Source organism: Clostridium sp. CM028 (assembly GCF_030585565.1).
In the GTDB taxonomy this organism is placed as follows: Bacteria; Bacillota; Clostridia; order Clostridiales; family Clostridiaceae; genus Clostridium_AD; species Clostridium_AD estertheticum_B.
Genome location: NZ_CP077767.1, coordinates 1 through 57,671 on the forward strand (window position 1 = coordinate 1; position 57,671 = coordinate 57,671).

Below are 57,671 nucleotides of genomic sequence, written 5' to 3' on the forward strand. Positions count from 1 at the left end.
CCAGCAGTCAAAGGCTGGTCCATATCATATTTTCTCCTTCATTCTTCATACGAAAACCTGATGTGGCACAAGCTCTTTCACTGCTCTAGGTCCCAAATGAAGCTTTGAACAATCTTACTGGGGTACGGAAACGATTCGTGTAAAAAACTATAGTAGGAGTAAAAAAATGTAAATTTCATAATCTAGCTACTAAATATTAAGGTTATCCAAAGCATCAGATAAATCTTCAAATGTTGGCTTAACATATATTTGCGTCGTATTCAGATTAAAATGGCCCAGCAACTTTGATACTATGGCGATATCAATTTTTTTATGTCTAAGTAGTCTTGTTGCAAAATAGTGTCTAAAGGCATGAGGATAGATCTTAGTCTCTAAGTTAACTTTTTTAGCATATCGTTTAATCATTTTATTAATCCCATCTTGGGTAAGAACCCCTCTTTGGCCAATCCATAACTTGTTTTGAGGATTAACTTCTTTTATGTAAGCATTCAAAGATTCACGTACATCCTGGTTTAGAGGGATATCACGGAATTTTTTTCTTTTTCCTTGCCTAACATGAACCACTCCTTTGCGCTTAGAAATTGAAATATCCTGTATATCAAGGTTTATCAATTCACTAGCACGTATGCCCGTATTTAAAAACATTTCAATTATTGCAATGTCACGAAGATTATTCTTTTTATAAATCTCCCTTTTAAATCTATTTATTTCATTTGTGGATGGTGCTGATGGAGCAGTGTCTTTGCTTTGAACTTGGATTAATTTAAAATTTGCAGTAACATCTATCTTTAAATATTTTTTATCATATAAAAATCTACAATACGAAAGCATTGACATTATTCGTTGCTGTACACCAGCCGGAGCATATTTCTTGATATTTATCAAATAACCTTGATACTCTCTAATGTCCAACGTAGTAATGGCATAAGAATCATTTTCATTATAGCGTTCTTTTAGCCATTGAAGAAACTTAGACACATTTGGTTCATAAGCTTTCAGAGTACATTTACTATATTCTTTAGTTGATGATTTAAGATAATTGATATATTCATTAAGCATTTTGGTCACCTCAATATTTATATAGACAGTTTTAAGTAGGATATACCTGTGAATCTTATTAATATAGTATCGTTTTCAACCTAATCTGTCTACATAAAGTACATTATATAGACAGATTATGATATTATTTATTTAAAAAAGATATAGGAAGGTGCGAAATTTGGCAGGAATAAATGAAACAGCTTATCCAAGATTCAAAAGCACTATAACTGAAAATGATTTAAAAAATGTGTATACTCCTACATTCGAAAAAATACTATATGCAAATGAAGTAACACGAAATCAAAAAACTAGGTTGCAGTTTTTAATTATGTTAAAAGCCTATCAGCGTTTAGGATATCCTACTAATATCGTTGAGGTACCTCAAGCAATTATTAACCATATTGTAAATACTGTAGGAATAAATCATGTAGAATTTGAATTTGAAAAATACGATAAATCATTAACCAGGTTAAATCACCTTGATTTTATTCGCAAGTTCTTAAATATCAAACATTATGGCAAAGAAGCTATACACATTGCTATAAAAGTAGCAGCTGATGCATCTAAAACTAAAGATAATGATGCAGATATTATAAATATTGTAATAGACGAACTTATACATCAAAGGTTTGAGTTGCCTGCATTTAGTACGCTAATTAGACTCTCTAGAAAAGTTAGACATACGGTTTACACCGCTTATTACAAGCATGTTTCTGAAAATATAAGTGATGAAACAAAAAAGCTCATTGATAAACTCTTTTGTAATAATCAAACAGACACAACCACTGGATGGAATATTTTAAAAGAAGATCCTGGTAAACTTAACCCTGACAATCTTTCTCAAATTCTTGAAATTTTTGAAAGTATCAAAGCTTTTAATATTAAAGAACACATACTTTCAACTATACCAGACGTAAAACTGAAGCACTTTGTAAATGCTTCAGAAGCATTAAATGCCTCAAAAATGAAAGAGCTTGAAGAACATAAAAGATACACTCTTGCGGTTGCTTTTATTACCCAAAAATACGCTAACATTCTTGATGACATTGGCGAAATGTTTGTTAAATTAGTTAAGTCACGACAAAATAAAGCACGTGATAAGCAAATTAAATACAAGCTATCTCATTCAAAGACAGCTTGCAATTTAATAACCACTTTAAAAGATATTATGATTGCATATAAAACAGAAGGGAATAAAGAAGAGCGCTTTGACGCAATAGCTGAAGCTTTAAAGACACAAAACACAGTAAATCCAGATGAAATTATAAATAAATGTGAAATCCATAATACATATGCTGGAGATAATTATTTCCCATTTGCATGGGACTGCATAAAAGGAAAGTGCAGAGTAACTCTTTTTAAAGTTTTGGATAATGTAGAGTTATATTCCACAACACAAGATAAAACAATGGAGGACGTAATAACTATTATCAGGAAAAATAGAAAATCAGCTCGTTTAGAAAAAATACCGAAGGAAGAATTTAAGGATGTAGATGTAGACTTATCCTGGATTTCAGAAAAATGGACAAAATTACTTACGGGTCATACTGGTAAAGTAAATAATAATGAAGATCTAAATCGAAGGCGTTTTGAAATATGTGCTTTTTATGAAATTATGCAGGATTTAAAGTCTGGTGATTTGTGTATTAAGGGAAGTGATAAATATTCAGATTTCAGGGAGCAGCTTATAAGCCTAGAAGAATATGATCAGGAAATTAAAACTTATGGTGAGCAGGTAGGCATTCCGGTTACAGGAGTAGACTTTGCTCAGCATGTTAAAACATTATTAAGTGATGCAGCTAATAACGCTGATAAATATTTTCCTTCTAATCAATATTTGAGGATACAAAAGGGTGAACCAATTCTAACTCCCTTAAAAAAAAAAGAGGAACCAAAAGATTTAAAGCTAATAAAATCTTTACTTACAGACAGAATGAAACAGGTTAGCATTCTTGATATTTTATATACCTCACAGCAATGGTATAACTGGACAAAATTCTTCGGACCATTATCGGGATTTGATTCCAAGTTAGACGATCCAGTTGAAAGATATTTAACAACAGCGTTTTGCTATGGGTGTAATTTAGGGCCTTCTCAAACAGCAAATTCTCTGGATACTATTACGCGAAAGCAAGTTTCATACATCAACCAATGGCATATAAGTAGTGATAAGATAGACGATGCAACAAATCATATCATTAATCTATATAAAAAATTCAACATTTTAAAATACTGGGGAACAGGAGAACGGGTGGCTGCAGACGGAACGATATGGGAGATATTTGAACGAAATATATTATCGGAAAGACATATAAGATATGGCGTGAATGGTGCTATTGGCTATTATCATATATCAGATTTGTATATAGCTCTTTTTAGTAAGTTTATACCTTGTGGAGTGTGGGAGGGGGTATATATTCTAGATTTGCTTATGAATGAGAAGGTGGATATAAATCCTCACATTATTCATGCGGATACTCAAGGTCAAAATGAAACTATCTTTGGCTTATCTTTTTTACTAGGAATAGAACTCATGCCCCGTATACGTAATTGGAAACATTTAAAGTTTTATAAATCTGATAAAGCAAATACTTATGAGCATATTGACGAACTTTTTACAGATAACATTGATTGGGAACTAATTAAAACATATCTTCCTGATATGCTAAGAGTTGCTCTTTCAATAAAAATGGGAAGAATAACTCCTTCTACTATACTGCGTAAGCTTGGAAGTTACAGTAGAAAAAACAAGTTATATCAAGCATTTAGTGAGCTTGGGAAAGCTGTAAGGACTGGATTCCTGTTAAAATATATATCAGATATTGATTCAAGAAGAATTATTCAAGAAACCTCAAATAAGAATGAATCCTTTAACGGATTTACGAAGTGGATAAATTTTGGTAGTGATGGAGTCATTACGTCAAATAACCGAGAAGAACAACGAAAAAGGATAAAGTATAATCATTTAGTTGCTAATACTATTATATTTTATAACGTTTACCATATGTCGGAGATTCTACATGGTCTTTCATCTGAAGGTTATGATATAAATAAAGATATCGTAGCTTCATTAGCTCCGTATATGACGAGTCACATTAATAGATTTGGAAAGTACAGTATTGATAAGAATATAAAAATCCCAGAATTAAAATTTGATATAGATGTTTAAGAAAACTTAGTTTATTAATATAAACTTCTCTTAATCGTATAGGCTAAAACATTTTATTTATGTTGAAAAACCATAGTATATGTAAAATTTTTACTCATACTATGGTTTTTTACACGAATCGGTGCCATACCCCATAATGTGATATTGGAGAAAATGGATATATCAGAAACAGCAATAAAAAATGTTTCGAGTGATGTAAAACAGGTTAAAGAAATTGTTGAGGTACTTGAAGAAGTTACTGGGAAACACGAAATTAAAATAAAAGTATTAGAACGTAGACCAGTATAATAATACATTCATTGCAGATTACCAAAATAACGATAACTCCGGGGGGAATAAACACTAGCTATATTAATGCTTTACACTGATGTTATATGTTTTTTCGAGTTAGAACTGTTTAGTATTAATTCTAAGGCAGAATGTTTTGATAAAATATATTTTTGGTAACAACTGTCTTAACGTATATTTCCAGCATTTTGCGGGCACTACCACTTAGTGGCTGTCCAAGCTGCAAAAGCATTGGATAATCCGGCTAAAAGAGGCGGTATCTGTGAAGATACCGCCTCCCTATTATTTTAGTTAGCTTCAACACTAAATATTTCTTTTTTCTTCCTAATAAAGATAGCCATAAGTACAGGCATTATCAAATTACTAAGCATCCAAGGGCTGAATCCAACACTAACAATTGAATATGCTATTTTGGCTACTATACCAATAAAATAGATATATATCCCTAATTCCTTCTTCATTAAAATTAAAATAACACCTGAAATTATTATTATAGTGATTAATAACCCAATAACTAAAGCAAGAATTGTCATTTCAGGAAATCCCACTTCTTTACGCAAAGCATTAGTCTCACCAATATTTAGCATGTTTTTTATTGACGTTATTAATCCAAAAATGCTAAATATCAATGTAATTATTGATATTGTTTTTATACCTGCTCCGACTTTTGATTTCTGAATGTTTTCCATAATGTTGCCCCCTATAAACCTAATTTTTATAATAATGGGGTAGGGCTCGCAATTTGTGCAAAAGTACCGTTAAGAAAACTTGGTTAACATTTAAGTGAATATATACCAAATATAATGAATTCCATAAAATTCTAATGTAATAAAATACAATAAATATTACATTAAGTAATCTACTCTTAACCCTTGATAGTACTTAATTATCAAAAGAGTTAAAACTAATTTAAATTAAGTTTATAGTTTTAATGTAATGTTTTAGTCCAAACTCTCACTAAAATATTACATTAATAATTTACTACATAAAAATATTAAAAACTTAATGTTTTTATGTAAAATATATCTTGGAACATATTAAAAAGCCTTATTCAGCATTGGGTTTTACAGTAACTTGAAAATGTGTTAATTGATTTTCCTTAACGTGACTTTTGCACGAAAAGAGAGCACTACCCCATAATGGATTTCACCATATTTCTTTAATAAATTTATTTGTAAATCGTTTTAATTGGATTAATGTTCGATGCATCAATAGCTGGAACAATTCCGAAAATCACTCCAATAAAGATGTTGCAGTAGCTCCTACAATACTATCTAGACTCATGACTTATGGAAAAGGCAATAAGTTTTACAGGGAATTAATCTACAAAATATACCCAATAAGCCACCCATACCGGTAACCATAATTGCGTCTAAAAGGAATTGGAGGGTTTGTTCCAATAGCACGTCTAGTACCAATTTCTCTTCTCCGATCATTTAATCCTTTTCTACTTTTAAAGATATAGTTGTCGTGTCCAATCTTATTTAGTTTTATCTTCTTTTCTTTATTTGTTTTTGATCCTGCAGCACAAAATAATCTTTAAAATTAAAATTTTCAGTTAAAACATCGCTTACACTAATTACATCACATTAAGACACATGTTATCAAAATGCTATACTTCTACTTTAACTAACTTGTTTTGAGCAAAAAAATAATGGATTTATCGTTTAGTGATTAAACCCTAGATATATCAATGGTTTACCCAGTGATTTTAAACTATTTATAAGATATTAAGGGGTAACTTACTACCACTTAATATCTTATTATCTATTTTGATTGGGAAGAAATAAGTTGAGTTTTTAAATTAACACGCTGATTTAATTAATTTTACGGCTGTACCATATACAGTAACTTCAGCGGTTCCATCAACTATATTTGAACTTGTAAATCTTGTTGAAATAACAGCATCAGCGCCTAATAGTTTTGCCTGCTCTTTTAATCTCTCTAAAGCAATTGTCCTAGCTTCAGTAATCATTTCAGTATAAGATTTCAATTCTCCACCTACCATATTTTTTAACGAACTCATAAAATCTTTTCCAGCACCCTTTGAATTAACTATAGATGCAAATACTAGTTCTAAAGGTTTGATTTGATATCCACTTATACAATCATTTGTTAAAATAAACATAATTACCACTCCTCATTATTTATTATTCATATTCGTTTACATTCTATATTTAATACACATTCCCAATCATAAGTTCTCTATATTGGCCCTATTTCAATACTAGATTTATATATTTTACATTCAGAGTTCGTAGAAGCGTAAATAATCTCTAAAGCTTCATTGTTAGACTCAAATGTAAAATTCAAATTTGCAATACGGTATTTCATTTTTAAAACACCATCTGTACTTGAATCTCTTAAGTATATTTGTTTTTTAATGTGATATTTAATAAAATAATTGACATTATTTCTATCGTTAAAGCATTATACATATTAATAGTATATACGTATCGATTAAAATAAAAAACAATAAATACACTGAAAATGGAAGGTAAACTACTAATTAGATCCTTAAATCCCAATTGAATATTAGTGCTTACTTCAAATTCGTTTGATCTTAATTCTACACTTTTATTACTAAACATAAATATAATGTTATTAAACGCTATAATAAATGTAGCTAAAACTAAACTACTAAAATAAAATTCATAGGATAAAGATGATCTAGTTATTATAATTTCTAACAAAAAAACTATAAAAACTAATATTACAACTAAAAATAAAGAAATTATATTTTTAGATATAATATATTTTAAAGTTGTTTTATTTTTTTTTAATTCAATAAAATCTTCTTTAATTATATACTCTGCAACAAAATTATATCTGCAAACCATAGTTACTAACATTAAAATCCCTAACATATAGCCAGTATTGAAATCTGGTAAATCTAATCTTAGCATTAAAAAAATTAATGTTAATCCTAAAACTAATGCTAGTATTTCTTTAAGAGTAGCATCAAAGAACTGCTTTATATTTCTCATTAAATACATAATAAAATATCTCCCTCCCAACATTTTCATCATTTGATTATATGTATGTTTCCTCATCTTTTGAAGAAATTTTGTTGATTCTTTCTCAAAACAGCTCTAAAATTAGCGCTGAATATCTGTTTTATGTATATAATATCTTTATTATTTCTTATTTATTTGTAGTTTTCTACTCTTTCCAGTAAAATAATTATAAATATTTATACACAATTATTTTATCGGAAGGTATTTCATAAGCTACAAAAAATATTTAACAGCCCAACCTATACAGTTAAAACATGTATATGGAATTAAACATATTATAACGCATATTAATGTAGATTTGTAATTAATTTTCTTTTTTATATATATTCCAATTATACATAGAGTAAAGAGATTAAATACAGTTAGCAATAACTTAGATATATTACTCCAATTATTCTTTAAAAATTCAAACCCGCTAACAAAATTAATTATACAAAATATTACAAGTAATAATAAACTATTAAAAAGCGAAGCTAAAGAATTAACCGATAAAAACTCATGTACTTTCATCCTTTCATTAAAATTGCTTCCTAAAAAAAACAATTGTATAATCTGATAATTTATTATACAAGCAATTATACTAAATATAGTTAATATAATTGTTAAAATTATCATAACTATTATAATCAAATAATCTATTTTATCATAATCCTTTATTATTAACAATATCATTTTTTTAACTATAAAGCTTGATATAAGTACTACTATTAATTTAGAAACAAACATTGCTACAAATGGAAAGTATTTATTCTTTTGTATATTCATTCACTTATTTTCCTCCAATTAAATACATATGCTCAAATATTTTTTGAGATACGGATATTTCAATTATTGCAGAAACAACTAATATTGGAATAGCTGCAATAATTATTTTAATATATTCTTTATATAAGTGCGGTGTATTATATTCAATATTAAATATCTTGTTAAACCATTTTTTTAATATTTTAATAGAAATATTAAGAATTAGTATCATTACTATAATTTCTCCTATTCCATGTAATAGCGTTGGAAATAGTATATTAAAAAAACCTTGATCTAATCTTACTTGAGATTCTCTTATAGCGTATCCAATACTTATAAGATTCATAGAAATAGCTATTATGCTTAAAATTCCTCCAAATATGGAAAATATAATATCAATCATACTAACAGTAAAATTGTGAATAAATATATCTTTTATTGTTAATTTATTAAATACATAATATTTTTCAATTTCAGTAATAGTTATATATCCGTAAAAATATCCAATTCCTAATAGTATAATAATAAAAACTATTATGCTACTATAATAGTTTTATGCACCCACTATATTGTTATGTTTTTTAAGTATATATCTACTGGTAGTTTATGCTAATGCTTATGATTTTAAATATAACAGTGAACTAATGATAAATAGTTTGCCTGTTAATAGAAAAATTGTGGTGGCTGCAAAATATTTATCAGTATTTGTATTCCTTATCTGTGCTATATTAATAACACTTATCATGGGCAGTTTATTACATTTTGTTGCTCCAACTTTAGTAAATAAAACCCTAGGTATAAATACTATTTTTATTGAGTTTTTTATCGTATGTGCTTATTTCTCTGTTTTCTTCCCATTTTATTATAAACTCGGATACCTCAAATCAAGGTGGGTGAATTTTATAATTATGGCTGTAATGGGAAGTCTTATCTCTATCGCAAATGAGATATTAACGAATAATACAATCTTTGGGGTTAATTTTGGATTACTGCAAAGAATCGTACTGATAGCCATACCTATAATTTTTATAGTAGTCTCATTCTTTGCTTCAATTAAAATATATTTAAATAAGGAATTTTAATTGGTTTTATGGCATTAGTTAAACATCCATATGGAATAGGGGTATATATTGACAAAAAAATAAAATGGTACAGAATTATGGAGACAAGCTTGTTTAAAATAGAATATTAATGATATGAAAAGAGGGGAATTGTAAATAATGCGTAAAACACATCTTATTGGTAATGTTCGCTATTTTGGCGCTATATTAATAGTAATGCAGGGCATTTTAATTGCCTTGCTTTCTATTTTCATGCTAAATAGCACGTATACTGATCAATGGAATAAATATTTAAAAACAGATTCTTCACTTGATGTGCATCTTCAAAATATCTCTGAGAGTCATAACGACAATATTGAAGAATTCCTACATAGTGAAGCATCTAAAAAAAATCTACTTATAGCCAGAAAAGATTTAGCGTTAAATGATAAATCTATGTTTTCAGGCTATACTTTTGGCATATATGGTGATGTTGAAAATAATGAGGTTTCATTTGAATTTTATGGTAAAAAAGTTATTGATAAAGATATGCTTAATAAGCTCCTTTTATCAAAAATGGATGAAAGTACTCTTGGTATAGATAAAGGTAGCATTTACAGTGTTGGTGAAATTCCTTCATTCAGATTTGGAGAAAAAACGGTTTTTAAAAAGTTGAACCGCTTAATAAAAGAAAGTGGTACTATCAACGGAGACTACGTTGTCCTTGGATTAAAGGCTAGTGATAAAAATGCTTTTGTACAAGAATTGGCTTTAGCCTGTAATGTGCCCGCTGATAATCTACTCAAAGAAATGAAAGGTTCTAGTGTAGAAAATAGTGTAATGAGAACAATAATACTTGTACTTATTTTTGCACTGATAATTTTAAATGCTGTGTATTTTATGATTATAACTATACGTAACATAAGTAAAAGTGGTAAATTGGCACTTTTAGGATGGTCAAAAACCGCATATTGTACTGGAACCTTAGGAATATTTATTGTTTATGCACTGCTAAATATTCCAATTCAAATCCTTATAGGAATTTTGCTTTCTGGTTGGAGCAAAATAACAGGTTTATTTATTAGTTATTTCATATTATTTGCAGTTATAAATGTTATATTGGTAACATTAGAAATCGCAATTTCTGCTATAATTCAGATATCAGTTAATCCACTGAATGCAATTAAGGGCAGAATACCCAAAAATATATTATATATTTTCGGGGTACTGGCGTATATTGGAGTAAGTGTGGGGATTGTGTTTTGTTGTATTTATGTAGACGCTCCTATGAAGGACGTATCAGAAAATGCAAAACTTTCACAAATGTGGAGTAATGTATCAGAGTATCAGATTTTAAAAAGCATTTCTGTTGGGTATGATCAAAGTTCTATTACTGGAAATTCAAAATATCTTAATCAAAGTTTATATGACTGGTACAAAGGGATGTATGATGATAATGGAGTATATCTAATAAATACAACCTATTATGATAATGAACAGTTAGATGGATGGAAACAAAATAATGTATATGAAAATAGTCCTGAAAAACCATTTTGGTATTTTTCATATTCCGCAAATTATATAAAATCTCTAAATTTTAATGTTGATAGTAGAATTATAAATGAGGCGAAATCTGGAACAAGAGTTTACCTTATCCCAAAATCTTATTCAGAAAATGAGAAAGTTAAGTTGAAAAACTGGCTCACAGAATCATCAACAAAAAAACCACATGAAGGAGATATCAGTACTGTATTTAATAAAGAAAAGAATGTGAAATTTGTAGAATATACGCCTAAAGATAACATGTTTACATGGAATCCAAATTCAACATATGAAAATGCATGTACTAATCCGGTTATTTATATATGTACACCGGAAAATATGACATATTTTGAATCAGAGAGTCTTAACGCAAACGGCTTTAATGGTTATATAAAATTTGTTAATAAAGCGGTAGCAGAAAAACATTTGGATACAAATATACTTAAAAAATATAAATTAAATGACAACAATCTTGAATTTGTAAGTACAGAAAAATATATCGATGGATTACAGAAAGATTTAAGGACTACAATTGCATGGTTTGGAGTGGTATTTTTAATATTAATGCTTATCCTTCTAGGGATATTAATTGCTCTTGCAACAGTTTTTAGAATTGCAAATCAGGAAAAAATTAATGTTAAGAAATTTTTAGGCTATGGATTTATTAATTTATATCACATGCCAATTATTATGCTTATTTCTGTTATATGTATTGAGTTGATTATTATGCTTATTATGCATTCTAAGTTTGGTTTTCTACTAATGCTTATCTTGGCAGTAATTCAGATACTTATTTTTTCAAGGTATATGACTAAATGTGAAATTGAAAAAATACGTATGGCTTTTAAAGGAGATTAAAATTATGGAAAAAGCAATAGAAGTATTAAATGTTACAAAGAAATTTGGGAAAAGATATATATTTAAAAATCTAAATTTGTCCGTTGAAGAAGGAGAGTTTATTTCAATTGTTGGACCAAGTGGTTGTGGAAAATCAACTCTCCTAAATATGATAGGCCTTTTAGAGTCAATCGATGCAGGTCAGATTAAGCTAAAAGGAAAAGAAATTCCTAAAATAAAAAGTAACCAATCTACAATGCTAAGGCGCAATACAATTAATTACTTATTTCAATCATTTGCGTTAATCAATGATATGACAATCTATCATAACCTTTTTCTGGCAATGAAATTCTCTAATATCACTACAAAGGAAAAGGATACAAGAATAGAGGAAATATTAAAAAAGGTTCATTTAGAAAAAGTTAAAGATGAAAAAGTTAATACACTCTCAGGTGGTGAACAGCAAAGAGTAGCCCTTGCAAGAACAATACTCAAGCCAGGTGATATCATTCTTGCAGATGAGCCAACTGGATCTTTAGATTCTGCGGCTGCTGAAATAGCATTTAATCTAATTAAGGATTTAAGCAAACAGTATAGAAAAACTGTAATGATGGTTACGCATAGTAAACATTTAGCAAATCAAACGGATAGAATAATTAACATTGTGGAGTGTTAATATGATGGTAAATTGCGTAGTGACAGGGTAGCTACCGTGTACTGCAAATTAGATGTAAATTAATCACAAAACTACCCCTCTAAAAAGGTATATTAGGGTCAAAATATATTATTAATGTGGATTTTGAGTGTTTTGAAAGTTATACAATGTATTTGTGTAACTTTCATTTTCCTTATTTAGCAACGTTTTCGAATGTTTTGTATAAAAAGCATAAATTGAATGTTACATAATACTAACAATTGATAGTGATATGTAAACTAAGTTCTACTTTGATTTTAACTCATCCATTTCAACGTGCTAATATACCTTTTTGGAGGGTAAGGTAAAAACACCCATCATCAATTTTAAGAAAAGAAAAAAAGGCATTGCTGCCTTTTGGGTTGTTGAACAATATTAGAAAACCATGTAATAATTTACGAACCAATCTATCTTTCTGATAACAATTCTAACGCATCATTAGCCATTGTTAAAATATTATGCTGAATGTCATATGCGTTTTTCAAATCTTCTTTATTATACCATTTGAGAATTTTAGATTCCCCGTCTCCTGGTATTGTATCAAAAGATTTTGCAGTTGCATAATAAACAAAGTCTATATGATAATGTTCTGGATTTATTTCACCGAAAATTGTGTGCATAGGATTTATCAACAATTTTTCTCCTACTAATTCGCATGAATTCTTAAGCTGGTTATTTATTGGATTGTATAAATTTATTTTCAAACCTGATTCTTCTTGTGCTTCACGAATACATGCCTCTTCTGGCAATTCATTTAATTCGATATGCCCACCTAAAGGAAGAATTTTTTTAGCCTTCTTATGTAAATGTAATAATACTTTATCTTTATATACTATAAATACGGAAACTGTAAAATGCCTATCCATCCCATATCACCCTCCAAATTTTATACTGAGTATTTTGTCATATTTTACAGTTGCGACTTAATCACTAGAAATATAATACCATTAAATACTATTTTTACAAACCAATACAGCCTATCTATATACATTTCATAATTTAGTTTGATGTTAAAACTAATTACTCTCCGTAAAGGTGTACCTTTTTAAACAGTATATAGAGCGTTCAATATATTTAGTTTTTGCATTTTTGAACGTTCAAATTAAATAATTGGTATTTTCAAACGCTTGTTGTGTACACATTAGGCTTAATCGCAACCATATATTTACATGCTCATAGCCGATTACTGTTCCATTACTACCTATACCCCAATATGTATATTCTCAATTAGAGGTCCAAAATAGCAATTGTATGGTGTCTAATTACATATACAAGACTAGGAATGAGGGTATAGGATAGATACAAGCACATAATAAATGATGTGAATTTTAGGTTTCACGTCATTTGTTATATCCCGTCCTTATTTATTATATTTTGTTTTTTATATAATCTTTCATAGATACGAAATATCTTTTGTTATGCTATTGCATTACAAAAACCATCGCTAAAAATGTGACTAATTTGTAAATTTTCATATTTTTAGCCTCTATTATACCACAAAATAAGGAAAATTTCAAGTCTTGTACTGTTGATAATGAAATGGTATTAATTATTAGAGGTGATAATTTTATGGATAAAAAAAGCATGACCGCATTGATAAGCGCATTTTCAAGGGCATTTCATTCAGTACAAAATACAGAAAAAGTATTTGACGATTACTTGGCAAAAGACATTTTAACTGAGAACGAATACGAACAAATTTCAAGTAATATGTCAAAGGGAATCAATTTTTTCAATCCATCATTTGACGGTACACCAAAAGAAGCATTACATTGGATTGTAGATAATCAGTTATCTCCAACGCCACTTGGTAGATCAGCATTTGCGGAAAAAGCACTTGAAAATGCTGTGAGAGTTGGCGCAAAGCAATATGTAATTTTCGCTGCCGGTTATGATACATTTGCATATCGTCAGCCTGATTGGGCATCAAACATTCAAATTTTTGAACTTGACCATCCGGCCACTGGTTCTGACAAACAAAAGCGTATTCAATCAGTATTATCAGAAAAACCTACCAATCTGCACTACGTATCAGTTGATTTTACAGAAAACAACTGGGAAAGCAATTTAATTGCCTGCTTTGAATTTGATCAAAGTAAAATCAGTTTTTGCAGTTTGCTTGGTATAAGCTACTATTTGTCTAAGCGGACTTTTGCTGAAACACTCAACACTATTTCATGTATTGTGCCAAAAGGTAGTATTATTATTTTTGATTATCCAGATGAGGATTCATATACCCCAAAAGCAGGAGAACGAACCAAAAAACAAGTAGCACTGGCTGGTGGGGCTAATGAGAAAATGCTTGCAAGCTATTCCTACTCAGAGTTGGAGAATTTATTATCTGATAGTAATTTTTTGATTTATGAGCATTTGACACCAACTGAGATAACAGATCAGTATTTCAAAAAATATAATAAATTAAATCCAGATCATCCTATAACAGCCTTTGATAATGTAAATTACTGTTTAGCGGTGAAAAACTAAAATCAAAATGAAGTAACCCCATATCATTATTAGATGTGGGGTTTAATATATGAAAGATGTCGTGAAAGTCTGTTTTCATAACATTTGTTGTGTTTTCCTTGACTGATAAAATTACACTTTAAGGGGGAATGGTCTAAGATTTTTTTATTGGATTATAGTTAGCACTCTTTGTAAAATTCCCGCTAAATAATAGTAATATATCGTACATAATGGTATTATTTACTTGTCAATTAATCCGTAATTGTATAAAACAACGAAAGAAATAAGGATTATTTTAGGAGTGGTTCTATGAAAAAATGTATTGTAATAATGGGATAGTCAAAAAATTAGCATAATTCATTAGCATAATACAAAGGAGAGAGGTAAACATGACTATTCCAAATACAAATAAAGAATATCCAAGAAATAACGATTACCAAACAATATATCTTAAAAATGTAATTACAAGAGATAATATAAAAGTTGGAGATTATACAATATATAATGATTATTATAATGATCCAAGGGATTTTGAAAAAAATAATGTATTATATCAGTATCCTGTAAACAATGATAAATTAATAATTGGGAAATTTTGTTCAATTGCATGTAAAGCGAAGTTTCTCATGACAAGTGGAAATCACACAATGAAATCACTATCTACTTATACATTTCCAATATTTTATGAGGAATGGGGCTTAGACGTCGGCCATATAACAGATGCTTGGGATAATAAGGGGGATATTGTAATTGGAAATGATGTGTGGATAGGTTATGACGCTATAATTATGGCAGGTGTGAAAATTGGAGATGGTGCAATTATTGGAACTAGGGCAGTAGTTACCAAGGATGTTCCGCCATATACTATTGTTGGAGGAGTACCCTCTAAAGTTATAAAGAAAAGGTATGATGATGACATAATTTCTAAATTGCTTAAAATTAAGTGGTGGAATTGGACATATGAAAAAATCCAAGCAAATATTAAATATATTCAATCAGGAAACATTGATAAGTTAAAGTGATAGTTTAAAAATATCAACTCATGTAAAAGTGAACAACTCAAGTAACCCCATATCATTAGATGTGGGGTTTAGTGTATTAAGGATGTACTAGTAATAATATTTATTGCGATTGCAACGATGTTAATGTCTTAAATGACGTGAAAGTAGATCTTTCACGTCATTTCTCTAAAGAACAAAAGGATGCTTTTCGTAAAATGGATATCACAAATCCTATAGTTGAGGATGGATATATTGGCATTGATACTCAAAAGGACAACATATATTAATTTACTACTCCATTCAGATTTGATTGAAGTATTACCTTTATGTAGGGCATTCGCCTATTTCCAAATAGAATCACGAGGAATGATTTTCATAAGACATATATCGTCACCCATTTTTATACTTTTTAATAATTCTACAACGACTTCACAGCCAAAAGCTTTTTCGAAAAGAACTTTACTGTACCCTACAGTGCATTGACACCATGTATCCGTATTTAATTTATTCACATCGGCAAGCATCGGACAAGGGCAAAACGGAAATTGTAGATAGAGTTCCCCATTTGTGTATGATAGTCCAGCTGCCTTTGCTTTATCTTGGTTTGCAAATTCTTCTAAATTAGACGATGATGCAACCAGTTCTTGCACTAACGCTAATTTTTCATCCATCCCATATCCACATTGACAGTTCATTCTAATCTGCTTAACGGTAGACCTATCAAAGTTGCTTTCTAGTCTGTTCATGGTGGATTTCACCCATGTCGCATTATCTTCTGATGAAGATAGTTCGTGTTCTCCATATACAATTTTTGTTGCCATTTTATCGTCACGCGCATTTTTTACGGCACCAAAAATTACTTGCTCTTGGATTTTTCTAATATCAAACATAATAAAACCTCATTTTCTCAATTTTTTGTGAGCTGTGGTTAAGGTACTCTGTCTTTTTACCACACTTCTTACAATATTAAATTGTAGGTGGTGGGGATAGGTACTGTATATCCAAGGTTAACTTTTGCATGAAAAATTCGCCTCCATATTAACAATTAATAGGGAAGATAACGGGTGGATTGTCACAAAATTTTTTCATCATAAGTCCTCCTAATCTAGTATTTTTTCTACTTGAATTGTACCATCCGAGCATTCAAAACTAAACCTTAAAGACAGTTAATAAAAAAAAATGAGCCAATACAGTAATAAAACTGCATTGGCTCATTTCGAAAATTAAATACTATTTTTTTTGTTCCCTAATTATCCTTTGTATACTTTTCAAGGATAAAAAATATTTTTTAGATAAATCTTGTGAATTATTACCCGCTAAATAGTCTTCATAAATATGTGTATTTCGTTTATATAATTCTTGTCGGGTAGAGGTTTTGGCTCCCCCTTCTTTTTTATTGCTTGGTTTTCTTGGAATATAGATAAACTCACCATCTACATATTCCTGAACCTTTTCGATCAAATTATTAGGGAGTATATACATTGCTTTGTTATAGCTCATCTTTGCCCTCCTAAAGGTTTTGTTTCTATTAGGAATAGCAAAGGCTATGTGTTTTAACTGCTCGTTGCAATAGCCTTTGCTATGCAACAATAACGATTGGATTAAACATACACTTTCAAACCTCCTTTTACAGGATCTTATAAATTATAATATCATACTTATATTACCACAGCTGCCATCACTAGCTATTTACTAAATAAAAAAAATCTGCACCATTTATGGTACGGTTCAGCTTAACTAATTCTAAATATAACTGAAATATATAGTTATATCACAATCTTTGAATATTACGTCTCAGATAATCTCATATCTAACGATGTGGGGTTTAATATATTTAGATTATATTAATATTCTGAAAGTAACTCAAATGTAATTGAGTTACTTTCACATTGATGCTATTGCCTACTCCTTTAAAATTTCAATTTGAATGTAACATAACGTGTTGACTCTTTACTTTGTATGTATTACAAATCAGTCTTAATATAATAATAAGACTCAGCAGTCAAAGGCTGGTCCACATCATCTTTTCTCCTTCATGCTTCATACGAAAATCCAATGTGGCACAAGCTCTTTCACTGCTCTAGGTCCATAAGGAAGTTTTGGACAATCTTACTCACTGTCTAGAAGTAACCTAGTCTATTAAAGTAACTAAGCACTCATCTTTCTATTTAGTATTAGTAGCAGTCAGTAAACTAGTCCAAACCAAATAAATATATCCCCCTTCGCCCAAGGGTAACAAGCCCTACTGCAATGCAGCAGGACTTGTTTTTGTCTTCAAAATACTAATATTTAAAAAAATCCACATGTTTTAAAGGTAAAACCTCGCGACTCTCGGGTGAAAAATGGACAGGTTTTTCACCTCAGATTAACAGCGCAATGATGTTTATTCTGAGAATTTAGAGTTTCAAAAAAATAAATCTATAATAGAGGTCAAAAAACTCGTCCATTTTTCACGGCAAATAGACAGGCTTACCCGCCACTTTGTCCCCCAGTAGCTGGGCTAGTCCATTTGCCAGCATCCTACAAGTTTTAAAAAAATAATTAGTTATCGTGTTTTCCTTTTTTGAATTATTAATTTTATTGTTATAGTAAATATATTTTATAAAACCTTATAGCTCTTATTATAATAATTATTATGTTTTAACTTTATTACTATTACTAGTAGTATAGCGAATTTGGAAGGACAAGTTCTGGGCACGTATACCGTCACCCCAAAAAGAACAAGCTTCAGCATAAGTATTTCTAAGCGTACCCTGGTTTTCGTCCCTCAACCCCTGGTAAACTAAGAAATTCTAATGATAAAGCTGGTCCTTTTTTGGGTACCCGACGGCGTGCATCGAATTCTAACTAAATTTTAATTAAATTTAATTCAATCATTCTATATAAATAATCAAAAAAACTAAGTCTACGCACGCATCTGTAGTTTAAGCATACCTTTAAATCTAAATACGTACATCGCCGATGGACAAGCCCAGGGCTTGTCCACCTTGAACAAGTTGTGATGAACCCACAACTTGCACAAGGTGGCTGGGTATTTCAAATATACGTGCGTAGTATTGTTTACATCTGATACTCATGCAATTTAGCTATGGCAACACTTCGCATAATAAATTTTGCTGAAAATAGCCCTAATCTATATTTTTTATTACTGTTTTAGTTAGCATTATCAATACTACAACTGCAGCTCCGCAGGAGATGATTTAACAAAAACAATACAAGTATGAATTTTTGCAGTAGTTTTGTTAGATTAATATTGAAAAAAAATCATAAACAATGTATAATTAATTTAACACATATACTGCATATTAGAACAAGTGAAGAATATTTGTTAGAGAGGTGAGAGTATGAATGAAATAATAAAACAAGAAATTAAAGAATTATTTTTCAAGAATAAAGGCTATGCTACAACAAAAGAAATATCAGGAAAGGGGATAAATAGATACTATGTTAGCACCCTTGAAAAATCAGGCGTTATTTCAAAAATAAAAACGGGATTATACAAGTGGGTAGATTATGATTTTCAATACAATTTTGAATTAGTTGATGTATTTAAAATAGTCCCTAAAGGGATATTGTGCCTTACTTCTGCATTAGCTTATCATGATTTAACAACTATTAACCCCTGGCAGTATGAGATTGCTATAGAAAGAAGCAGTAAAGTTATAATACCTAAGTATCCACCAATTAAACTTCTATATTTTTCACAAAAGCAGCTAAATATAGGTATAACTAATATAGAAGTAGATGGACATTTAATTAAGATATATGATATAGAAAAGACAATATGTGATTGCATAAGATATAGAAATAAAATTGGAATTGATATTGTAAAAGAAGGAATTAATGAGTATATAAAAAGGAAAGATAGAAACTTTAACAAATTAATGAAATATGCGGAAGTTTGTAGAGTTCAAAAAATACTAAAACAGTATTTGGAGGTGCTTGTATGAGTAAGCCAATAAAAGATATTACTGCATCGGTAAGAGCAAGACTTGCGATTATAGCAAAAAAGGAACAAAGAAGTTTCGATTCAGTATTACTGTTATACATGCAAGAAAGAATATTATATAGATTGTCTATTTCAAAGTATTGTGAGCAATTTATATTAAAGGGTGGACTATTAATATTCATGTTAACAGAGTATAAGGGAAGACCCACAAAGGATATAGACTTTTTAGCAGAACAAATATCAAATGATATAGAAAATATAAGAAAAGCATTTTCAGAAATATGTAAAGTTCAGTGTGAGGATGATGGACTAGTTTTTAGTGGAGATGAAATTGATGTTGAAGAGATAAAAAAAGATGGAGAATATCACGGTATAAGAGTAAAAACTAATTGTTTTTTAGGTAATGCGAGAAAGGTGTTACAACTAGATATTGGGTTTGGCGATGTTGTTGTACCAAGGCCACAAATGATGGAGTGTCCAATAATACTTGATATGAAAGCACCATTAATAAAAGTATATTCTTTAGAGTCCATTATTTCAGAAAAGTTTCAAGCTATGATTTCATTATCAGTAATTAATAGTAGAATGAAAGATTTCTACGATATATTTACTCTTTTAAGCACTAATAGTTTTGACGGAAGGAAGCTACAGGAGGCTGTAGATAAAACATTGCAAACAAGGCACACGGTGATTGAAAGAGAAAATATTATTTTCACAGAAGACTTTATGAAAGATGTAAATAGAATTAAAATGTGGAAAGCTTTTTTAAGAAAGATAAACTCCGTTAATATTGAGTTTGACGAAGTTATGAGAGAAATTATAATATTTCTTAAACCTATTTATAATGTGATTGTTCATGAAGAAGAATTTTTCGAGTTTTGGGATCATGATAAAAAGCGGTGGGGGAAGTATAAAAATAATATTGAGGAAATAAAATAGCTGTTCTGATTTAAATGGAAGTATCAAGTAGTTATGTATTTGTTTTTTAGCAAGTAAAATCTGCCCGCATACGCTTCCATATTTCACACTGGGATCGCACCGACAAACTAATAAATGTAAATACTTTACTCGTTAAGTAACGGTAATAATAGTATAATTTGTGTTGCAACAGTATAATGTTACAGACTAACTTCTTAATTAATATGTGTAAATAAATATTTATAGGGGGTATACATATGGATATGATTGATATTGGTGGATATAGTTTAAACGTTAATTGTTATGGGAGAGGAACGCCAACTGTGATATTTGAATCAGGTCTAGGTGATGACAATGGAGTTTGGACGTTAGTACAGCCAGAAATTTCAAAAATAAAAGAACATTTTCTTATGGTAGAGCAGGTCTCGGAAATAGTGATACAGGTGACTTGCCAAGAACCAGCTTAGACCAAGTTCACGAGTTACATACTGTTTTAAATAAAGCAAAGGTTAAATCCCCCTATATTATAGTTGCGCATTCAATTGGAGGCTATAATGCAAGATTATTCGCAGGTACATACCCTAAAGAAGTGTCTGGTATTATATTTGTTGATTGTTCGCATGAAAATCAATTTGAAGATAGGGTGAAACGTTCTTCTTCAAAAGAAATAGAAATCGCGAAAAGCTAATTAATTGGTGCAGAGCAAACTTTTGATGAATTACTAATTAGTGCAAATCAAGTAAAAGAAATAAGAAAAAAGGATGCATTAAGGAGTATTCCAATAGTTGTCCTTACCTCTGGGCATAAAGGTGACAAATCTTCTACCATTACAGAAGAAACCTGGTTAAACTATCAAAATGACTTAGTATCATTATCAAATTATTGTAAACACATTATTGTTGAGGATAGCAGTCATTATATACAGAAGGATAAGCCCCAGGTAGTAATTGATGCAATAAAAGGGATAATTAATGGAATGAGTAAATAGATTCAGCAGTAGATGAAATCAATTTTATAATAAGATATAGATTTTAAGTTATTCCCAAAATGAGCATAATTCTAATTTACAGTTAGTTCGTAACTTTCATATATTGTTCAACAACCCAAAAGGCAGCAATGCCTTTTTTTCTTTTCTTAAGATTGATGATAAACAGGTATTTAAATTTAAAAATCCATTTTTTTACACACTTATAGCCGTTTTTGGTTCCGTTACTACCTGTACCCCAAATCTGCTCCTTCTTTGCTCCGTTGCTTCTCTAAAGAATTTTTCAATTCTGCTTTCATGTCTGATATCGATAAAAGTACATCATTGAATTCTCCGCTTCCTGAATATTCTATGTCAAATTCTAAATCTTGACCCTTAATTTTTTCAGTAGCCTTCAGGAGAGGCAATAGATTTTTATTTAGTTTTTTTGCATAGATAGTGGTAATGATTAAAACAATAGAAAAATATAAGATAATAAAGATTATGGTCATAATTATTTCAGAATCTGGTAAATGTTGATTTAAAAACTCAGATTTGTAGCTCATTTGAACATAATACTCTAAAAGGGGTAGTGCTCGCAAAACGCGGATTTTATACATTAAGACAGTTATTACCAAAAAATCTTTTATCAAAACATTCTGACTTAGAATTAATACCTAATAGTTCTAACTCGAAAAGATATATAACATCAGTGTAGATTATTGATATATCTAGGGTTTAATCACTAAATGATAAGCTCTTATTTTTTTTACTCAAAACAAGTTAGTTAAAGTTCAGTTATAGTATTGATAATGCTAACTAAAACAGTAAGAAAAACATTAAATTAACACGAGTATATTTAATATTCTCTCTGAATTTATCGCCATTTTGGTAATATGTGTCTTAACGTGGTAAATTTACGCTTAGCGATTACTACCCCTATAAGGGATTGAGTTTTCAGTACAGGACAGCTATGTTCTTTATACCCCTTTTCGGGGGAATGGGCAAAAATACCCAATGTGAATTACCCAAATTAGCGGCAACATCCACTCCAAATTGATGGTGATATTTAAGAAACTATATAATTCAATATCAGGCAAGGTATGCTGATTTTGAATTATATAGCTTCTTGTAATAGCTGCATCTTGCAATAAGCTCCTTATGTGTTCCATGATCTAATATCTGTCCGTTTTCTACAACGAAAATCATATCAGAATTTATTATAGTGCTGAGCCTGTGTGCTATTATTACCTGTGTACAGTTTATCTCATCTAAGTTTCTCTGTATTGTAGATTCAGTCACAGTATCAAGAGCACTTGTAGCTTCATCTAAAAGAAGTATTATTGGTCTGTTTACAATGGCTCTTGCAAGTGCGATTCTCTGCTTTTGTCCTCCTGAAAGGTTTCCTCCAGATTCAGATATTATTGTATTGTAGTTCATAGGCATCCTTTCAATATCTTCGCTTATATCAGCTGCTTCAGCTGCCCACAAAACATCTTCCATATCCATATCATCACAGTTTGCAATTATATTTTCGTATATTGTCTTGTTAAACAGGAAGTTTTCCTGTAGAACCACTGAAATGTTTTGTCTTAAATACTTTCTATTTAATTCATTACTTTTATAATTATCAAAAAATATGTTTCCCTTTATAGGATTGTAAAGTCCTACTATAAGTTTTGCAAGTGTGCTCTTTCCAGAGCCTGATTTACCAACTATTGCAACCTTCTGGCCTGCCTTTATCTCCATATTTATATTCTTAAGTGAATAATCACCGTAATCAGAATATTTAAAAGAAACATCTTCTATCTTTATATTTCCTTTTAGGTTCACATCTACTACGGTTCCTGTTTTTTCAACCTCACTATCCATAACATCATATATCCTATCAAGAAGTGTATCCACCATAACAAAGTCGTTAACCATGCTTACAAGTGAATTAAGTGGTGAAAGGAATGATACTGAAAGTGTTTGAAATGCAAATAATGTACCTATTGACATCTGATTTCTTGAAATCTCGTATAGTCCAATTATTAATATAAACACTGTTGAAAATGTAAGAAGTGCTTTGTTTATAGTATCAATCTTTGCCTGAAAATACGCTCTGTCTTGAGTCTTATCAAGCTGTGTCTCAAAAAGATTGTTCCATTTTTGATTTATAAAATCCTCAATTCCAAGAGATTTTACTGTACATATTCCGCCAAGAACTTCTGTCATGAATGAAGAAACTGATGTCTGTGCACGGACCTGTGATCTTGTAAGACCATCAACCCTATTCTTTGAAAGGAAGAATACAGATATCTGCATAATTCCTATTAAAAGAAGCCCGAAAGCCACTGCGTAAGATTTATAGCATATATATCCGAAAGTTATTGTAATTAAAAATATATTTATTATTGTAGATATAAAATTCTGTGATAATATTTCTCTTATTCTTACATTACTGTTGATCCTCATTATAAGATCGCCTTTAGAACGTGTTTCAAAATACTTATATGGCAGTCTTAAAAGATGTGTAAGAAACTGGTTTGTAAGACCGCTGTCTAGCGACTTCTGAAGTTTTACTATAAAGAAACTCTTAAGATAGCTGAACATCACCTCAAATACTGTAATTGCAATAAGTGCACCAATTATGATGCCATATATTGAATAGTTTTTAATATCCAGCATGTTGTCAATTGCTACCTGTGTCAAAATCGGTACACCTAGAGATATTAGTTGAAGTACAAGAGCTATTAAAATTGAATATATAAAATATTTTTTATTATCCATGACTATATTCTTAAAATAATTAAGCTTTGTAAAACTCTTCTCAGTATGCTGCTCAAAATCGTCCTTAGGATATGCAACCATAAATACCTTGGAATACTTCTCTTCAAATTCTTTTTTCGTAACATTTACTCTTCCGCTCATAGGATCATTGATTGCATATCCATTTTTACCAATTCTTTCCAATATAACATAGTGCTTGTTTTCCCAGAATATAATGCTTGGCAAAAAGCTGTTGTTAAGGGTAGAACTTTCTGCCTTCTTTGCAAAACACTTTAACTTGTATGATTCAGCTACCTGCTTTATCTTAAAAAGTGATATTCCGTCTCTGCTGTTTCCTATAGAAGAAAATCTTTCTTTTATGCTGGTAAAATTAATATCATATCCGTAATAAGATAAAATCATCTGAAGACATGTAGGGCCGCAGTCATACTGATTCATCTGTATCTTGCTAGGTACTCTCTTTTTTAATGCCATATTTTGAAATATCATAAATATGCACCTCCAAAATAATTTTTAATTGTGAACTTAGTCACATAAAAGAAAATAATAGATAAGCATACTGGTCTATTATTTTCTTGATTGTGCCTTATGCTGCTGGTCCTTCTAAAATTAATGCTGATGGGATTTCGTTATTATATAATCTTAATAATTCATATCCAATACCTGATAAACCAAGCATAAAGTTAGGAATCTGAACCCTTCCAGGTATTCCTGATTTCCAATTGCCATTGTCTTTATTTACGCTGTCTAACATGTAACCACCCATTGTATATACAAAATTCTTTAATTCTTTGTCATTCATCTTTTCTGCTGCTAAAAGTATAAGTTCAAGACTTCCAAGATCTCCATGGCAAAGGCAGTAATTTATCTGTTTAAATCCCTCATTTATAGTCTTTTGAACTGAATTTCTTACATCATTTTTTATTATCGCTGAGTCACAATATTTTAGCATTGCCACTCTTGCCATTCCAATTCCTGGAGCTCCATTGCACCAGTAGGAAACATTCTTCTTGTCCTTTTCTCTATTAGCCTCATCCTTATCAAAAGATCTGAGGTCCTTCCAGTTCATCTCATCCTCATCATATAAGCTGTTTTCATAAGCTATGGCTTCATTTGCTATATTTAAATATTTATCATCCTTAGTAAGATCATATAAAGTCATAAGACTTAAAGCTATTCCAGCATTTCCATGAGCCATGCCTGCTATAGGATAATTATTTAATTTAGATGTTATCCAGCCTACACCCTTTTCAGACTTAACACTTTTTTTTACAAGATGGTCACCGCATTTTCTTGCAAGTTCAAGAGCTTTTTCATAATGAAAATTCTTATAAAAATCTGCACATACTATTAAAGTGCTTGAGCATCCTGCCATTATGTCAAAGTGGTCATCATCTTCTATTCCTGTTTCAATAAGATTTATTACTTCCTCAGCCTTTTTAATAAGATCTTCTCTATTAAAAAGCTTTGCAACATGCATTGCAAGGTAAACAAATGCAGACATTCCCATGAATGCAGATATATTATCAACTCTGCCTGCCATTATAAGATCATAGCTTGTGTTTATGCACTTTTCACAAATATCTTTATACTTTTGATTTCCTGTTTCCTTTGCAAGATATGCATAAAACATTCCTATTCCTGTAACGCCGTTATAGAATTCTGATTTCACAATTTTAAACTCTATCTTCTCATCCGGATTCATTCCAAGGTTAATCCATGATATACTTCTCTCATCATCACCTATTATTGCAGAACTCATTATACTCTCTGCAATTCTTTCAGCTTCCTTTAAGAATGCACTCTTTTTTACTTCATAATTGAAAGACCTGTCAATTTTATCTAAAGTTACGGCAGCCTCATCTTGGGCTTTTTCACTTTCAAAACTTTCCTTTAAGAAATACTTTGTGTTTATAGTTGTCTTTATAAAATCCCACTGTCTTTGAAAATCATCATCACTTAAAGAATTTATAAGATCTATGCTTTTTGACATTGCATCATTATTAAATGCATCCTTAACACTTCCAATTCCGTTGCTGTTTATTAAATCCTTATTATTAATTCCAGCTCTGAATAAAGGAATATCACCCCTTAAAAGATCTTCAATCTCATAAGGAATACTTTGCATTCTGTCAGGTTCAACCTTAAGTACAAGCCATAAGTAATCAAAAATATGGTTTCTGCTTATGCCGTTTCTTAAATGCTTAGGATGACTGCTTGCTTCAAGAAGTGTTCTGTATACTATAGTTGACCTTATTATGGTACGTACATTTTTGCCGCTAAATAAGCTTTTTATAACATGAGCAAGCTCTTCCTTATTTCTTCTCATAAGATCATAGCATGTGGTAAATCCATTCTTTATACTATCAACATACATCTTTGGAATTATGATTTCACCATTTAAAGAAGGAAGATGGTTACTGCTATTTACTGTAATTTTAGTTCTTACTATTTTTATCTCATCTGTATTTTTATTTTGTATATCATACATATTAAGGATCTGGTCAATGTCACCTGCAATTCCGCTTATATCACTGTCATACAAAAAGTTTGCATCAAGTACTGGAAGCATTGCCGTCTTTAAAACAGATTCCTTAATATATTTCTCAGCCTTTGTTACAGCTGACCCTGAAAGATCTATATCATCTCTTAAGCTTATCTCATTGTGAAATAATGACTCCAAATCTACAAATACAGGATATTCTCCATTAGCGATTATGTTTTCGCAATGCATGTCTGCTCCATTTAAAATATGAAGTAGTGCTATATATTCGCCCTGTCTCTCAAAGAAGTTATTTATCTTCTCATTACTAGAAACTTCCTCATATTTCATAAACTCCTGCCATCCATAAGTGCCTTTATTTAAAACCTTCATAGTCTTAAAGTCCTTCTCTATACCCTTTTCATTAAACCATTCAAGGAGCTTTTGGAAGCTTTCATCTATAGACAAGTCCCTTGGCTTATATAATATATTGATTCCTTCAGCAAAATTAAATCTTAATACACATTTTCCTCCATCATGAAGGTCTCCCATGTTCTCCATACCGCGTATATTATCAATCTTTATATTAAAATAACTTTCAATTTCTTCTTTATCATTAACTAATGTTTCAATTACATTTATAATATTCTCAGTAATTCCTACTGCATTTTCTACTGTAAGCCTTGCAAGTACTGGATATTCAATAAGCAACTTTAATATGGATTCATTGCTATCTAAATTTGTTTTAACAAAATAATCATAACGATCTTCTCTTGTATCTCCCTTAAGTTTGCCATTAATCCTTCTGCTGTTAAGCTCATACGTAAGTGTTTTAAGTCCCATGCTTACTACTGCTTCTGTAATTAGTCCAACTGCTATCTTTATTATTGTATCTATATCAAACTGATCTTTAAAAAAGTTCAGTCTTTCTTTCATAACCATTATACTTCTTTTTAAAAAAGGAACTGCAAATTCAAAAAAAGGTAGTTCATCCTTATTGAACATAATATAATCATCAATGCATATATAATTTTCTTCAGTAAATATATCTGTCAAATCCTTGTGCCATATAAAGTTTGTGTTATTAACGTCAAAGGGTAATTCATCTGTTACCATATCAAATTCCTTAAGGCTGATGCCTTCTGCATCTACTCTTTTCATCATAAGCTCTTTGTCATTTTTAAATAATTTCATCCACTTTCCAATATTCTTAAATTCATCTGTGTTATCTTGTATCTTTTTATTTTCAAAATTGTAATATTTGATTTTTTCACTTATGTATAGCGCATTAGACCATCTGTTATCCTTGAGTAACTCTTTAATACTCATATTTTTCCCTCCAAATACTTAATATATTTAAAGTGAATACAATTATCAAAGATAACCATATTCACTTTGCTATTTACAATGTAAATTATTTGCAACAGCCACCCCAGCTAGCTGGTGATACTGAATTATAGTAGCATTCGTGTGTAAATGTAGTTATAACTCCATTTCCTGCTCCTGTTAATTTTTCTAATTCCTCATCTTTTACGTCATTAATTGCTTCTAAAGCTTCTTCATTTAATTTTTTCATTGTATTGTCCTCCTCAAATTTAATTTAATATTTTTATAATTGATATTAATGCGTTAGGCTTGTCTTCAAAAATTATTTGCAACAGCCACCCCAGCTAGCTGGTGATACTGAATTATAGTAGCATTCATGTGTAAATGTAGTTATAACCCCATTTCCTGCTCCTGTTAATTTTTCTAATTCCTCATCTTTTACGTCATTAATTGCTTCTAAAGCTTCCTCATTTAATTTTTTCATTGTATTGTCCTCCTCAAATTTAATTTAATATTTTTATAATTGATATTAATGCGTTAGGCTTGTCTTCAAAAATTATTTGCAACAGCCACCCCAGCTAGCTGGTGATACTGAATTATAGTAGCATTCATGTGTAAATGTAGTTATAACCCCATTTCCTGCTCCTGTTAATTTTTCTAATTCCTCATCTTTTACGTCATTAATTGCTTCTAAAGCTTCCTCATTTAATTTTTTCATTGTATTGTCCTCCTCAAATTTAATTTAATATTTTTATAATTGATATTAATGCGTTAGGCTTGTCTTCAAAATTATTTGCAACAGCCGCCCCAGCTAGCTGGTGATACTGAATTATAGTAGCATTCGTGTGTAAATGTAGTTATAACTCCATTTCCTGCTCCTGTTAATTTTTCTAATTCCTCATCTTTTACGTCATTAATTGCTTCTAAAGCTTCTTCATTTAATTTTTTCATTGTATTGTCCTCCTCAAATTTAATTTAATATTTTTATAATTGATATTAATGCGTTAGGCTTGTCTTCAAAATTATTTGCAACAGCCGCCCCAGCTAGCTGGTGATACTGAATTATAGTAGCATTCGTGTGTAAATGTAGTTATAACTCCATTTCCTGCTCCTGTTAATTTTTCTAATTCCTCATCTTTTACGTCATTAATTGCTTCTAAAGCTTCTTCATTTAATTTTTTCATTGTATTGTCCTCCTCAAATTTAATTTAATATTTTTATAATTGATATTAATGCGTTAGGCTTGTCTTCAAAAATTATTTGCAACAGCCACCCCAGCTAGCTGGTGATACTGAATTATAGTAGCATTCATGTGTAAATGTAGTTATAACCCCATTTCCTGCTCCTGTTAATTTTTCTAATTCCTCATCTTTTACGTCATTAATTGCTTCTAAAGCTTCCTCATTTAATTTTTTCATTGTATTGTCCTCCTCAAATTTAATTTAATATTTTTATAATTGATATTAATGCGTTAGGCTTGTCTTCAAAAATTATTTGCAACAGCCACCCCAGCTAGCTGGTGATACTGAATTATAGTAGCATTCATGTGTAAATGTAGTTATAACTCCATTTCCTGCTCCTGTTAATTTTTCTAATTCCTCATCTTTTACGTCATTAATTGCTTCTAAAGCTTCTTCATTTAATTTTTTCATTGCATTGTCCTCCTCAAATTTAATTTAATATTTATATGAATTCTTAAAAAAACACTATATATAAGTGATTATTTTAAGAATTATATGCTTAATTAATGATTTTTCATCTAAAATCAGGGATTTTAATAATTTTATTTAATTTCCATATTTTCAAACCTTTTAATTCCAATTATTGCCATTGCTCCTGCAAAAATTAAGCAGTAAAGAATGTAAATAGCTTTAGGAATTACCCCTTCTATGCCTCCACCTGAAAGATCCATTGGAATTTTTTGAAGAGCCCATGGCCATAAATATCTTATGCCGCTTATAGCTCCTATAAAGAATCCACCTAGCGAGCATATTGATGCTATCATTATAGGCTTTGTAAAATCCTCATATTTTAATGAAAGATGAATCTGTATTGCAATAAGTGGAAGGATTCCAACCCATCCAAGGATTAAGCATTCAAGTATTTTACTTATTGGAAATGAACCTGTTATTCCAAAGAGTTTTCCAAAAATAAAATATGATATTCCAAACACAGATTGAAGGAACAATACCATTAGTGCTGATATTATAACCTTTGACTTATATAGTGACTTTCTTGATACAGGTGTTGATAAAATTATCTTTAAATTGTCATTTGCATATTCAACCCTGAATATTATGGCGCAGTATACACTTGCTATTATTGGAAGCATAACAGGTGCATAAAACATTCCAACCTGAGACCATGCCTTAAGCCAGTCACCTGTATTTACATCTTTAAATACGGCATAATTAGCCTTAAAATTAAACAATCCTAATATAATTGGTATAAAGGTTATTATTATTGAAATTGGTATAACCTTTTGTCTTTTGAGCTTAAGTAGCTCACACTTAACTAAACCATACACAATATCCCACTCCTTTTAAAAATTTTCTTTGTTATTATAAAGATGTAGTGATATAAAAAACATAACAGCTGCAACAGCTATGCTCACAAAACTAAATAACATGCTGTCCTGATTCATAATAGTAATTGCTTTACGTCCCTCTTGAAATATTGTCATAGGCGCTGTTAAGAATGGATATGTCCATATAAGAACTTTGTGAAAAGGCATAACCATACCAAATACTCCAAGAAAACATCCAACAACACCGCCTGCTATGGAAATACTCTGATTCTTTATCATTGAAGAAAGGCCAAACTGCAGTACTATTACTGGAAGATACCCGATTAAAGGCAGTGCACATTGCTTAAATATAAGAGGATAATCAACACCTTCTGCTCCAACATGTGTCCCAAGAACTATAATCCCAAAGAATTCCACAACTGCTGAAAAAGCAATAAGCACCATCACACATATAAACTTGCCTGCAAAAAGCTTGTTTTTATCACTAACTGCTGTAAACATAAGCTTCCACATATCAGCTTTATACTCAACATCTACAAGTTTGGAGATTACGATTGTGAAAATTATAATCATAATCATAAAATTAAAGCCACTGAAGTTATATAAAACATCCATCCATGTCTGTTTTCCTGTATTTCTTCCTTGACTAATGTAACCGATAAAAAATGATGCAAGTTCGCCTATCAATATAAGAAGAAAAAGTTTTTTCCTTTTAATTTTCATAAATTCAGCTTTAATAATATCTTTCATTTATAAACTATGCTCCTTTCTTGTAAGATTAAGGAAAATGTCCTCAAGAGAAGTTTTCTCCTCCACAATTCTGTAAATCTTAATTCCCTTAAACACAATATTGTCAATTATCTTGCCTAGTATGCTGTCATTACAGTAATTCATTTCAACACATCCTTCATTTATCTTTCCGGCAACTCCGTTTTCATTTAATATATTGATCGTATTCTGAATATTATCTGTACGAAGGACAATCTTTTGCTCACCTTTGCTTCTTAAATCCTCAATAGTTCCCTGATATACAAGGCTTCCTTTTGTGATTACTCCAACATTAGTTGCCATCTGGTCAATCTCTGACAGAAGGTGGCTTGAAATTAATACCGTACTTCCATAAGTCTTTGGAATGTCCTTTATAAGCTCTCTTATTTCATGAATACCTGAAGGGTCAAGACCATTAGTAGGTTCATCTAGGATAAGAAGCTTTGGATTTCTAAGAAGAGCCATAGCTATTCCAAGTCTCTGTCTCATTCCAAGAGAAAATTCCTTAACAAGCTTATTCTTAACATCATCTAATCTTACAGTCTTCAAAACTTTATCAATATTGTCATAAGGTGAATCAGTAAGAGTCCTCATGATTTTTAAGTTTTCATAAGCTGTAAGATGAGGATAGCTTGCAGCATTCTCAATAAGTGCACCCACATTCTTTAATATCTTGGATCTGTTTTCACTGTTCTGCTTCATGCCAAATACATTTACGCTTCCCTTAGTAGGCTTGATAAGTCCAAGAATCATCCTTATAGCTGTTGTCTTTCCTGCACCATTTGGTCCCAGGAATCCGTAAACTTGTCCTTCTCCTATTGATATACTTAAATTGTTAACTGCAAAACTTTCATTATATTTTTTGGTCAGATTATTTGTTTCTATTACAGCCATATATAATACCTCCTATTTCTATAATTATTTTCATAGAATTAAATGATAAATATCATTCTTTTTACGTTGTAGTGACATTTTATAAGATATGTATAAATTCTCAGTGCTTCACATAATTTAAGCCCTGCCTTTATAAGATTCAATTCTTATCATTGATACAAATATTGTCATGTGGCTGTTTTTTACATTAATCGTTGCCATACCCCCCACTAGATCAAAATCATCAAATTTAGACATTTTTAAAATCTCCTTTTAATTTTTATTTTTGTTATATTTTTTTAATTTATGTCTTTCATTTCCTTGTATCTAAATATTAACATGCTAACCTATTAATATTTTAAAGTTATAATAAAAAGAGTTTTATACGTAATTATTAGAAATTAAATAACAATTTATAACATAAGTTATACGAAGTGATGCATAAATTACATTTGGTGAATATTTCGTTGATCTTTAGTCACAAATCATCTCCATGTTACTCCAGTAAAAGTTGATTAAAAGTAACAAATCACTAGCAAATCGGTACATTTTCTAAACTTTCGAAAACAGTCACAAATTTTATTAAATGAATAAAAAACGAAAATATTAAAACTATAAAGCATAAGAAACTCCCGCAAATCCGCGGGAGTTTCTTATGCTTTATAGTTTACTACATTATAACTTAATGAAAACTAACTATCTCTTAGACTATTTTTTACATATAAAATAACTGAATTAGATATTTTTAACCAAGCCATAATGTTACCTATTTATTACTTACAGTAATTTCTTGAATGAATTGTACATCAGTTATAGATGTATCTAATGAAATATTTTTATATTTACCTATCATATCTTTACAATTACTTAGTCCCAGCCCCCTATTTTCACCTTTAGTGGAGAATCCATCTTTAAATAGTTTAGATAAAGCAGGTATATCTCCACTAAAGGTATTTGCTACAACTAGGATTACAGAATTGATTTTGTTTATTAATGCAATATCAATTACTTTCTTTTCACTTTCTAAGGCTGATTCAATAGCATTGTCCAAAATTATTCCTAAACATCTACTCAAATCTATTATATCCATCTTAATAATTGTTATAGGTTCTACTATATCAATTATTATATCTATTCCTAGTTCTTGAGCCCGAATTACTTTTCCTGATATTAACCCTTTAATTTGAGGTAATTTTATGTTTTTTAACAGACCAAGTTTATAATTATTTTTATTCATTTTGTTATTTAAAGGATAAATATTTTTATTAAAATGTTCTTCTAAACCTTTAATATCCTTTTCTTCAATAAACGCTGCCATAGATGATATTATATTTATATAGTCATGTCTAAATTTACGCATATCCATATATAGATTTTCTAAGTTATTAGTGTACTGCTCCAGATTATCTAACTGAATTTGTTTATATTTGAATTTCTCTTCTTTCTTCGATATAAAAAATAAAGAACTACATATAATTACCATAATAGACCCATATACCACAATTGCAAGTGTGATTTTTTCTGATATATAAACATCATCAGAAAAATCAATCCAAATAATAGCAAAGTAAAATAAAACAAATGTAAGCACTAGCATTATATCAATTAAAATAAAACATTTAGACTTATAATTCTCAAATATGAAATCATTGTGTCGAATTAGTAATGTACCAACGATTTTACTACAGAAATATACTATTAAATATATAACTGAATAAGTACTATAGTACCCTAAAGTAGATGACAAAAACGTTTTGCCAAATATTTCTAAAAATACGAGTCCAGTAAAATTATTTATAATCATTAGTACTAATATTACTAATATTTGCAGTATAAAACTCCTTATTATCTTGTTGTTTTTTTTGTATAGAAAAAATACAGGTGTAAAATATACAGCTATAGAAGCTAGTCTAGGCTCAAATAAGAATAGTGGTACATAAATAACTCCTATAGTTAACCCCATAATAATATATTCTTTAATGTTAAATTTATATGGACTAATATTTCTTAAGGTAATTAACATTAAAATTACTAATAATAGCACCTTAAAATGATATTCCATTATTATCAACCCCCACTATTTCATAGTAAAAACATACATTCCAATTATAGTATAAAACATACATAAATTGCAATAAATAAAAAAGCACTCATAATGTAGGAATAATCCCATATTATGAGTGACTCAACTAAATAAGTTCATATTTTTCATAATTATTATAATTACTTTTGAGTAATTTATATGTACAAGGTAAGATACTTAAACTTTGAAGGAGTAACGCAAACATTGTTAAATTAAATAAAACCTTATTTAATAATAATAGATTTATAAATATAAAAACTAAAGCTGTTACTGTTGCCTTAATTTTAAGTTTTTTTCTATGTTCTTTTTCTAATATAGGACGATTTTCTGTATCTGCTGGAGAATATTTATATAAGAGTACTGTACAAATAATACTTACTATACATGTTAAAGAAATACTTAAAGGATATTTTACAGTTATATAAGCACTGCCAATAAAAGTAATTAAGCTTACAATAGTACATCCTAAACTACTTTTTAAATGTATACCAGCTGCAGTTAATCTTAATGCTGCAAACATAATAAATAATATAAGTACTTCTTTTATCATCCCTATAAAAAAGGCTACTATAGCTACAATTAACAGTTTACCTACATTTATCAATATAATTACAATTCCTAAATATAGTTTTTCAATTTCAGATGACTTTAAATTTAAATTGTTTTTGAAGTAATTTAATAATTTAGTTGTTATAAATTCATAAAAATCAAAATGTAATTTACCTTTTGTTCTCATTTTATTTATTACTTTTCAATAAATTAGTAGGTATGTTAGGCTCATACATAAAAGGACCAACAGATAATTGATTTGCATGAATCTCTCCTATGCTTATAAGACTTTTAGCTAACTTTTTTAAAAAAATACTGTTTTGATTTGAAGTTTTCATAATGAAAAGCCACCTTTCATAATTTGAATTCGTTTTCTATATATTTAGTATAACCTTTTATGCATACATTTTACAAAAAAGTAAAAATTACATCCATTAACTTAATAAATGTAATTTAAATCATAACATAAGTAAAACTTGCTTGTTTTTTTATAAAAATTGAACATAAATAGGTTGTTTATGTTAAAATATTTTAATAAATCAAAAATTTGTTTGTAAGAAATATTTACTAAATATAGTGACAAAAGGGGACAAACCATGCTAAAAATTCTTATTTGTGAAGATAATATAGTTCAAAAAGAAAAACTAGAAAACATTGTAAAAAATATTATATTAATTGAAAATTATGATATGGAACTTAAGTTAAGTACTCATGACCCATATGAAATACTAAATACAATAGAGGATAAGAGTATTTCAGGTTTATATTTTTTAGACGTTGATTTACATTCTGATCTTAATGGAATTACATTAGCTGAAAAGATAAGAGAATATGATCCTCGAGGATTTATAGTTTTTATAACTACCCATGCTGAAATGAGTTATTTAACCTTTTTATATAAAGTTGAAGCTATGGACTATATTATAAAAGATAATTATACTAATATACAACAAAGAATAAGTGAATGTATGAAAAATGCTCACGATAAATACAAAGCTAAATCATGTGAACTTCAAAAAGTATTTTCTATTAAAGTTGAAGATAAGATCATTAATGTTGATTTTAATGAAATCATCTTTTTTGAAACATCTTCAACTATACATAAAGTAATCTTATATTGCAAAAATAGACAAGTAGAGTTTTATAGTAAAATGAAAGAATTGGAAGATAGTCTAGATGAGCGATTTTGTAGGTGCCATAATTCCTTTATAGTTAATAAAGATAACGTTAAAGAAATAGATAGAAAAAAGCGTATTGCATATATGATAAATGGAGAAGAATGTCTTATATCTACTAGAGGTATAAAAAAGCTACTGGGTTAATAAAAATGCTTGCAACTAAATATAGTAGCAAGCATTTTTATATGTTATTAAATTGAAACTGGTTCCACTATTACAGAATGTAATAAGTCCAGACTCTTATTAAAAATAAACTCTAACATTATCTCATCTTTATTAGAACTATAATTAATTCCACCTTTTAAATCCATTGAAGCAAATAATTTTGTATTTTTTTGAATAACTTTATCTAATTCTATATAATCTAACTCCATAGAATCATTTAATAGATATAATAATTTTAACATTTCATAATATTCATCATTATATATTAGTTTTTCCTCATCATCATTTACATACGTTAATAAGGAATTTACTGACTGTTTAGTTGCTTGCAAATAATATTTATTTGCCGTTACCTTCCCAATATATGCCAAGAATATTGCTATATAAATATTTTTGTATTTAATAGCTTCTAACCTTTCATCAATATACCCTATCCACATTAACTCTAAACCATTTTCACCAAATCCAATTGTAGCATTTTCAATTAGTAAATCTAAAAGTTCAGTACTAGCACTAATAAACTCATTATAATTGTTTTTACAGCATATTACTTTTTCTAACAACTCATTTTCAATGAGCTTCTTGCTATATTTTAATTCAATAAATTGAAGCTGTACTTTTAGATCATGGGGACTTAAAAGCTTTATATCTTTAATTAAATTTGAGTGAATATTTTTTGGCCCGCATTCTTCTAAAAAATTCATTAAATTTATCTTTTCATTTATAATTGTTTTATAAACTAACTCAAAGCCTTTTTTTAGTTCATCCAAATTTTCTCTAGTAACACTCGCAACTTCTATAGGCAAAACCTCTTTATTATATGTTGATTTTAATATTATATCAGCAATAATATTCTCAGATGTTGGCTTTTTTATATGATTTTCAGCTATCTTGTTTACTGATGAATTTATAATATAAAAGGTTTCTTTATCATATTTGATATTTTTTCTTTGTAGATTATTAATATTTACAATGAAAAAAACCATAAGTAATTTACCTGCTTCATAAAACATATTATTATCAACTTTAGATACAATCTCTTTAGTATTCGTAAATGATACTTTCAAGTCCAACTTACAGTTATTGTTAATAAAGTCCTTTAATAATAATGTATTAGGTAATAAATCATTACTAATTTGTTTTTTCATTTAATCATCTCCTTACTTATAATCGAATCATCTCCTAGTTCTGTGGTATATTAATGATTTTTTTATCTTATAGTTAATCATACAATAGATTCATATATACTTTTTAATTTTATAATAATTGATTGATTTTTAATAACAAAAGCCCTGTTTTTTAACTTTTATTGTTATAATATCAAATTATAAATATAAAAAGTTAAATATAGTTTTTTGTTAACTCTCTAAAAATAAGGATATGAAGGGTATAGAAGGGTTAATTGTTGATTTGATACTACAGCTACTAAGTTATATGGCGGAGGATGAACGTACAAGAATAAAAGAAAGGCATTAGCATTGCTATGAAAAAAGGAATCAAAGTTGGAAGAAAGAAAATACTTTTTATAGAAGAATTTTTCATTATTGATGATGGCAAAACTTGTATCTATTTTAGGAACCCAAATGCAGTGTTTTGCATTATCCTAGATATACTAAAAAAAACAGGTTCAGCAACTTTATTTGATTCAGTAATTGTTATTAGGTTGATTCCTCAGATATTATTAACACCCCTAACTGGAGTACAATAATAGAACATAAAAGTCAACAAAATAAAAAAGGGAGCCAGGTTACACCCATAATATTATCCGACGTTTCATGCATACAAAATAATTGGAATTTATACCTTTAAATACCTACTCACCGTACTTAAATTGACCTTCATTTTGGCTGCTATCTCCCTGCATGTTAATCCTTTTGCTTTAAGTTCTTTTATAGCCTTTATTTTTTCTATTTTAGCTTTCTCTCTTTTAGTTAATCCCTCTTCATCCCGTCGCTTACCCTTTTGATACACATTATCTCTTCTCTTAACTTCTTTCGTATTAATAATAGTCTTAAGAAGTCTCATTTCGTCTTCTATAATGTTCAAAAGACCTATAAGTGTTGTATTTTTATAGTTATAACCCTTATATTTATATCCAGTTCTATTTTTCATTTTAACTGCGTCCTCTTCAAAATCAATTTTTAGTTGCTCAGCATCTTCCTTTGGACGAGAATCAAATTCATTCTCTAACCACTCCTTATATGCCTTTTCTGCTTGTCTAGTTTGACTTCTAACTTCGCTTTCAGGCAAAGGGCATGTAAATCCCTTATTAAATTCTAAAGTGTCCTCCAGTGCCTTATTAATCTCACTCGTAAAGCAACAGGCCCAGTATCTATATAAAAAGCACATAAGCTCTCTTTGACTTTTTTCTACTAGTTCTCCTTTTTCATCTCTACAGTATCCTTTTCTAAAGTTCTGAATCGCGACTAAGTCTGTAAGTCTTGCATGGTGAAGACTATAAATATTGAATAATTTTACAACCTTTGATTTTCTTCCACGTTTTTTTACACTTGGATTTTTAACATAGTCATTTAGCTCTGGAAGATAATTCTCTTGAATACCTCTAAGCGAATATCTCTCTTCATTAAAAACTACTAACTCTGTAGCTCGTCCATTTTTTTGATTGGTAGTACCGGTTAGTCTAGATACTCTTGCTGCATCAATTGATTTAGAATCAGCACCTATTTCTTTTAGCTTCTCTAAAAAGAATTTTTGCACTGCGTTCCAAAGAGGAAGAGCCATATATGGTACTGGCTCTATAAGCCAATAAATAACTATCCCTTGACCTGAAATAACTATAAAACTAGGTGGTGGAACCGACTTCTTAAAATAATCCTTCTCCAGTAGCCATATAATTTGTTCTGAACTTAACCCTTTGTATTCTTTTAATGTGTAATAATCCAAATCTATAAATAGTGAATTTAATTTCCTTATGTTTTCTATACGTCTTATAGGTTTATAAAAACTATTGGGGCTTAAATATATATTTGCATCATTTATACCTATAACCTTGCCTATATTTTCTTTAAGCTCGTCCACTTTATAGTGATGCTGTATCCAGGTACTATCTTTTTTAACGGCTATGGTTATGTATCCATCATCCTTTTTATGTAAAAGTTCTATTTGCATTTGTGCCTGTGATAAACGAGTACTATTAACCACCGTTTCTACTGGCACTATAGCTAAGTTTCTTATAATCTCACTTAAATCATCAATATATCTTTTTTCTGCCAGCATAAAAAAGCCCTCCTATTCTTTTGTAACCCAAATAAAGAGTGCCGAATTATACCTATTAATTACTTTATTTAATCTACACACATATTGACTATTGTAACCAATTATATTAAACTAAATATATAAATAAAATAAAATATTTAAAGATATAATTCTCTTATTTGGGGAAGATATCGGTTTTATGAAAACTCTTGAATGAAGTCGCCAAACTTTTGATATTCAAGAGTTATTTTATTTTTTGCATATATATAAACCCTGATTACTTTTCGTCTGTAAATAATTGTATTATTATTTTGTTTTTTGTAATTTTATATGTTTTAATTCTACTATGAATTACCTATAATTTCAAATTTTTATAATATGTAAACATCTCCTATCAAATTATCGTTTATATTTATTTATAAACTCCACTAATGCTAGTGAAATAAGATCTTTCTGTGTTTCCTTTTTATTTTCCGCAAACTTTGAAAATTCTTCTGCTATTTCTTTATACATTTTGAAACTTCTAGTAACTACTTCTCCACTTAATTTAGGGTTGTTTATATTAAGCTCTGGGAGCTCAATTATGTTTGTGTTAGTTTGTTTTCTATACCAACCTAACATCTCTTTCAGATCCCCTGTTAAAGATAAAATCTCTTTAAATTCAGATGGTAGCCCAAAAGTGTTCATTGGTATTCTTTTAGTTTCTTTTAGATTACTTCCAGTAGTTTCTCGGTATACCTCTTGATTTTTCAATGGTTTACTATAGTTTATTTTTTCACTACTTTTGTTTACTTCTTCTAGGTTTACTTTTGTATTTAGAACGTTTACTTTTTCATTAATTCCAATATCGTAAAAAAAAGTTGATTTATTATATTTTATATTTGTATCCTTAATTGTTTCTGAAAAGTTTTTTCTATTTATTCCAAACTGTTTTATAAATTTATCTGTTGTAATTTTATCTTCTTTACTTCTACTTTTATTAGCTATTGTATTTTCATTTATCGCCAAAGTAATTTTTTTTAATTCTTTTATTGGCAAGTCTATTTTTTTTGGATTACTCATCTTCCTACCCCTCATTATCTAGGTTTACTTTTAAACTACTCTAGTATACTTTTAATTTTATCATAAATGTATTACTAAAAAATCAGTTTATTAAATAAAATTTAATAAGTATCTAACCCTTAGAAATCGTAGTCCTAGCCACCTTGTGCTAGTTGTGGGTTCATCACAACTTGTTCAAGGTGGACAAGCCCTGGGCTTGTCCACCTGCGGTGTACGTATTTAGATTAAACGGTATGATTAAATCATCTCCTGCGGAGCTGCAATATCTTCGTAGAAGATAAATTAACGACTTCAGAAGGAGATTTATACTCCCACTGAAGTTTTCTATTTGTTAGGGCAAGTAACTCCTACTTATAGTAGGTACTCCCACTTGTAGAAGTGGGAGACTTCCCTCCTGAAATGTCGTTAAACTATATATGCGTAGGAGGTTCTAACTTGTCAAAATTTTAGATTCTAGTGGGTCGTTAAATTTCGTATTAGAAATTTATCGAGCCACGAGTCTTCATATCAATTGAAGTCGCCTGGAATGCTTGTTTATGCTCTTTGGAACCTTCTGTGAATAATAATGCACTTTCGGTAAATCATCTCCTGCGGAGCTACATTGACGACTTCAGAAGAAAACATATACTTCCACCGAAGTTTTATTTTTGTTAGGGTAGTTAACCTCCACTTGTAGAAATGGGAGACTTTCCTTCTGAAATGTCCTAAAAGTCGCGGTGGTGGTGGCTGGAGCGAGCATTACCTACAGGGCTGCGTAGATCTAAGGTTTTTTTGGTTGTTTATATAGAATGATTAAATTAAGGATAATTTAATCAGCTTCATAGAAGATGCTTTAATTAGAATCAATGCACGCCGTCGGGTACCAAAAAAAGGACCAGCTTTATCATTAGAAGCTCTTAGTTTCCAAGTGGTTGAGGGACGAAAACAATGAGAAGCTTAGAGATTCTTATGTTGAAGCTTGTTCTTTTTGGGGTGACGGTATACGTGCCGAAAACTTGTCCTTCCAAACTTCCTATACTAGAAGTATCAATACTAATAGTAATCCATTATTATAATAAGGTTTCATAAAATACATATAATATCATCAATATTAGTCTCCAAAAAGTAACTATAAAAACTAACTACTTTTTTAAAACCTGTAGGATGCTGGCAAATGGACTAGCCCAGCTACTGAAGGACGAAGTGGCGGGTAAGCCTGTCTATTTGATGTGAAAAATGGACGAGTTTCTGACCTCTACTATAAACTTATTTTTTTGAAACTCTAAATTCTCGGGATATAGTCACTGCTCTGACAGGCTGAGGTGAAAAACCTGTCCATTTTCCACCCGAGCAAAGCGAGGTTTTATCTCTAGGTTATGTAGAAATTTTTTAACATTAGTATGGTTAATAAAAACAAATCCTGATGCACTGCAGCAGGATTTGTTACCCCTGGGGGAAGGGGGATTATTTTATTTGCTTTGGGCTAGTTTACTGACTGCAGCTAAGATTAAATAGAAAGATTAATGCTTAGTTACTTTAATAGACTAGGTTACTTCTAGACAGTGAGTAAGATCGTCCAAAGCCTCCTTATGGACCTAGAGCAGTGAAAGAGCTTGTGCCACATCAGGTTTTCGTATGAAGTATGAAGGAGAGAATTTGATGTGGGCCAGCCTTTGACTGCGAAGTCTTATTATTATATTAAGACTGATTTGTAATACATTCAAAGTAAAGAGTCAACACGTTATGTTACATTCAAATTGAAATTTTAAAGAAATAGGCAATAGCCTCAATGTGAAAGTAACTCAATTACTATTGCGTTACTTTCGCTAATCCAATCCATTTTACAAATTTGAGTTTATTTTATTACAAATTTAAAAATTGAAACCCCCAAAGCAAGTATCGCAGCAAATAAACTAACTTTAGCAACCTCTTTATTTTTCTTCCAATTCTGAATGGCTTGAATTAACATTGACACACCCACCAATGGCTCAAATACATTTGTTTCAATTTTCCAAATACCTAAAATCTGCGTACATGCAAATATTATTATGCTTATAGAACAAATATTGCTAAGTACAGACAGCACTTTTTGATCTGTTTGTTTTTTACTCCATTGTTTTTTACTCCAGCTACCTCTCACTTTTCCCATTGTACCTCCTCCAATACGATTAATTATTATTTTATTATCTAAAACGCAATAATCTACAAGTTCATCATAAAATACATATTTAACTATAACATAATCACCATAAATTAAGTATATTTACAATTCTTTTAAAATGGTCAATAGCCTCAAGTTGAAAGCAACTCAATTGGTATTGTGTTACATTCAGAATATCAATACGAGCTTAATAAAGTAACCCCATATCATTAGATATGGGGTTAGTTGAGACGAAATATTAAAAAGATGCGAATTAACATCACTCCAAAATTTCCACCATTATATGTGGTTACTTAACAACGTCTTTATAGTTATCAATATAAAAAATTACACAGCCACAATTAGGACAAACCGCTGCTTTGGGTGTACCATACGTAGTATTCAAAAAAAATTTGCCTTTTTTTGAAATTGTAATTCCACCAAAAGATTCAACTTTGCAATTCTCTATCATTTCAGTCTGGCATTGATTACATATTTTTTTCGTTTTCGAATCCACCATCCTCTATTAATTATCTTTATTTTATATCACTGTTGCTACACTTTATTATACCGCTGCGTCACAAAACATTTATTAAAAAATACTATTATTGCCGTTACTTAACGAGTAACATATTTACATTTATGTGGTTGTAATTTCCTTAACGTGCGAAATCTCATTTTTGCGTATACTATCCCTATAGATCCCACAATTGATATACGCCCTTAAAACACTCTTAAATGCACTGTTTCCAACTTTAAAACTAATATGTGCTTTTCTATGTATCTCATGCCAATCGAGTTTAAATCGGCTTGTATGTGCTTTAAAATATTATCTACATATTAGCCTTATCCCCAACCTAATAATTTCTTCTCCAATTCATCAAAGTTGTAATCTCTTTGCTCATAGTCATTAAAGATACTTACTTTTGATTTGCTTGTAGCTGTCCAATTCTCTTTTAATGCTGTTATCATAGCCCCAACTACGTTATTTACTGTGCTTAATTGACTTATAATATTATACTTCTCTTTTATTTTCTCAATATCCAAATTGGCAGCATCAAGTATTCTCTCGGCTTCTAACTCTGTAATTTCCTGACTTATAACTTGCCTTACTAACTTTATGTTATTATCATTAAAAAAAATGGGAACAACGCAGGTTGCAGCAATTTCACTTCGAGCCTTATCTTTTTTTATGATTGAAAATTGAATGCTTACAATTTTTCTAACTTGTTTTATCTCAGTATAATCAACAAGCAAATCAGTATTTGCATTAATTTCTTTTACTGCCACATTGATTACTTTTTGTTTTAAATTAGCATATTTGGGGTACTGATTCTTGTTAATATTTAATGAATCTCTTAAACCCTCTATAGTTATTATTCTATGACCTATACCCTCATATTGTTTAAAAAGTTCATATAATCTAAAAGAATAAGTACTTTTAAATTGCATTATATTTCTCAACTGATATTTTGTATAGCAATCGAGTCCTAGATAAAATGGTTTTAAGTCTTTATTTATTTTAAGTTTTAATATGCCGTTTACATATTTAGCAGTGTCTACCCAATGATATTTTATAAATTCAGAAGTATCTACATTTTTTATTTTAATAATTCTTTGCATAAGTAAATCTGTAATACTATCAATATCCCTATAGAATCTACTATCACTAGTATTTAATACCTTAATTAAATCCTTAGTCTTAAACTCATATTCTTTAATATCATCGTCATCTTTATTTATCATACTTGCAAGTAGTCTTATTAATTTTTGTTCTACCACCGTTAAAGTGTAGGAGGATTCAACAAGTCTGTTACTTTGATATACCCAATTATTGTTTACATTTTTTAGTTCATTTGCCATCTTAGAACACCGCCCCCTAAGAATAATAATCCTTTTTTAAAAAATTATCAATAACCAAAAAAAAACAAGTTATACTTCACTATCTTTTGGTTATAGTTCACTATCAAAAGGTTATAGTTCACTATCTTTTAGTTATACTTAAATGCCATTTCACTATCATTTGGTTACCCTTCACTATCATTTGGTTATAGTTGGGGTGATCAACCCCAGTTGTATCAGTGCCTAGAGGTATGCGTAAAAGTATTTAAAACTGTTGTTATTAAATATATATAAAACAACAACAAGATATGAGGTTGTTGTTTTATATATATTTAATAGATTTATCGAATTAATTAACAGACCTAATAGTGATTTTGATACGCATATTTATAAAATGAAATATGGTTTTGTTCTCTTTATTTCCAATAAATTAAGAAGCTCACTATCAAAAGGTTATACTTAGATAAATTCTGTTAAATTATCTCCTGGGTCGCTGCAATATCAATGACTTCAGAAGGATATTTACCCCTTTGTGAATATCTGGAATAGATAACAATTCTCAATTGTTATCCCCCACTGAAGTTTTTTATTTGTTAGTGCGAGTTACCTACTTACAGAAATGAAAGACTTTCCTTCTGAAATGTCGTTGAATTTTTAAATATAACCTTTTGATAGTGAAAACATCCTTTTGTTTTAATTTCTTTGCCCCATGCCTTTTCTGCTTGTCTAGTTTGACTTCTAATTTCACTTTCGGGTAAGATGCATATAAATCCTTGCTAAATTCTAAAGTGCCCTCTAACGCCTTATTAAGGTCACTCGTAAGGAACTAAATTTCTTCAATCATGGCCATATCATTGAAAACACTGATGATTCTACAGATATAGATACATACGAGGACACGTGTACGTTCACGGTTACGTTCACGTTAACGGTCACGTGTATATTATTGTTAACAGTACAGATACTTTCAAGATTTTAATGGGTCGATAAAGATTCCACTTACGAGCGCTTTGCAAGTGAAGAAATGGAATGCTTTTTGGAACCTTCTATGAATAATATCGCCTTTTCGGTAAATCATCTCGGGGGAAGGTGGAGTATTTTATTTGCTTTGGGCTAGTTTACTGACTGCAACTAAGACTACATAGAAATATGAATGCTTAGGACTTTAGTAGATTAGGTTACTTTTAGGCAGTGAGTAAGATTGTACAAAGCTTCATTTGGGACCTAGAGCAGTGAAAGAGCTTGTGTCACATCAGGTTTTCGTATGAAGAATGAAGGAGAAAATCGGATGTGGACCAGCCTTTGACTGCGAAGTCTTATTATTATATTAAGACTGATTTGTAATACATTCAAAGTAAAGAGTCAATACGTTATGTTACATTCAAAATGAAATTTTTAAGGAATAGGCAATATCCTCAATGTGAAAGCAACTCAATTACATTTGTGTTACTTTCGCTAATCCAATCCATTTTACAAATTTGAGTTTATTTTATTACAAATTCAAAAATTGAAAACACCAAAGCAAGTATCGCAGCCAATAAATGACCTTTAGCAACCTCTTTATTTTTCTTCCAATACTGAATGGCTTGAATTAACATTGACACACCCAACAATGGCACAAATACATCTGTTTCAATTTTCCAAACACCTAAAATATGCGTACATACAAATATTATTATGCTTATAGAACAAATATTGCTAAGTACAGACAGCACTTTTTCATCTGTTTGTGTTTTACTCCAACTACCTCTCACTTTTCCCATTGTACCTCCTCCAATATGATTAATTATTATTTTATTATCTAAGACGCAATAATCTACAAGTTCGTCATAAAATATATGTTTAACTATAACATAATTACCATAAATTAAGTATATTTACAATTTAAAAAATCAGTAGTAGCCTCAATGTGAAAGTAACTCAATTGGTATTGTGTTACTTTCAGAATATCAATACTAGCTTAATAGAGTAAACCTATATCTAATGATATGGGTTTACTTGTGTCGACATATTAGAAGGTTATGAATTAATTTTTATTATCCAATAGTTTCTGGCATAAGTACATTAAACATCCATTTATTATTGCAAGTATAATATAATTAATTAAATTATTTTTTAGTTTGATAACCTCAAATCCTATAAAAAATGTTAAGACAATACTCAAAAAATTTATTAATGCAAATAATTTATTCTTTTTCATATTTTATCCCCTTTATTCGTTACTTGCTTAATTATCTTATTCTATATTATAGATCTGCAATCCTTTAAAAATATATTTCAAAGATACAATGCCGTGGAACCAAAATTTCACGGCGTTTAATAACCCCCATACAATATAATAAGATGTTATATGGAGCCAAAAAAGCCACAGTATTTTTACTGTGGCTTTTTTGGTAATCTACAATGAATGTATTATTATACTGGGGTAGCGCCAACATTTCGGAAATGATGGCGCTACCCCTATAGATCCTTTTTATTCTTCAACCACTTTAATCATACTTAAAGCAGAATCAAGCAATTCTCTTAAAATTTCATTTTTCCCTTTACCAGTCATTTCAGCTAATTTATTAAGATTTTTATTCTGACTTTCTCGCACATAATAAGTTAGTTTATCTTCTTCATTTTTTTTCTTTGCAATGGTTATAACACCTTGATTCTTAATGTTTACACTTTTATTTTCATTTACAGTATTTGAAACATTTATATCATTAAGACTTATGATGTTTTTTTTATACCCAATTTAAATGCCTGTGATTGCTTTATGGTTCTTTTACTACATAATTAACTGCTTAATTAAATTTAGTTAAATCTTAATTAAATTCTTAACTAGCCTTAACTAACCTCAGCTTAGGTGTATCCCAGAACTTATTTTTATGCTATGAAGTTGTTAATATATATCTAGAAAACTATAAAGTGGTCATACCCTAACAAAGAGAAAACTTCAGCAGTAGTATAAAATCTCCTTCTGAAGTTTTCTATTTAGCTTCTTCGAAGCTGTTGCAGCGACCCAGGAGATGATTTAATAGTATTTTACTCTTTAAATTATAGTTGTTAACAGTTAATAACCATGATATACTAACGCTAATTGGAGGTGCTACAATGGCAATAAATAAAGAAACTCATGTTATTGTACCTGTCGTTTTAAGTATAGAACTGGAAAAACAACTGAAAGAATTGGCAAAAAAGAGTGAACGGAGCAGGTCAGCACAAGTGGTTACATATATTAAAGAAGGTATAAAAAAGGAAGTAGAAGGAGGTAATATATGATGGCACAAATTATCGCAGTGAGTAATCAAAAAGGTGGAGTTGGTAAGACTACGTCCACATTAAATTTAGGAGTAGCACTTACTCAGCTTGGCAAGAAAGTATTAATGATTGACCTAGATCCACAAGCTAGTTTAACAATTTCAATAGGTCTTGAGCCGGAGAATTTAGAAAAAACAATTTACAATGCATTGATTGATGATATGGATATAAAAAAACTAATTTTATTTAATGAACTTCTCTACTTCGTACCATCCACTATAGATCTTTCTGCAGCAGAAATGGAGCTTGTATCTGAAGTAGGGCGCGAATTTAAACTTCGCGAGGCACTTGACCCAGTAAGAGAAGATTTCGACTATGTATTAATCGATTGCCCCCCTTCACTTGGATTACTAACTATTAATGCATTAGTTGCCTGTGATGTTGTAATTGTACCTATGGCACCTGAGTATCTTGCATTACGTGGATTTAATTTGCTTGAAAAAACAATGGCTAAGGTTAAAAAACTAAACAAAAAACTTGCCTTAATGGCAATATTAATAACTTTATATGATAGCAGAACAACACACCACAAAGATGTAGTTGAAGAACTGCGAAAAAGCTATCCTGTTTTTCATTCCATGATAAAAAAATCAATAAAATTTCCAGATGCGGTGCTCGCAGGACAACCCATTATGACCTATGATCGAAAATTTGAAGGATCTGTTTCCTATCAAGAATTAGCTAAGGAGGTTATAGCATGGGAAGTCGAAAAGTAAGTCTAGCTGATAAGATGAAAAAAGTAAATGCAATGCAAACACAAGGAGTAAAAAAAGGACAAGGTGTGGATGCATTTTTCACAAGTACAATTGACGGTGAAAGCATTGAAAAGCCTGATAATTGTACAAATGTAAATACATTCACGGACACGTCCACGGGTACGTTCACGGTCACGTCGCCAAGCACAGACACAGCACTGAATACGAACCCAGTTTCAGGTACGGACTCGGTGCTAGATTCATTACTTAGTAGCAATGAACAATTTGTAAGATGTGTAGCTTATTTAAGAAAAGATCAAGCGGCTTTCGTAAAGGATTTGTCAAAACAACTGACAAAGAAAAACAAAGGAAAAAGAATAAAAGAATCGGAGATATTTAGAATGGCTATGGATATGCTTATGAAGGTCGTGAACAAATAAGTTGGGATGAAGTAAGTCTCTGGAAGATAAAATGCTATTTTAAATTAAATCATTGCTTTCAGAGCTTCGATATTATTAATAAATCTAAAGTTTTGTACTTATTAACAGTACAAAACTTTAGATTTATTTTATGTTTTTTTTATGAATTTCTTATAATATAAACTTTTTACTTTAGTCCCTAACAATATAAATAAAGTTATAACTGTACGGGCACGTTCACGGTAACGTCACCGAGAACGGATACAGAACCGACTACGTTAACTCACACAAGCCTGGTTATGGGCACGTATATATTACTGTATATTTAATCTTTTTACAATTTCCAATAGCCTCTTATTAAAATTAATGTGATAGTTAAAATTTTTTCGAAGAAGGAAGATGACAATATGCTAAAAATTTTATTTTTAGAGGATGAACCCACTATATCAGAGGTAACAACAGAATATATGAAAATGCAGAATTACGAAGTAGTTTGTGCAAAGGATGGAGAAGAGGCTTTAGATTTTTTAAAAAGCAATTATTTTGATTTAGCAATACTCGACATAATGGTACCCAAGGTAAGTGGGCTAGTTGTTCTTGAACATATAAAGAAAACAAATCCCCAAATGGCTACAATAATGCTAACTGCCCTTGAAGACGAACAAACACAGTTAAAAGCCTTTAATCTTTATGCTGATGATTATGTAGTAAAGCCATTTTCCCCCTTGTTATTACTTAAACGTATAGAAACAATATTGCGTAGGACCAGGGGTAGTAGCACAAAGATTTCAGAAGTAAAAGGCTTATATATAAATGATGAAGCATATGAGGCTTACTACGACAATCAATCTTTGCATTTAACATTAAGTGAATTTTTACTTTTACAAACGCTTGCGAAAGAACCAAATCGAGTATTTACTCGTGAACAATTAATAATGAAAATTTTCAATGAGGAATATTTTGGAAACGACAGAGTAATAGATGCACATGTGAAAAACACGAGAAAAAAGCTGCCTAAAAAATACATAAAAACAGTAACTGGTGTAGGTTATAAGTTTGATACGGAGGGAGTCTTTTGAACTTATCAAAGAAGACCTTTGTGTATAGTGCAATTATATCAGGGACAATCGTAACCTTAATGATAGCTTATTTTGTCCTAATGCTTCCTTCATTATATGTGGATTATATGAAAAAGAGTAATTTTAAATCAATAAAATCAATACAAAAAAGCTATATAAATGATGGAAATTATAAAAATATATCCTCAAGTAACCCAGCAGGAACAGCAACTATTAAAATACCAACCACTGGTAATGAAGTTTTTATCGCAAATAAAATGTGTTCTATAAAAGTCACTATTAATGATAATGGTATATTGAAGGTTATTGAAAAAGTAAGATACTATGGTGCTCACAGGGACGAAATGGAAAATATAGATAAAGATGATTTTGATTTTACAAGAAGTATAGGGGATGTTTTTAAGAATAAGTTATTTAAGGATAATTTGCCCATAACTTTTGAGTTTTTAGGAAATGATTATAAGAATATTTATAAAGCAACATCATCAAAGTTTAATGTAGTAGATGATAATACGGTTATTTATGAAACCAACGTATCTGATGGAAATAATTATTACACTAACTATATGGCTATGAGTATTAATAATAGTGATATTATTGTATCGGTATTTTCAGCAATGAATCCTAAAATAGGAGAGATACGTCCAATAATCCTTCAAAGTCTACCCATGATTATTGCCACAGCTCTTTTATTAATATTGGTATCAACGATTTTGTTTTCAAGAAAAATTGTGCTTCCAATAGAAAAACTGGTAAATCATGCTGTGTTTATGAAAGACAATACCAATAGGGACGTTGAACTAATGAAAATAGAAGGACGAGATGAAATTGCAGTTTTAGGTGAGACACTTAATGATTTATATCTAAAATTAAATGAAAATTTTAAAGAGCTAGAAAAAAAGAACAGCTATTTATCGGGCCAAAATAAAAGGCAAGAGGTATTTATTCGCGCATCCTCCCACCAACTAAAAACTCCAGTTGCAGCAGCACTACTGCTGATAGAGGGTATGATAAACGAAATAGGAAAATACAAGGATACAAAAGAGCATTTACCAAAGGTAAAGCTTCAATTACAATCCATGAGAAAAATAATAGATGATATTTTAAATCTTAACAATAGTATTGAAGCTATCAAAAGAGAAAACATAAATATTATTGAAATAATTAATGAAAGCCTTGCGTGCCATGAGGTGCAAGTGAAATCAAAGCAGCTTAATATAGAAAAGGAAATTAACTTCACGAATATAAATACAGATAGGAAGCTTATTTTTAAAATAATAGACAATCTAATAAATAACGCTATAACCTATACATCAAAAGAGGGGCATATAAAAATAACATTAACGCAGAAATCATTAACTATTATTAATTATGGAGCATTTATAGAGGAAGAATTATTACCACACATATTTGATCCATTTGTTTCAGGTAATAGTGAAAATAGGGGGCATGGCCTAGGTCTTTATATTGTAGCCTATTATGCAAATCTATTAAACTATCAGGTAGATGTTAGAAATATTAATGATGGGGTAGAAGGTAGCGTGCTTTTTGCAAATACTAAGGATTATAAAACGATAAAATAAAAAGCTGTATTCTTCATATTGATTTATGTAATTACCATAATATTCACATACAATCTTCATATGAAATTCATAGTGGCTTGGTATAATTTAACTATAATAAATCGTTAAATCATCACCTGCGGTGCTGAAATGTAGTTAAATAGGGGGAGAATTTATGGTAACTATAAAAAATTTAGAGGTAAGATATGGCAAGCAAATTGCATTGTCAATAAAATCACCAATAACCTTTGAAATTGGTGATCGCATAGGAATAATAGGCTCAAATGGAGCAGGAAAGTCTACCCTAGTTAAATCAATCTTAGGGCTTACAAATTATAATGGCACAATTCACACCAGTTTAAAGCCAGAAGAAATGTCGGCGCATATGCAGGAAAATAATTATGTGGATACCATGGCGATTAAACATATAATTGAGGCTATTTTGAATACAAAGATAAAGAGTAATAAGGTGCTACAGGAACTAATTAGCTTCTTTAATTTTGAGCAGTGTCTTAATAAAAAATTTAGTACACTATCAGGAGGACAAAAGCAGCGTTTAACAATAATATTAGTTTTAATTCAAGATGCTCCTTTGGTATTCTTTGATGAAGTTACTTCAGGGCTAGATTTTGAAACCCGCCAGCAATTAATGAGTAAAATAACTGAGTGGTATGAGAATAAAAGTGCCACCATTTGCATTGTATCTCATTATTATGAAGAGTTAGACAAACTAGCAAATAAGATATTGATTTTAGACAAGGGGCAAGTAGTTGACTTTGGCAGTAAGGAAGATCTTTTCCAAAAATACTGTGGGAAATCAACAATAACCATTGAAAATAATAAAAGAAACGAAGAATTGACGAGGCGCTTTACAAAAATAGTATCACCGAAGCATTTAATAGCTATCTCTTGCAAATGCGAGAATAAGGAATTAGAAATAGTAAAGGTATTAATAGATGAAAATATAAACTTTAAAAGAAGCAACAATGATATTGAAATAATGTCTATTAATGCTAAAGCAAGATTTGGTAATGAACTTGAGGGAGAGGCTAGTGATGAATACAAAGCTGTTTAATTTGAGCTTAATAAAATATGAATTCAGAAATTTAATGGGGAATATATTTACAATGATTTTCGGAGTATTCTTTCCCATTGGTATGACATTATTCTTTGGAACCGCAATGGTAGGTAAAGTTCCAGAATCTATGAAAGATATTTTTATAACAAATATATTTATCACTGACAGCTTAATTATTCCATTAGCAACTATTCTTATAGGGTATGCCGCTGTATTTTCACAGGAGCTGGAAAAAAATATACCCTTACGTTTCCGTTTGTTTGGCTATAGTGAGAAAACTGCATTGATGTCTAAAATATGTGCTAATTTAATTTTTATAACCTTGTCATTGATTTTGTATACAGTAGTAGTTTGCTCTGTGTTAAAAGTGCAGATCCCAGCTTTAAGCTCCGCACTTATTTTAATAGGTTCCTTATATTTATTATCTACATTTTTGTTTATACTAGCTCATGGAATAGCATTATTTTTTAAAAAGTTTGGGCCAACTAATTCCATAACTATGTCGTTATATTTTGCAATAATGGTTTTAAGTGGAATGTTCGGTGTGCAATCAAAAGATTTCCCAGATGGAGTAAAGGCTGTGGCATATACTTTACCAACCACTTATATAAGTGGAGAATTTATAGATTTTTGGAAAGCGGGTAGTTATAATTTTGTGCCATATATTCAGTCATTTATATTCTTTGCAGCAGTTTCATGTATTATATTGTTTCTGTCAATACACCATAATAGTAGAAGAGTAAAGTAAATTAAATGCAAACACAAAGTGTAAAAAAGGACAAGGTGTAGATGCATTTTTTACAAGTACAATTGACGGTTAAAGCATTGAAAACCCTAATAATTCTACGGATGTAAATACGTGAACGTACACATCGAAAAGTACGGATACAGAACCGATTACGGCGACTTGCACTGACTCGGTGCTAGATTCATTACTTAGCAGCAATGAACAATTTGTAAGATGTGTAGCTTATTTAAGAAAAGATCAAGCGGATTTCGTAAAGGATTTGTCAAAACAACTGACAAAGAAAAACAAAGGAAAAAGAATAAAAGAATCGGAGATATTTAGAATGGCTATGGATATGCTTATGAAGGTCGTGAACAAATAAGTTGGGATGAAGTAATGCTCTGGTTATAAAATGTTATTTTAACGACATTTCAGGTAATCATTGAAAAGAACTATAAATATACGGTCACGGTAACGTTCACGTAGACGTGACCGTGATCATATAAAGACACGTCTGTGGTTACGTGACCGTTACCAAGTACCCCCGCTGAAGTTTTCTATCTGTTAGGGCAAGTAACTCCTACTTATAGAAGTTGGAGACTTTCCTTCTGAAATGTCGCTAAAGTGATGTTCCACTAAATAATGTAGCATCACCTCTTAATTATCATATCTGAATTTTTCTATGCACGTGAACTATTTTAAATATCTTTCATTCGGACATCATAAGCTACTCGGAGTACGGGTACAGCCGACATACGTGTAAAAACCGGCCACATGCTGGATATTGATTCCAATACGTGACTTTAGTTGTTGAACAATATATAAAAGTTGCGTTGCAAAAAAAAGTTAATCAAAACGCTTCAAATATGAAAATTTATTTTATGAACTATAATTCATTTTATCTAAGTTTCTAATTTTTCGCATATTCGAAATAAAAATAAAAACTATATATATTAGTAATACTATGATTCCTATAGTAAAAGAGGTATTAAGTATTCCACAATTATGTGATAACCAAAAAACTTCATTTTGGGATATACCATTCATATTTCCCATACTAATTACTATGATTGAATCAAAAATATAGTGCATTATCAAAGGTGCAAAAAAAGTGTATTTTAATGCAAGCCATGCATAAACTATAGATAGAATTAATGTACCAGCAACCCTTGACATGCCATGATTAGGAATATGCCACTGTGTAAATATCATTTTATTCACTAAACCATTTAAATTCATAGAATTAATATTTTGCAGTTCGCTCCATCCAGTGAAATAATTAATTCCCTTACCTATTAACTGAGCCATGATTAAACCTAGAAAACCAATAATAACAACTTTACCAAATATTTTCTTTTTACACATATACCCTATACCCATAACATATGAAACAGTAATAATACCAAAACTAAACCACACAGGCATCGTTGGGGCAAATTTCCACTTAACTCCTGCCAAAATATGATTAATACAGTACTATTTTCACAAATAAACTTTGAACTTATAAATTGTCCTAAAGTGGATATAAGTGGAATACAAAATATAAATACCAGTATAGCTTGGAATAATAAATTATTTGGAATTTGTTTCAAACTCTTCTTTATGTTTTCCATTTTTATGCCCCTTTAATTTACAATTGTGTCTTATTGTTTTAAATATTATACCATTATATACTATTTTTATAAACATATAGAATCTACTAATACGAGACTGTACATGGAAACTGTCACAATGAGGTACACCCTAATGACACTATCAGAATATGTTTCACTGGGGTTATAAAAAGAATATATGAAATGTTTCAAATATAAATAGACTTGATGCAATTTGCCTTTTAAAAAAATGTCATTATAATTATATAAAATAATGTTAATAAACTAATCCCTAACACTAGTATTATAGGATTCCTAAACATCAAACCACATTGTAAATATACGCCTCCAGCAATAGCAAAAATAATACTTATTATTTGAGTTATAATAAGTTTTAAAACTTTTGGAATATTCTTCTTAATATAATTCACCTTATTCATTTAATACTTTGCCATATCATTGAAAACACTGATACTTCTACAGATATAGATGCATACTATGACACGTGTACGGGTACGTTCACGGTAACGTAACCAAGAACGTATACATTACCGTTAAAATTACAAATACGCGCTTAGTTAAATCATCTCCAGAGGAGCTGAATTGATGACTTCCGTATATATTTAATCCTTTTACAATTTCAAATAGCCTCTTATTAAAATAAATCTTTTCCTTACCCACCATTTGAGATGCTCATCGATGGATCAGTTTAATTACTAGCTCTATTTTTTTATGTTCAAACTATTGCGATAGTGTTTTTATATGCTTTATGGTGATTGTAACATTTTAAATTCACACAAAGGTACAAACTAACACGAAACAACTAAATGAGCTTACACGGCAAATAAACGAGTCTTTCCGCTATAACCTAAATGAGTATTAATAATATCAACTACTTAACCATAATAAACATTTAAGGACATGTTTCAGCTCCGCAGATGATGATTTAATCATAGTAAATCCTATGTTAACGGCAACCTATTTACGAACAGCTTAAACTTAATTATATAAAAAATGTAGTTATATTGTTAACTACTAATTCTAAACAACAGTTGTTGTTTTAGATAGTTTTAAATAAACAACAAGGTTTTAATACTTTTAGGCACCCTTCAAGTCGTTGATACTACTATGTTTGAGTATGCGAAAGGCAACCTATTTACGAATAAAGGCAACTTATTTACGAATAAGTCATTTTGAAAGGCAACCTATTTACGAACAAAGGCAACTTATTTACGAACAAAATCATTTTGAAAGGCAACCTATTTACGAATGTGCAACTCGTTTTATGAAAAGTTGTTGACAACTCAATTATTGAAATGTTATAGTTCCTGTGGGGAGGGGATTGGGAAATGATAACAGATTTAACAAAAGCAAATAATAATTGGATATATCAGAGCAATAAATTGATTGAAGCGTCTTATTCATTTACAGTATTGGAACAAAAATTAATTAGATTGCTCGCAAGTATGATAACAAAAGATGATGTTGATTTAAAAGAATATCAATTTTTAGCGACCGATTTAAGTAAGACCTTAAACATTCATAAAAGAAATATTTACAGGGAATTAGATCGTGTCACAGATAAATTAATGGCAAGGTTTATAAAAATGAAAAATGACGATACCGAAGAGTTTGATAAATTCCATTTAATAAAAACAGCAAAATTACGAAATGGGATATTAATATTGAAAATCGATGAAGATATGAAGTATTTTTACTTGAAACTGAATTGGTATACAAAATACCAATTAAAAAATATTATGCAATTTAAAAGTACTTATTCGTTTAGACTTTATGAGTTATTAAAACAGTATGAGGGCATAGGCAGTAGATTAATAAGTATTGCGGATTTAAGAATTGGATTAGATATCGAAAAAGAACAGTATCCAAAGTATTCAAATTTAAAACAAAAGGTAATAAATGTTGCTCAAAATGAAATAAATCTAAAAACCGATATATCATTTGATTATGAAGAAATCAAGACAGGTAGAAAAGTTACAAGTATTAAATTTTATATAAAGATCAATAAAGATAATGACATAGCAACAGACGAGGTTTGTGCTACTATGGTGACTAAATCTACCAGTGAGGAAAACAAGTACTCAATTGAGGATATAACGGTGGTACAAAACATCTTCAAAGAAGATATAACAGCAGACGATGCAAAATCTATATTAACCACTGCCAAAGGTAACTTAGAAATTATTAAAGAAAAGTATGATCTACCAAGAAAAACAGATGTCGCGAATATAGTTGGTTGGGTGCGTGACGCAATCACTGGCAATTATAAAGCACCTAAAGGCAAGACCAATGCTGTTGGTAGTTTCAATGACTACGAGCAAAGAAAGTATGACTTTGATAAGTTGGAAGATACTTTATTAGGTAAAAATGATGATAAATCAAATAAAGAAGATAATATGGGATGGGAAGAAAAAACTGCAGAGGGTATGAGTGTGAAGGATATGGTGGATGATGTGAGAAAAGCGTTGAACTCAGAGACTTCCACAGGGAGTGTAATCACATAGGTCAAATCATCTCCTGCGGAGCTGGGGTTTATAAGCCAAAATAGCCAATAGTTTAGATG

54 protein-coding genes and 1 pseudogene are annotated in these 57,671 nt (G+C 30.0%); 22 read left to right on the forward strand and 33 right to left on the reverse strand.

Features of this window, described 5'->3' with window-relative positions:
* Window positions 1-189 precede the first annotated feature (189 nt).
* The gene (locus tag KTC94_RS17135) at window positions 190-1,059 is read right to left on the reverse strand and encodes a tyrosine-type recombinase/integrase (RefSeq protein WP_220287735.1); all 870 of its coding nucleotides are present in this window, start codon (window positions 1,057-1,059) and stop codon (window positions 190-192) included.
* 160 nt (window positions 1,060-1,219) lie between these two features.
* Here KTC94_RS17135 and KTC94_RS17140 point away from each other — a divergent pair, with 160 nt between their 5' ends.
* Both KTC94_RS17140 and KTC94_RS17145 read left to right on the forward strand, forming a co-directional pair.
* A complete protein-coding gene (locus KTC94_RS17140) occupies window positions 1,220-4,210 on the forward strand; it encodes a Tn3 family transposase (protein ID WP_220287738.1) in 2,991 nt (996 codons plus the stop codon).
* Between the two features lie 153 nt (window positions 4,211-4,363).
* A complete protein-coding gene (locus KTC94_RS17145) occupies window positions 4,364-4,498 on the forward strand; it encodes a hypothetical protein (protein ID WP_258280728.1) in 135 nt (44 codons plus the stop codon).
* A 287-nt stretch (window positions 4,499-4,785) separates the two neighbouring features.
* Here the strand turns inward: KTC94_RS17145 and KTC94_RS17150 are convergent, their stop codons facing one another.
* The 5 genes from KTC94_RS17150 to KTC94_RS17170 all read right to left on the reverse strand — a co-directional run bounded on the left by KTC94_RS17150 (window position 4,786) and on the right by KTC94_RS17170 (window position 8,797).
* Entirely contained in the window at window positions 4,786-5,187 is a 402-nt protein-coding gene (locus KTC94_RS17150; RefSeq protein WP_220287740.1) for a hypothetical protein, read from the reverse strand.
* A gap of 1,115 nt (window positions 5,188-6,302) precedes the next feature.
* Window positions 6,303-6,626 carry a YbjQ family protein gene (locus KTC94_RS17155; RefSeq protein WP_220287742.1) on the reverse strand — a complete coding sequence of 108 codons (324 nt, stop codon included), beginning with the start codon at window positions 6,624-6,626 and terminating at the stop codon, window positions 6,303-6,305.
* Window positions 6,627-6,861: 235 nt separating this feature from the next.
* Window positions 6,862-7,494: a hypothetical protein gene (locus tag KTC94_RS17160; protein WP_220287746.1), complete on the reverse strand. Its 633-nt coding sequence runs from the start codon at window positions 7,492-7,494 to the stop codon at window positions 6,862-6,864.
* A 234-nt stretch (window positions 7,495-7,728) separates the two neighbouring features.
* Window positions 7,729-8,280, reverse strand: coding sequence for a hypothetical protein (locus KTC94_RS17165; protein ID WP_220287748.1), 552 nt, complete (start codon window positions 8,278-8,280; stop codon window positions 7,729-7,731).
* Between the two features lie 4 nt (window positions 8,281-8,284).
* Window positions 8,285-8,797, reverse strand: a complete 513-nt coding sequence (locus KTC94_RS17170) for a stage II sporulation protein M (RefSeq protein ID WP_220320505.1) — start codon at window positions 8,795-8,797, stop codon at window positions 8,285-8,287.
* A gap of 31 nt (window positions 8,798-8,828) precedes the next feature.
* On the opposite strand from KTC94_RS17170, the gene KTC94_RS17175 reads away from it, so the two are divergent.
* The 3 genes from KTC94_RS17175 (at window position 8,829) to KTC94_RS17185 (ending at window position 12,354) form a co-directional block, all read left to right on the forward strand.
* A complete protein-coding gene (locus KTC94_RS17175; RefSeq protein ID WP_220320504.1) occupies window positions 8,829-9,341 on the forward strand; it encodes an ABC-2 transporter permease in 513 nt (170 codons plus the stop codon).
* A gap of 138 nt (window positions 9,342-9,479) precedes the next feature.
* The gene (locus tag KTC94_RS17180; RefSeq protein ID WP_220287758.1) at window positions 9,480-11,699 is read left to right on the forward strand and encodes a hypothetical protein; all 2,220 of its coding nucleotides are present in this window, start codon (window positions 9,480-9,482) and stop codon (window positions 11,697-11,699) included.
* Between the two features lie 4 nt (window positions 11,700-11,703).
* Window positions 11,704-12,354, forward strand: coding sequence for an ABC transporter ATP-binding protein (locus tag KTC94_RS17185; RefSeq protein WP_220287760.1), 651 nt, complete (start codon window positions 11,704-11,706; stop codon window positions 12,352-12,354).
* Window positions 12,355-12,779: 425 nt separating this feature from the next.
* Here KTC94_RS17185 and KTC94_RS17190 read toward each other — a convergent pair whose 3' ends face one another.
* Complete coding sequence (locus tag KTC94_RS17190) at window positions 12,780-13,238, reverse strand: NUDIX hydrolase (protein WP_216248107.1); 459 nt, start codon at window positions 13,236-13,238, stop codon at window positions 12,780-12,782.
* A gap of 703 nt (window positions 13,239-13,941) precedes the next feature.
* Between KTC94_RS17190 and KTC94_RS17195 the strand changes: the two genes are divergently transcribed.
* On the forward strand, window positions 13,942-14,856 hold the full coding sequence (locus KTC94_RS17195; RefSeq protein ID WP_220287763.1) for a class I SAM-dependent methyltransferase: 915 nt from the start codon (window positions 13,942-13,944) through the stop codon (window positions 14,854-14,856).
* Window positions 14,857-15,224: 368 nt separating this feature from the next.
* On the forward strand, window positions 15,225-15,857 hold the full coding sequence (locus KTC94_RS17200; protein ID WP_220320503.1) for a CatB-related O-acetyltransferase: 633 nt from the start codon (window positions 15,225-15,227) through the stop codon (window positions 15,855-15,857).
* 320 nt (window positions 15,858-16,177) lie between these two features.
* Here the strand turns inward: KTC94_RS17200 and KTC94_RS17205 are convergent, their stop codons facing one another.
* Together KTC94_RS17205 and KTC94_RS17210 are read right to left on the reverse strand one after the other, a co-directional pair.
* Window positions 16,178-16,726: a DUF6144 family protein gene (locus KTC94_RS17205; protein WP_220287867.1), complete on the reverse strand. Its 549-nt coding sequence runs from the start codon at window positions 16,724-16,726 to the stop codon at window positions 16,178-16,180.
* A gap of 340 nt (window positions 16,727-17,066) precedes the next feature.
* Window positions 17,067-17,336 (reverse strand): CD3324 family protein, encoded by a 270-nt coding sequence (locus KTC94_RS17210; protein WP_220320502.1) that lies wholly within the window; start codon window positions 17,334-17,336, stop codon window positions 17,067-17,069.
* A gap of 1,844 nt (window positions 17,337-19,180) precedes the next feature.
* On the opposite strand from KTC94_RS17210, the gene KTC94_RS17215 reads away from it, so the two are divergent.
* The 4 genes from KTC94_RS17215 (at window position 19,181) to KTC94_RS17230 (ending at window position 21,391) form a co-directional block, all read left to right on the forward strand.
* Complete coding sequence (locus KTC94_RS17215; RefSeq protein WP_220287918.1) at window positions 19,181-19,786, forward strand: type IV toxin-antitoxin system AbiEi family antitoxin domain-containing protein; 606 nt, start codon at window positions 19,181-19,183, stop codon at window positions 19,784-19,786.
* Complete coding sequence (locus tag KTC94_RS17220) at window positions 19,783-20,724, forward strand: nucleotidyl transferase AbiEii/AbiGii toxin family protein (protein ID WP_220287356.1); 942 nt, start codon at window positions 19,783-19,785, stop codon at window positions 20,722-20,724. The genes KTC94_RS17215 and KTC94_RS17220 overlap by 4 nt, the downstream gene beginning before the upstream one ends.
* A 236-nt stretch (window positions 20,725-20,960) precedes the next feature.
* Complete coding sequence (locus KTC94_RS17225; protein ID WP_258280789.1) at window positions 20,961-21,170, forward strand: hypothetical protein; 210 nt, start codon at window positions 20,961-20,963, stop codon at window positions 21,168-21,170.
* A complete protein-coding gene (locus tag KTC94_RS17230) occupies window positions 21,152-21,391 on the forward strand; it encodes an alpha/beta fold hydrolase (RefSeq protein WP_258280788.1) in 240 nt (79 codons plus the stop codon). Before KTC94_RS17225 ends, KTC94_RS17230 begins: the two co-directional genes overlap by 19 nt.
* A gap of 524 nt (window positions 21,392-21,915) precedes the next feature.
* On the opposite strand, the gene KTC94_RS17235 is transcribed toward KTC94_RS17230, so the two are convergent.
* The 16 genes from KTC94_RS17235 to KTC94_RS17310 all read right to left on the reverse strand — a co-directional run bounded on the left by KTC94_RS17235 (window position 21,916) and on the right by KTC94_RS17310 (window position 35,385).
* The gene (locus KTC94_RS17235; RefSeq protein WP_220287353.1) at window positions 21,916-22,233 is read right to left on the reverse strand and encodes a hypothetical protein; all 318 of its coding nucleotides are present in this window, start codon (window positions 22,231-22,233) and stop codon (window positions 21,916-21,918) included.
* A 526-nt stretch (window positions 22,234-22,759) separates the two neighbouring features.
* Window positions 22,760-24,928 (reverse strand): peptidase domain-containing ABC transporter, encoded by a 2,169-nt coding sequence (locus tag KTC94_RS17240; RefSeq protein WP_220320501.1) that lies wholly within the window; start codon window positions 24,926-24,928, stop codon window positions 22,760-22,762.
* A gap of 97 nt (window positions 24,929-25,025) precedes the next feature.
* Window positions 25,026-28,250, reverse strand: a complete 3,225-nt coding sequence (locus KTC94_RS17245) for a type 2 lanthipeptide synthetase LanM family protein (protein ID WP_220287350.1) — start codon at window positions 28,248-28,250, stop codon at window positions 25,026-25,028.
* Between the two features lie 85 nt (window positions 28,251-28,335).
* Window positions 28,336-28,497: a lacticin 481 family lantibiotic gene (locus tag KTC94_RS17250; RefSeq protein ID WP_216304658.1), complete on the reverse strand. Its 162-nt coding sequence runs from the start codon at window positions 28,495-28,497 to the stop codon at window positions 28,336-28,338.
* Between the two features lie 72 nt (window positions 28,498-28,569).
* Window positions 28,570-28,731: a lacticin 481 family lantibiotic gene (locus KTC94_RS17255; RefSeq protein WP_216304658.1), complete on the reverse strand. Its 162-nt coding sequence runs from the start codon at window positions 28,729-28,731 to the stop codon at window positions 28,570-28,572.
* Window positions 28,732-28,803: 72 nt separating this feature from the next.
* Window positions 28,804-28,965 carry a lacticin 481 family lantibiotic gene (locus KTC94_RS17260; protein WP_216304658.1) on the reverse strand — a complete coding sequence of 54 codons (162 nt, stop codon included), beginning with the start codon at window positions 28,963-28,965 and terminating at the stop codon, window positions 28,804-28,806.
* 71 nt (window positions 28,966-29,036) lie between these two features.
* Window positions 29,037-29,198 carry a lacticin 481 family lantibiotic gene (locus tag KTC94_RS17265; protein ID WP_216304658.1) on the reverse strand — a complete coding sequence of 54 codons (162 nt, stop codon included), beginning with the start codon at window positions 29,196-29,198 and terminating at the stop codon, window positions 29,037-29,039.
* Window positions 29,199-29,269: 71 nt separating this feature from the next.
* Entirely contained in the window at window positions 29,270-29,431 is a 162-nt protein-coding gene (locus tag KTC94_RS17270) for a lacticin 481 family lantibiotic (RefSeq protein WP_216304658.1), read from the reverse strand.
* A gap of 72 nt (window positions 29,432-29,503) precedes the next feature.
* Complete coding sequence (locus KTC94_RS17275; RefSeq protein ID WP_216304658.1) at window positions 29,504-29,665, reverse strand: lacticin 481 family lantibiotic; 162 nt, start codon at window positions 29,663-29,665, stop codon at window positions 29,504-29,506.
* A gap of 72 nt (window positions 29,666-29,737) precedes the next feature.
* Window positions 29,738-29,899 carry a lacticin 481 family lantibiotic gene (locus KTC94_RS17280; protein ID WP_216304658.1) on the reverse strand — a complete coding sequence of 54 codons (162 nt, stop codon included), beginning with the start codon at window positions 29,897-29,899 and terminating at the stop codon, window positions 29,738-29,740.
* 131 nt (window positions 29,900-30,030) lie between these two features.
* The gene (locus KTC94_RS17285) at window positions 30,031-30,774 is read right to left on the reverse strand and encodes an ABC transporter permease (RefSeq protein ID WP_220287348.1); all 744 of its coding nucleotides are present in this window, start codon (window positions 30,772-30,774) and stop codon (window positions 30,031-30,033) included.
* A gap of 15 nt (window positions 30,775-30,789) precedes the next feature.
* Window positions 30,790-31,524 (reverse strand): ABC transporter permease, encoded by a 735-nt coding sequence (locus KTC94_RS17290; RefSeq protein WP_220287346.1) that lies wholly within the window; start codon window positions 31,522-31,524, stop codon window positions 30,790-30,792.
* The gene (locus KTC94_RS17295) at window positions 31,525-32,436 is read right to left on the reverse strand and encodes an ABC transporter ATP-binding protein (RefSeq protein ID WP_216304607.1); all 912 of its coding nucleotides are present in this window, start codon (window positions 32,434-32,436) and stop codon (window positions 31,525-31,527) included.
* A gap of 745 nt (window positions 32,437-33,181) precedes the next feature.
* Window positions 33,182-34,477, reverse strand: a complete 1,296-nt coding sequence (locus KTC94_RS17300) for a sensor histidine kinase (RefSeq protein ID WP_220287344.1) — start codon at window positions 34,475-34,477, stop codon at window positions 33,182-33,184.
* A 127-nt stretch (window positions 34,478-34,604) separates the two neighbouring features.
* On the reverse strand, window positions 34,605-35,234 hold the full coding sequence (locus tag KTC94_RS17305) for an accessory gene regulator B family protein (protein WP_220287342.1): 630 nt from the start codon (window positions 35,232-35,234) through the stop codon (window positions 34,605-34,607).
* Window position 35,235: 1 nt separating this feature from the next.
* Window positions 35,236-35,385, reverse strand: coding sequence for a hypothetical protein (locus KTC94_RS17310; protein ID WP_220287340.1), 150 nt, complete (start codon window positions 35,383-35,385; stop codon window positions 35,236-35,238).
* A 258-nt stretch (window positions 35,386-35,643) separates the two neighbouring features.
* Here KTC94_RS17310 and KTC94_RS17315 point away from each other — a divergent pair, with 258 nt between their 5' ends.
* Window positions 35,644-36,369 (forward strand): LytTR family DNA-binding domain-containing protein, encoded by a 726-nt coding sequence (locus KTC94_RS17315; protein ID WP_220287338.1) that lies wholly within the window; start codon window positions 35,644-35,646, stop codon window positions 36,367-36,369.
* A gap of 47 nt (window positions 36,370-36,416) precedes the next feature.
* On the opposite strand, the gene KTC94_RS17320 is transcribed toward KTC94_RS17315, so the two are convergent.
* A complete protein-coding gene (locus tag KTC94_RS17320) occupies window positions 36,417-37,538 on the reverse strand; it encodes a hypothetical protein (RefSeq protein WP_220287336.1) in 1,122 nt (373 codons plus the stop codon).
* Between the two features lie 220 nt (window positions 37,539-37,758).
* Here KTC94_RS17320 and KTC94_RS17325 point away from each other — a divergent pair.
* Window positions 37,759-37,927 (forward strand): annotated as a pseudogene (locus KTC94_RS17325) (recombinase family protein); the annotation flags it as partial.
* A gap of 260 nt (window positions 37,928-38,187) precedes the next feature.
* On the opposite strand, the gene KTC94_RS17330 reads toward KTC94_RS17325, so the two are convergent.
* The 6 genes from KTC94_RS17330 to KTC94_RS17355 all read right to left on the reverse strand — a co-directional run bounded on the left by KTC94_RS17330 (window position 38,188) and on the right by KTC94_RS17355 (window position 46,829).
* Window positions 38,188-39,627, reverse strand: coding sequence for a helix-turn-helix domain-containing protein (locus tag KTC94_RS17330; protein WP_220287334.1), 1,440 nt, complete (start codon window positions 39,625-39,627; stop codon window positions 38,188-38,190).
* 378 nt (window positions 39,628-40,005) lie between these two features.
* Entirely contained in the window at window positions 40,006-40,668 is a 663-nt protein-coding gene (locus KTC94_RS17335) for a hypothetical protein (protein ID WP_220287332.1), read from the reverse strand.
* A 1,834-nt stretch (window positions 40,669-42,502) separates the two neighbouring features.
* The gene (locus tag KTC94_RS17340) at window positions 42,503-42,796 is read right to left on the reverse strand and encodes a hypothetical protein (protein WP_220287330.1); all 294 of its coding nucleotides are present in this window, start codon (window positions 42,794-42,796) and stop codon (window positions 42,503-42,505) included.
* A gap of 837 nt (window positions 42,797-43,633) precedes the next feature.
* Window positions 43,634-44,650, reverse strand: a complete 1,017-nt coding sequence (locus tag KTC94_RS17345) for a replication initiation protein (protein ID WP_220287326.1) — start codon at window positions 44,648-44,650, stop codon at window positions 43,634-43,636.
* Between the two features lie 1,463 nt (window positions 44,651-46,113).
* A complete protein-coding gene (locus KTC94_RS17350; protein ID WP_258280797.1) occupies window positions 46,114-46,392 on the reverse strand; it encodes a hypothetical protein in 279 nt (92 codons plus the stop codon).
* A 263-nt stretch (window positions 46,393-46,655) separates the two neighbouring features.
* The gene (locus KTC94_RS17355) at window positions 46,656-46,829 is read right to left on the reverse strand and encodes a hypothetical protein (RefSeq protein WP_164947650.1); all 174 of its coding nucleotides are present in this window, start codon (window positions 46,827-46,829) and stop codon (window positions 46,656-46,658) included.
* 899 nt (window positions 46,830-47,728) lie between these two features.
* On the opposite strand from KTC94_RS17355, the gene KTC94_RS17360 reads away from it, so the two are divergent.
* The 8 genes from KTC94_RS17360 to KTC94_RS17395 all read left to right on the forward strand — a co-directional run bounded on the left by KTC94_RS17360 (window position 47,729) and on the right by KTC94_RS17395 (window position 53,877).
* The gene (locus KTC94_RS17360) at window positions 47,729-47,896 is read left to right on the forward strand and encodes a hypothetical protein (RefSeq protein WP_220287324.1); all 168 of its coding nucleotides are present in this window, start codon (window positions 47,729-47,731) and stop codon (window positions 47,894-47,896) included.
* On the forward strand, window positions 47,893-48,651 hold the full coding sequence (locus KTC94_RS17365; protein ID WP_220287322.1) for a ParA family protein: 759 nt from the start codon (window positions 47,893-47,895) through the stop codon (window positions 48,649-48,651). Before KTC94_RS17360 ends, KTC94_RS17365 begins: the two co-directional genes overlap by 4 nt.
* Complete coding sequence (locus KTC94_RS17370) at window positions 48,633-49,070, forward strand: hypothetical protein (protein WP_220287320.1); 438 nt, start codon at window positions 48,633-48,635, stop codon at window positions 49,068-49,070. The genes KTC94_RS17365 and KTC94_RS17370 overlap by 19 nt, the downstream gene beginning before the upstream one ends.
* A gap of 386 nt (window positions 49,071-49,456) precedes the next feature.
* Entirely contained in the window at window positions 49,457-50,128 is a 672-nt protein-coding gene (locus KTC94_RS17375) for a response regulator transcription factor (RefSeq protein ID WP_220287318.1), read from the forward strand.
* Entirely contained in the window at window positions 50,125-51,711 is a 1,587-nt protein-coding gene (locus KTC94_RS17380) for a HAMP domain-containing sensor histidine kinase (RefSeq protein ID WP_220287316.1), read from the forward strand. Before KTC94_RS17375 ends, KTC94_RS17380 begins: the two co-directional genes overlap by 4 nt.
* A 154-nt stretch (window positions 51,712-51,865) precedes the next feature.
* Window positions 51,866-52,765 (forward strand): ATP-binding cassette domain-containing protein, encoded by a 900-nt coding sequence (locus KTC94_RS17385; protein ID WP_220287313.1) that lies wholly within the window; start codon window positions 51,866-51,868, stop codon window positions 52,763-52,765.
* Window positions 52,746-53,516, forward strand: a complete 771-nt coding sequence (locus tag KTC94_RS17390) for an ABC transporter permease (protein WP_220320399.1) — start codon at window positions 52,746-52,748, stop codon at window positions 53,514-53,516. Before KTC94_RS17385 ends, KTC94_RS17390 begins: the two co-directional genes overlap by 20 nt.
* A 172-nt stretch (window positions 53,517-53,688) precedes the next feature.
* A complete protein-coding gene (locus tag KTC94_RS17395; RefSeq protein WP_220287312.1) occupies window positions 53,689-53,877 on the forward strand; it encodes a hypothetical protein in 189 nt (62 codons plus the stop codon).
* A 497-nt stretch (window positions 53,878-54,374) separates the two neighbouring features.
* On the opposite strand, the gene KTC94_RS17400 is transcribed toward KTC94_RS17395, so the two are convergent.
* Window positions 54,375-54,860: a CPBP family glutamic-type intramembrane protease gene (locus KTC94_RS17400; protein ID WP_220320398.1), complete on the reverse strand. Its 486-nt coding sequence runs from the start codon at window positions 54,858-54,860 to the stop codon at window positions 54,375-54,377.
* 1,576 nt (window positions 54,861-56,436) lie between these two features.
* Between KTC94_RS17400 and KTC94_RS17405 the strand changes: the two genes are divergently transcribed.
* A complete protein-coding gene (locus KTC94_RS17405; protein WP_220287310.1) occupies window positions 56,437-57,612 on the forward strand; it encodes a replication initiation protein in 1,176 nt (391 codons plus the stop codon).
* Window positions 57,613-57,671: the final 59 nt, after the last annotated feature.

Coding starts and splice junctions, on each gene's coding strand:
- KTC94_RS17135 (WP_220287735.1), bottom strand. CDS start 1,059: ATGCTTAATGAATATATCAATTATCTTAAATCATCAACTAAAGAATAT.
- KTC94_RS17320 (WP_220287336.1), bottom strand. CDS start 37,538: ATGAAAAAACAAATTAGTAATGATTTATTACCTAATACATTATTATTA.
- KTC94_RS17155 (WP_220287742.1), bottom strand. CDS start 6,626: ATGTTTATTTTAACAAATGATTGTATAAGTGGATATCAAATCAAACCT.
- KTC94_RS17280 (WP_216304658.1), bottom strand. CDS start 29,899: ATGAAAAAATTAAATGAAGAAGCTTTAGAAGCAATTAATGACGTAAAA.
- KTC94_RS17250 (WP_216304658.1), bottom strand. CDS start 28,497: ATGAAAAAATTAAATGAAGAAGCTTTAGAAGCAATTAATGACGTAAAA.
- KTC94_RS17240 (WP_220320501.1), bottom strand. CDS start 24,928: ATGATATTTCAAAATATGGCATTAAAAAAGAGAGTACCTAGCAAGATA.
- KTC94_RS17300 (WP_220287344.1), bottom strand. CDS start 34,477: ATGGAATATCATTTTAAGGTGCTATTATTAGTAATTTTAATGTTAATT.
- KTC94_RS17190 (WP_216248107.1), bottom strand. CDS start 13,238: ATGGATAGGCATTTTACAGTTTCCGTATTTATAGTATATAAAGATAAA.
- KTC94_RS17390 (WP_220320399.1), top strand. CDS start 52,746: ATGAATACAAAGCTGTTTAATTTGAGCTTAATAAAATATGAATTCAGA.
- KTC94_RS17205 (WP_220287867.1), bottom strand. CDS start 16,726: ATGTTTGATATTAGAAAAATCCAAGAGCAAGTAATTTTTGGTGCCGTA.
- KTC94_RS17310 (WP_220287340.1), bottom strand. CDS start 35,385: ATGAAAACTTCAAATCAAAACAGTATTTTTTTAAAAAAGTTAGCTAAA.
- KTC94_RS17255 (WP_216304658.1), bottom strand. CDS start 28,731: ATGAAAAAATTAAATGAGGAAGCTTTAGAAGCAATTAATGACGTAAAA.
- KTC94_RS17350 (WP_258280797.1), bottom strand. CDS start 46,392: ATGGGAAAAGTGAGAGGTAGTTGGAGTAAAACACAAACAGATGAAAAA.
- KTC94_RS17160 (WP_220287746.1), bottom strand. CDS start 7,494: ATGTATTTAATGAGAAATATAAAGCAGTTCTTTGATGCTACTCTTAAA.
- KTC94_RS17275 (WP_216304658.1), bottom strand. CDS start 29,665: ATGAAAAAATTAAATGAGGAAGCTTTAGAAGCAATTAATGACGTAAAA.
- KTC94_RS17245 (WP_220287350.1), bottom strand. CDS start 28,250: ATGAGTATTAAAGAGTTACTCAAGGATAACAGATGGTCTAATGCGCTA.
- KTC94_RS17150 (WP_220287740.1), bottom strand. CDS start 5,187: ATGGAAAACATTCAGAAATCAAAAGTCGGAGCAGGTATAAAAACAATA.
- KTC94_RS17335 (WP_220287332.1), bottom strand. CDS start 40,668: ATGAGTAATCCAAAAAAAATAGACTTGCCAATAAAAGAATTAAAAAAA.
- KTC94_RS17215 (WP_220287918.1), top strand. CDS start 19,181: ATGAATGAAATAATAAAACAAGAAATTAAAGAATTATTTTTCAAGAAT.
- KTC94_RS17305 (WP_220287342.1), bottom strand. CDS start 35,234: ATGAGAACAAAAGGTAAATTACATTTTGATTTTTATGAATTTATAACA.
- KTC94_RS17165 (WP_220287748.1), bottom strand. CDS start 8,280: ATGAATATACAAAAGAATAAATACTTTCCATTTGTAGCAATGTTTGTT.
- KTC94_RS17235 (WP_220287353.1), bottom strand. CDS start 22,233: ATGAGCTACAAATCTGAGTTTTTAAATCAACATTTACCAGATTCTGAA.
- KTC94_RS17340 (WP_220287330.1), bottom strand. CDS start 42,796: ATGGGAAAAGTGAGAGGTAGCTGGAGTAAAAAACAATGGAGTAAAAAA.
- KTC94_RS17370 (WP_220287320.1), top strand. CDS start 48,633: ATGGGAAGTCGAAAAGTAAGTCTAGCTGATAAGATGAAAAAAGTAAAT.
- KTC94_RS17185 (WP_220287760.1), top strand. CDS start 11,704: ATGGAAAAAGCAATAGAAGTATTAAATGTTACAAAGAAATTTGGGAAA.
- KTC94_RS17210 (WP_220320502.1), bottom strand. CDS start 17,336: ATGAGCTATAACAAAGCAATGTATATACTCCCTAATAATTTGATCGAA.
- KTC94_RS17290 (WP_220287346.1), bottom strand. CDS start 31,524: ATGAAAGATATTATTAAAGCTGAATTTATGAAAATTAAAAGGAAAAAA.
- KTC94_RS17360 (WP_220287324.1), top strand. CDS start 47,729: ATGGCAATAAATAAAGAAACTCATGTTATTGTACCTGTCGTTTTAAGT.
- KTC94_RS17225 (WP_258280789.1), top strand. CDS start 20,961: ATGGATATGATTGATATTGGTGGATATAGTTTAAACGTTAATTGTTAT.
- KTC94_RS17265 (WP_216304658.1), bottom strand. CDS start 29,198: ATGAAAAAATTAAATGAAGAAGCTTTAGAAGCAATTAATGACGTAAAA.
- KTC94_RS17400 (WP_220320398.1), bottom strand. CDS start 54,860: ATGTGTAAAAAGAAAATATTTGGTAAAGTTGTTATTATTGGTTTTCTA.
- KTC94_RS17200 (WP_220320503.1), top strand. CDS start 15,225: ATGACTATTCCAAATACAAATAAAGAATATCCAAGAAATAACGATTAC.
- KTC94_RS17365 (WP_220287322.1), top strand. CDS start 47,893: ATGATGGCACAAATTATCGCAGTGAGTAATCAAAAAGGTGGAGTTGGT.
- KTC94_RS17295 (WP_216304607.1), bottom strand. CDS start 32,436: ATGGCTGTAATAGAAACAAATAATCTGACCAAAAAATATAATGAAAGT.
- KTC94_RS17385 (WP_220287313.1), top strand. CDS start 51,866: ATGGTAACTATAAAAAATTTAGAGGTAAGATATGGCAAGCAAATTGCA.
- KTC94_RS17330 (WP_220287334.1), bottom strand. CDS start 39,627: ATGCTGGCAGAAAAAAGATATATTGATGATTTAAGTGAGATTATAAGA.
- KTC94_RS17355 (WP_164947650.1), bottom strand. CDS start 46,829: ATGAAAAAGAATAAATTATTTGCATTAATAAATTTTTTGAGTATTGTC.
- KTC94_RS17195 (WP_220287763.1), top strand. CDS start 13,942: ATGGATAAAAAAAGCATGACCGCATTGATAAGCGCATTTTCAAGGGCA.
- KTC94_RS17315 (WP_220287338.1), top strand. CDS start 35,644: ATGCTAAAAATTCTTATTTGTGAAGATAATATAGTTCAAAAAGAAAAA.
- KTC94_RS17145 (WP_258280728.1), top strand. CDS start 4,364: ATGGATATATCAGAAACAGCAATAAAAAATGTTTCGAGTGATGTAAAA.
- KTC94_RS17345 (WP_220287326.1), bottom strand. CDS start 44,650: ATGGCAAATGAACTAAAAAATGTAAACAATAATTGGGTATATCAAAGT.
- KTC94_RS17220 (WP_220287356.1), top strand. CDS start 19,783: ATGAGTAAGCCAATAAAAGATATTACTGCATCGGTAAGAGCAAGACTT.
- KTC94_RS17270 (WP_216304658.1), bottom strand. CDS start 29,431: ATGAAAAAATTAAATGAAGAAGCTTTAGAAGCAATTAATGACGTAAAA.
- KTC94_RS17375 (WP_220287318.1), top strand. CDS start 49,457: ATGCTAAAAATTTTATTTTTAGAGGATGAACCCACTATATCAGAGGTA.
- KTC94_RS17260 (WP_216304658.1), bottom strand. CDS start 28,965: ATGAAAAAATTAAATGAGGAAGCTTTAGAAGCAATTAATGACGTAAAA.
- KTC94_RS17180 (WP_220287758.1), top strand. CDS start 9,480: ATGCGTAAAACACATCTTATTGGTAATGTTCGCTATTTTGGCGCTATA.
- KTC94_RS17405 (WP_220287310.1), top strand. CDS start 56,437: ATGATAACAGATTTAACAAAAGCAAATAATAATTGGATATATCAGAGC.